This is a genomic window from Flavobacterium sp., assembly GCF_044349645.1.
Taxonomy (GTDB): Bacteria; Bacteroidota; Bacteroidia; order Flavobacteriales; family Flavobacteriaceae; genus Flavobacterium.
Window position 1 is genome coordinate 1 of record NZ_JBIKQP010000002.1, and the last position, 57,671, is coordinate 57,671.

A 57,671-nucleotide genomic window follows, 5' to 3' on the forward strand; every position below is an offset into this window, starting at 1 on the left:
CAATGTCAAAAGTAATAGGAAAAGTATCGCAAATCATTGGGCCAGTAGTTGACGTAGTATTCAACGGTAAAGATGTAGAACTTCCAAAAATTTATGATTCATTAGAAATCACTAAAAAAGATGGTACATTATTAGTACTAGAAGTACAATCTCACATAGGTGAAAACACAGTTAGAACCATTTCGATGGATTCAACAGACGGTTTGAGCAGAGGATATGAGGTAGTAGGTACTGGAAATCCTATTAAAATGCCAATTGGACCAGATGTTTACGGACGTTTGTTTAATGTAATTGGAGATGCTATTGACGGATTAGGAGATTTGCCAAAAACAGGTGACAACGGAATGTCAATTCACCGTCAAGCTCCAAAATTTGAAGATTTATCAACTTCTTCAGAAGTTTTATTTACTGGAATCAAAGTAATCGATTTAATTGAGCCTTACGCAAAAGGAGGAAAAATTGGATTGTTCGGTGGTGCTGGTGTTGGTAAAACAGTATTAATTCAGGAGTTGATCAACAATATCGCAAAAGGTCACGGTGGACTTTCAGTATTCGCAGGAGTAGGAGAAAGAACTCGTGAAGGAAATGACTTACTTCGTGAGATGTTAGAGTCTGGAATTATTAAATATGGTGAAGAATTCATGCATTCTATGGAAGAAGGTGGATGGGATTTATCAAAAGTAGACAAACCAGGAATGAGAGAGTCTAAAGCTACTTTCGTTTTCGGTCAAATGAACGAACCTCCAGGAGCTCGTGCTCGTGTGGCGCTTTCAGGATTGTCTATTGCTGAATATTTCCGTGATGGTGCAGGTTCTGATCAAGGAAAAGACGTACTTTTCTTCGTAGATAATATCTTCCGTTTTACACAAGCAGGTTCTGAGGTATCGGCACTTTTAGGTCGTATGCCATCTGCGGTAGGTTACCAACCAACGTTAGCTACAGAAATGGGTGCGATGCAAGAGCGTATCACATCAACAAATAAAGGATCTATTACTTCAGTTCAAGCGGTATATGTACCAGCGGACGATTTAACTGACCCGGCTCCAGCAACTACATTTGCTCACTTAGATGCTACAACTGTATTGTCTCGTAAAATTGCTGAGTTAGGTATTTATCCTGCGGTAGATCCATTGGATTCTACTTCTAGAATTTTAACTCCTCAAATTCTTGGTGATGAGCACTACGATTGCGCACAAAGAGTAAAAGAGATTCTTCAAAAATACAAACAATTGCAAGATATCATTGCGATTTTAGGTATGGAAGAATTATCTGAAGAAGATAAGTTAGCTGTATCAAGAGCAAGACGTGTTCAACGTTTCTTATCTCAACCTTTCCACGTTGCTGAGCAATTTACAGGATTAAAAGGAGTATTAGTTGACATTAAAGATACTATCAAAGGATTCAACATGATTATTGATGGGGAACTAGATCACTTGCCAGAAGCAGCTTTCAACCTTAAAGGAACAATTGAAGACGCTATCGAAGCAGGAGAAAAAATGTTGGCAGAAGCATAATTGGTTGTTGGTTTTTGGTTAATGGTTGTTAGATTTTCAGCCATCAACTTTCAACCATCAACTATTAACTAAATAGAAATGATTTTAGAAATAGTATCACCAGAAGCAAAATTATTTTCAGGAGAAGTGACTTCGGTTTCTCTTCCAGGAGTAGATGGTAGCTTTCAATTATTGAATAATCACGCGCCGATTGTTTCCACTTTAAAAGAGGGATTAATTAAAATTGCCGCTTTGAGTTTTGATTTTAACAAAGGTTCGGAAGAGCAATTCAATAAAGTAAACGATCAAAATTATACCTTAGCTATTAATTCAGGAACAATTGAATTAAAAGACAACAAAGTGATTGTTTTAGTAGATTAAATTTAATTATAAAACATAAAAAAAGGCTCAATATATATTGAGCCTTTTTTGTATTTATATATGGTAATTAATTCAAAACAGGAACCTTGTAAAATACTCCTTGAGTGAAATTCACAATAGGATTTCCTAATGGATTATTAGCTATATTAAAAGAGTTAAATCTAAAAGTTCCGTTGATAGTTTTGTTAATTGGATCGTATTCTGAAAGAATAATTTGACCGTCCTGAGCGTTTGCCCCAGTGGTATATATTAAATTTTGACCATTTACAATATAACTAAAAGTAGCTTCACTTGCTGATCCAGTTCCAAGAACGCTTGTTATTGGACAAGGATTAGTTGCGCTAGGAAGTGGCATTTTTAATGTCAATGTTTCAAACTGGCTGTCGGCCTCTAGTGTAATAGTATTGTTTACAGCATCAATAGTTGCACTAAAGTCTTGCGCTCTCCAAAAATAGTTGTCCTTAGTTCCTTGTACAGCTGGATTATTGAAAGATATCTCTTCAGTACACCCGCTAAAAGTGATTGTTGCTAAGAATAGGATGATAAATTTTTTCATTTTCATAATTTTGATTTACAAAAATAGACTAATTAAATAAAAAAGCTAAAATTTTTAAAATAAATTACATCGATTTTTACATTATTTTACTCAATATCATAAAATTAACAGTAGTAGATTAGTTACATTCAAAAAAATAATTATCTTTGCACCCTTAATTAACGGAGGTCGTGTACCTCAAAATTTAATCATAAGATTATGTCTGTAAAAATTAGATTACAAAGACACGGTAAAAAAGGAAAACCTTTTTACTGGGTTGTAGCAGCTGATGCTCGCTCAAAAAGAGATGGTAGATACCTAGAAAAAATTGGTACTTACAATCCAAACACTAACCCTGCAACTATCGAATTAAACCTTGATAGCGCTGTAAGATGGTTACATAATGGTGCTCAACCAACGGATACTGCGAAAGCAATATTATCCTACAAAGGAGCATTATTGAAACACCACCTTGATGGAGGAATCCGTAAAGGGGCATTAACTCAAGAACAAGCTGACGCAAAATTAGCTGCTTGGTTAGAAGCAAAAGCTGGAAAAGTAGATGCTAAAAAAGATGGTTTATCTAAAGCACAAGCTGCTGCTAAAGCAAAAGCATTAAAAGCGGAACAAGCTGTAAATGCAAAACGTTTAGAAGATGCTGCTAAAGCTGAAGCGGATGCAATTGCTGCTGAGTCTGCAGTTGAAGAAGTGGAAGAAGCTCCCGCTGCTGAGGTAGAAGTTGAAGAAACTGCTACAGAGGTTGAAGAGACTCCTGCTGCTGAAGTTGCTGCTGAAGAAGTTGTAGCTGAGGTTGAAGAAGCTCCTGCTGCTGAAGTTGCTGCTGAAGAAGTTGTAGCTGAGGTTGAAGAAGCTCCTGCTTCTGAAGTTGCTGCTGAAGAAGTTGTAGCTGAAGCTGAAGAGGCTCCTGCTGCTGATGAGAATAACGAAGAAGCACAAGCTTAATTCATTTAGCGATTCATGCGTAAAGACGATTGTTTTTATTTAGGTAAAATCGCAAAAAAATTTAGCTTCAAAGGGGAAGTCTTAGCTTATTTAGACACAGACGAACCCGAGTTATACGAAAATTTGGAATCAGTGTTTGTTGAATGCAACAAACACTTGGTTCCTTTTTTTATTGAAAGTAGTTCCCTTCATAAAAATGATTTTTTAAGAATTCGTTTTGAAGACGTTACTACTGAAGAAGAGGCAGAAGCTATTCTTGGCAACGCTCTTTACCTTCCTTTAGATAGATTACCGAAACTTTCAGGTAAAAAATTCTATTTCCACGAAGTTATTGGTTTTGAAATCGATGATAAAAAACACGGGGTTATTGGCAAAATTGTATCTGTGAATGATACCACTGCACAGCCACTTTTTGAAGTTTTGAATGGTGATGTAGAAATGTTAATTCCAATGGTAGATCATTTTCTATTGAAAATTGATAGAGAAAATAAAAAAGTCATGATGGATTTGCCGGACGGTTTAATCGAAATGTACCTTTAAAATTGGTTATTCGGTTATTCGAAAATTCTGAAATGTAAAAATCTTAATTCTTTAATCAGAAATCACAATGTCGGTATTCCAATTCAAACAATTTTCTGTAAATCAAGACCAGACTGCGATGAAAATTGGAACTGATGGCGTTTTACTTGGAGCTTGGACGCCATTAGAAAATAATCCTAAATCAGTTTTAGATATTGGAACGGGAACCGGAATAATTGCTCTAATGTTGGCACAAAGAAGCGAAGCCGAACAAATTGACGCTTTAGAAATTGATGAAAGTGCCTACGAACAAGCGGTTGAAAATTTCGAAAATTCCCCTTGGGGAGATCGTTTGTTTTGTTTTCATGCAGGTTTAGATGAATTTGTTGATGATCCTGAAGACGAATACGATTTGATTGTTTCCAATCCACCTTTTTTTTCAGAAGACTATCGTTCAGATAATGAACAGCGGGATTTAGCTAGATTTCAAGAAGCCATGCCTTTTGAAGAATTGGTAGAAGCTGCCGATTTATTGCTTTCTGAAAACGGCATTTTTTCTGTTATAATTCCATTTAATAAAGAAGATCGATTCATAGAATTGTGTGCTGAAGTGGAACTTTTTCCTATAAAAATTACTCGTGTTAAAGGCACCAAAAACACCAAAATTATTCGCAGTTTGTTGGCTTTTAAAAGATATGAATTGGCAGTTTTAACAGCAGATGAACTGGTAATCGAGATTAGCCGACACGAATATACCCCAGAATATATTTCTCTTACGAAAGATTTCTACTTAAAAATGTAGCCCTAGCCCTGAGTGAAGTGGAAATCCCTCGCTTTTTAGCGAGGATTGCAACGGAAAGCAGGATTAAGCTCCAAAAGGAAGAGAGAAAAAATATAACAATTGTTAATCGGTTTGTTACATTTCTTTGTGTAAATTTGCATTTAAATAATAAGAAGTTTACTTCGTTTATAGCGAAATAACCAAAAGATCACATATGAAACCAGACTTATTTCAAGCTCCAGATTATTACAACCTTGATGAATTATTGACGGACGAGCATAAATTAGTTCGTGATGCCGCGAGAGAATGGGTGAAACGAGAAGTGTCACCTATCATTGAAGATTATGCTCAAAGAGCTGATTTTCCGACGCAAATTATTAAAGGATTGGCCGATATTGGTGCCTTTGGGCCTTATATTCCTGAAGAATATGGTGGTGCGGGATTGGATCAAATCTCGTATGGTTTGATAATGCAAGAAATTGAAAGAGGAGATTCTGGTGTTCGGTCAACAGCTTCTGTTCAATCTTCATTGGTGATGTATCCAATTTGGAAATATGGTAATGAGGAACAAAGAATGAAATATTTACCAAAATTAGCTTCTGGAGAATTCATGGGATGTTTTGGTTTGACCGAGCCAAATTATGGTTCAGACCCAGGAAGTATGATCACCAATTATAAAGATATGGGCGACCATTATTTATTAAATGGAGCAAAAATGTGGATTTCGAATTCCCCTTTTGCAGATATTGCAGTAGTTTGGGCTAAAAATGAAGAAGGAAGAATTCACGGATTAATTGTGGAACGCGGAATGGAAGGATTTACCACTCCTGAAACGCACAACAAATGGTCGTTACGAGCTTCGGCAACTGGAGAGTTGATTTTTGATAATGTGAAAGTTCCTAAAGAAAATTTATTGTTAGGTAAAACCGGTCTTGGTGCACCAATGCAGTGTTTAGATTCAGCTCGATACGGAATTGCTTGGGGAGCTATTGGAGCTGCAATGGACTGTTATGACACAGCGTTGCGATATGCGAAAGAGAGAATTCAGTTTGGGAAACCTATTGCAGCAACGCAATTACAACAAAAGAAATTAGCAGAAATGATTACCGAAATCACCAAAGCGCAATTATTAACTTGGCGTTTAGGAGTTTTGAGAAACGAAGGTAAAGCGACAACGGCTCAAATTTCTATGGCGAAGAGAAACAATGTTGAGATGGCAATTACTATTGCTCGTGAAGCTAGACAAATATTAGGAGGAATGGGAATTACGGGTGAATATTCAATTATGAGACACATGATGAATTTAGAATCGGTGATTACTTATGAAGGAACACATGACATTCACTTGTTAATAACAGGTGCAGATATTACCGGAATTCCAGCTTTTAAGTAGTAGTTAACAATTATTAAAGTATTGATAAAATTGATAGCAAAAGCTTCTTGGAAACGAGAAGCTTTTTTACTTTTGTGTAAAATTTTCAAACATGGATATCCAATCTATAAATAGGAGTATTGAAACTCAAAAAAGTGCTTTATTACAGCATTCATTATATGAAAAAGTAGAAACGATAGAAGACTTACATTGTTTTCTAGAAAGTCACGTTTATGCAGTTTGGGATTTCATGTCTTTGTTGAAAGCATTGCAATCAAAATTGACTTGTACCACAACGCCATGGATTGCTTCCAAAAACCCTGAAACTCGTTATTTAATTAATGAAATTGTTTTGGCAGAAGAATCGGATTTGACTTTGGACGGAACTAGATCAAGTCATTTTGAAATGTATCTTGATGCCATGACTTCTTGTGGAGCCAATACAGAAGAAATCAATAGTTTTATTGAGAACGTAGTTGCTACACAAAATATATTTGTATCAATAAAACAAAGTGATTTACATCCAAATATTAAAGCTTTTTTAGATTTCACCTTTAGAGTTATTGAAGAAGGGAAACCACATGAAATTGCTGCTGCATTTACCTTTGGTAGAGAAGATTTAATTCCAGCAATGTTTACGGAGATCTTAAGAAATTTCGAAGCCAATTTTCCTGAAACGGATTTAAGTAAATTGATTTATTATTTCGAAAGACATATAGAATTGGACGCTGATGAACATGGTCCGATGGCAATGAAAATGATTTCTGAACTTTGCGAAAATAGCGAAATCAAGTGGAAAGAAGTGGAGGAAATCTCAAAATTAGCACTTGAAAAACGCATCGGACTTTGGGATGCAATTGAAGAAAAAATAGTAAAATCAGAAACCGAATTGGTTTAATTCAAATAAAAAAGCGAGATAATCATCTCGCTTTTTTTATGCTTCAGGGGCTAATTCAATTTCAAGCCCTTCCAAATCTTCGGAAATATTTATTTGACATCCTAATCTGCTGTTGGGTTTAACGTTGAAAGCTTCGGAAAGCATGGCATCTTCATCGTCGCCTTTTTCAGGAATTTCTACAGAATTTAGAACATAACATTGGCAGGAAGCGCACATGGCCATTCCTCCACAAATTCCAATAGTACCTTCAGGAGCTAATTCATACATACGAACTACTTCCATCACGTTTAAATTCATATCGGTAGGAGCGAGGATTTCGTGAGTAACGCCTTCGCGATCGGTAATTTTTATTGTGATATCTGCCGACATAATTAATCTATAGATTTTACAACTTGTTTTTCGGCTTCTTTTCGAGTACCATCAAATCCGTCAACACCAGAAACGGTAGTGTATTTTAGTACGTATTTTTTTCCTGGATTCATTCTTTGGTAAACACTTTGAACCATTAAAGTCGCTTCATGGAATCCACACAAAATAAGTTTTAATTTTCCAGGATAGGTATTCACATCACCAATGGCATAAATTCCTGGAATATTGGTTTGATAATCGAATGAGTTGTTTACCTTAATCGCATTTTTTTCAATTTCTAATCCCCAGTTGGCTATTGGTCCTAATTTTGGGGTTAACCCAAATAAAGGAATAAAGTAATCTGTTTCGGTAGTAATTTTTTCACCATTGGTTTCAATGATTACCGATTCTATATTTTCTTTGCCATTAAAACCTACGATTTCTCCTGGAGTAATTAGTTTTATTTTTCCTAATTCTTTTAATTCTTGCACTTTTTCGACTGAGTCTAAGGCTCCACGAAATTCATTTCTACGATGTACTAATGTTACGCTTGAAGCTACATTTGAAAGGAAAATACTCCAATCCAAAGCGGAATCTCCACCACCTGAAATGACTACTTTTTTATTTCTAAATTTTTCGGGATCTTTAACAAAATATTCAATACCACGATCGTTTTGTTCGTAGAATTTAATTCCGTCAAGTTGTGGTTTTCTTGGTTCGAAACTTCCCAATCCTCCTGCAATTGCTACTGAATTGGCATGGTGTTTCGTCCCTTTATTTGTTGTAACAATGAAAGTTCCATCTTCAAGTTGGTCAATGGTTTCAGCAACTTCATTCAAGGTAAATCCAGGTTGAAACTGCTTAATTTGTTCCATTAAATTGGTCACTAAGTCACCGGCTAAAACAGATGGAAATCCTGGAATATCAAATATTGGTTTTTTTGGATATAACTCGGAAAGTTGCCCTCCAGGTTGAGGTAAACCATCAATAATGTGGCATTTTAACTTTAAAAGCCCTGCTTCAAATACAGTGAATAAACCTGTAGGTCCAGCGCCAATAATGAGAATATCCGTTTCAATCATTTTAAAATAATAATTTAATTATATTGGTTTAAACCAAAATTATTAATCAACATTTGTTACTGTTTCAATTTGTGGGGCAAACTTTTTAATGGTTGTTTCCACACCCATTTTCAGTGTCATTTGATTCACGCTACAACCTACGCAAGCTCCTTGCAAACGAACTTTCACATGTTTGCCATCTTCAATTGAAATCAATGCGATATCGCCACCATCAGAATTTAGAAAAGGTCTAATTTCTTGAAGTGCATTTTCTACGCTTGTTGTTAATTCTTCTATTGTCATAATTTCTATTGTTCCAATTAGACGAAATAATTATTTTTTTACCGCTGAACAGCCCGCCATTGTTGTTATTTTAACCGCTTCTGTTGGAGGTAAATTTTCATTTCTATTTACCACTTCCTGAACAACATTTCTAGTAATCTCTTGGAAAACTTTTTCTATAACTGAACCTTCTTGTAAAGCCGCTGGTCTTCCGTAATCTCCAGCCTCACGAATAGATTGTACAATTGGAACTTCACCAAGGAATGATACATTTAAATCTTCCGCAAGGTTTTTTGCACCTTCTTTACCAAAAATATAATATTTATTTTCTGGCAATTCTTCAGGAGTGAAGTAGGCCATATTTTCTATAATTCCTAAAACAGGAACATTGATGCTATCTGAAGTAAACATTGCAACTCCTTTTTTCGCATCAGCAAGAGCTACAGCTTGTGGAGTACTCACTACTACAACCCCAGTTATAGGTAACGATTGAACTATAGAAAGGTGAATATCTCCTGTTCCTGGAGGTAAATCAAGCAACATGAAATCCAATTCTCCCCAATCAGCATCAAATATCATTTGGTTCAACGCTTTTGAAGCCATTGGTCCACGCCAAATAACCGCTTGACTTGGAGAAGTAAAAAATCCTATCGATAGCATTTTTATCTCGTAGCTTTCAACAGGTTTCATTTTTGATTTTCCGTCAACAGTAACTGAAATTGGTTTTTCCGATTCTACATCAAACATAATTGGCATCGAAGGGCCATAAATATCAGCGTCTAAAATCCCAACTTTGAATCCCATTTTTGCTAAAGTAACAGCTAAATTTGCGGTAACTGTAGATTTTCCAACGCCGCCTTTTCCAGAAGCTATTGCAATAATATTTTTCATTCCTGGAATTGCCTTTCCTTTAATTTCATTAGGCTCAGGAACAACAACAGTAGATTTTATTTGGATTTTTGCATCAGCAGAAACCAATTCATGAATTGTTTTTTTGATATCGTCTTCAGCTCTTTTTTTAATATGCATCGCTGGAGTGCTCAACACTAAATCGATAATTACTTCATCTCCAAATGTGACAACATTTTTTACTGCGCCACTCTCCACCATATTCTTACCTTCTCCTGCAATTGTGATTGTTTCTAATGCTTTGAGAATGTCTTTTTTATCTAATTTCATATTCTTTTTATTGATCAAAATCAATTGTAAATTTCGAGTACAAAGATAGCTTGAAAAGTTTGTTTATAAAAATCTAAATAGGATAAGATTATTATTTTTCGTTGATCCAATTATTGATTTTATTTTCCAATAATGCCAATGGTAAAACACCAGATTCTAAAACTTTTTCGTGGAATTTCTTAATGTCAAATTTAGCGCCCATTTTTTCAGAGGCTTTTTTGCGTAATTCCATAATTTTCAATTGCCCAATTTTATAGGATAAAGCTTGCCCAGGAATGGCCATGTAGCGTTCAATTTCCGCAGTAATACTTGCTTCACTTTCCGCCTCATTTTCTAACGAGTACTTAATTGCCTGTTCTCTTGTCCAGCCTTTAGTATGGATTCCAGTATCAACAACAAGTCGAATTGCGCGGTGCATTTCATTTCCTAACATTCCAAAATATTGATAAGGATCTTTGTATAATCCTAATTCTGTTCCTAAACTTTCGGTGTACAAAGCCCAGCCCTCACCATAAGCGCCAAACCAATTGAATTTTCTAAAATTAGGTAATTGTTGGTTTTCTTGCTGTAATGATATTTGAAAATGATGCCCTGGAATCGCTTCATGTAAAAACAAATCTTCATCTCCATAGAGATTATAATTTGCCACATCAGGAATTGGTACATAAAAAGTTCCTGGTCGAGATCCGTCAGCAGCGCCTTGAACATATTCGGCACTTGCTGAAAGTTCTCTGAAAGCTTCGGTTCTCTTAATTTGGAATTTAGTTTTTGGTTGTAGAGAAAACAACTTATCTACATTTGGTTTTATTCTTGCATAAATACTTTCAAAATTAGCAATTACTTCTTCTGGTTTTTTGAAAGGTTTTAGCTCTTTTTTATTTCGAACTTCGTCAAAAAACGATAGTAAAGTCCCTTTGTAACCTACTTGTGTTTTTACTTTTTCCATTTCTAGTTTTATGCGAGCCACTTCTTTTAATCCCAATTCATGAATTTCTTCTGGTGAAGTATTGGTAGTTGTCCATTGTTTTACACAAGCCGCATAATATTCTTTTCCAAATGGTAAACTCCCAATACCACTTGTATTTCTTGACGCAGGAAGGTATTCTGATTTTAAAAACTGCGTCATTTTTTGAAATTTTGGTATCAATTTATTTATAATTGTAGTTTTATATTTTTCTGTTATATCCTTTTTTACATTATCTGAAAATGAAGTTGGCATCGTTTTAATTGTAGAATAAAATAGGTTGTCCTCTACTTTTGAAGTAATCATATCCTCAAATTCTGGAATTACTTTAAACGTTAATGTCTTAGGTAAAACCACTCCTTTTTCAATTCCCTTTTTCATGTATACCATTGCAGAATCAATCCAAATAGAATACAAATCCATTCTTTTTAAGAAATTTCTGTAATCTTTTTCTGTTTTAAATGGTTGTCCTGCAGTTCCTCCAGCATATTGCCCCATCGTTAAATGCGTGCCCCAAAACTGATGTATTGGAATTAAATTTGAAGGTTGTGCAAGCAGCTCTTTTCCTACGCCAATTTCCCATTTCATAATTTCATAACTAATTTTTTCTTCAGAAGTTAGCTTTGCTTCATCCACTTTTGAAAGTTCGGTTTCAAATTTATCATAAAACGCTTTTTGCTTTAATCTGAAACTATCTGTCATTTCAAATTGCAATTGGTCATTGAATTGACTCTGTCCATTTAGCGTTGCATCTAATGGGTTTAGTTCGTTTTTCCCATCAAAATAATTTTTTGTCAATGCGATAAAATCAACTGATTTTTCTTCTGATTTGCAATTGATGAATAACACTGAAATTGAAATAGCGATAAAAAGTAAAGTATATTTTCTCATATTTTTTTATTAGTTAATTCTAGTTTTAAAGATATAAATTATTTCAATTAAGGGCTAATTTATTATCAATTTTACCGAATTCTAACCGTGATAAACTCTTGAAGCAATAATTTTTCCTTCTTTAACAATCAATACTTCTGCCACAAGCATATTATCTTCGCCATCAACCGAACGAACATATTCCATAAATACCCGATCTCCATTTGCTGTAAGCGATGTAACTTTGTAATTTAAACTTGGCAAACGGTCGAAAGCATCCTGCCACCATTCGCGTAAAGCGGATTTTCCAATAATCATTCCCATAGTTTCTGGCATTCGAATTTTTAATTTTGGATTATAATGTTCGGCATCATCGTCATAAAGAGACAAAAGCTGATCTAAATTGTGACTATTGAATGCATCGAACCATTTGAAGGCGATAGATTGAAGATTTTCGGGTGTCATAAATGATGTTATATTAAAATTCCCGCTAAATACTAGCAGGAATTATTTATTTTTTAGAGTAAAAAACTAAGCGTTCTTTAAATTTATAATTTCTTGCTCAGTTAATTTTCTCCAATTGCCTCTTGGTAAATTTTTCTTAGTTAATCCTGCAAATGCAACGCGGTCAATTCGTAAAACATCATAATTGAAATGTTCAAAAATAGAACGTACTACTTTAATATTGGAAGAGCGCAATTTTAATCCTACCTCGCTTTTTGCTTCTCCTTCGATGTAACTTACATCTTCAACAAAAACGCGGTGACCATCTAAAACTAAGCCTTTATTTATCTTTTCTAAATCCTCATATTTCAAATTTTTATCCAAGGAAACTTGGTATATTTTTGAAGATTTTTGATTTGGTAAAGTGAATTTTCGAATCATATCGGTGTCATTTGTAAACAATAACAAACCGGTTGTATTCTTATCCATTCTTCCAACAGCTCCTATTTTTGCAGTGGTAGAACCTTTAACTAATTCAAGTACATTTCTATATTCCTGACCTTCGTCTAAAGCAGTTGTAAAATTTTTAGGCTTGTTCAATAAAATGTATTCTTTCTTTTCTGGAGTTAATACATTTCCGTCAAAATTTACAACATCGCCCGGTTTTACTAGGTAACCCATTTCAATAACTGGAACGCCGTTTACTTTTACATTCCCAGATTGGATATAAATATCGGCATCACGTCTTGAACAAACACCAGAATTGGAAATGTATTTATTCAAACGAATTTCGTCTTTTGCTTTTTGACGTTTTGGTGCTTGATTTGGTTTTTTTTCTACTTTTTCAGCAGCAAGTTCTGCTGCTTTAGCATTAACTTTAACTTTTTTAGGACCTTGTGCCCGTTTTTGCATCGCAGGTTTTGGCTTGCTAGAATTTGGTCTTGAACTATTTGTTCTAGAACCACTTCTTTTATTATTGCCTTCCTTGTTATTCATAATATTCTATAATTTTTGCAAATATACCATTTATAAATTTGACAATCTATAATTGAGAAGTTAAAGCTATTAATATTGAATAGTTTTAAAATATTGAAACAATCTTGTGCCAGAAATAAACAACGATGCTTGGATTTATCAGAAATATACAAAAAACTCCTGAAACAATAAGAAATTTAAGCACATTGTGAAGTAATAAATAATGCTCTTTAGTATCTGATTTCCATAGTTTTAATAAAAAAAGTAACAATATTAGCAAACAAGAATAGAAATACAAATCCATATTTCCGATTTCAAATTTTTCAATTAATAGAAAAATAGGAGTGACTGTTAAAATCGTTAAAAGCGTTATGATTTTTTTTGAGGTTAATTCACCATACAAAATCGGAATGGTTTTATAATCATTAGCCAAATCGCCTTTTATATTTTCTAAATCTTTAATCATTTCACGAATTAGAATTAGTAAAAACAAGAAAGCGGCATGACAAATAATCACTTCATAAAAATTCTTGTAATACAATAGTAGGGCAAAAAATGGTAAAATAGCCATTAATGTAGCCATCAAATTTCCAACAACAACGAATTTTTTCACTTTGTGAGAGTAAAACCAAATCAGAAAAATATAAACGGAAAAATATAAAAAGGCACGCCAAGAAATGAAAATGGCTAGAAATGCAACTGCAAAATTCAAAGTGAAATAAACACTTAGTTTTGTTTTTTGACTAACTAATCGGTCTAATGTAGATTTATTCGGCCGATTGATTAAGTCTTTTTTGCTGTCATAAAAACTATTGATTATGTAACCTGAAGCTATTGTAAGTGCTGTAGCTATTACGATAAGTAATAAATAAATATCTAGAATTACCTGTAATGGTTTTTTTTCAGGCGCCAATATAAAAATTGCTGAAAGATATTGCGCAAGAATGATTATTGGGATATTGTAGCCACGAATTACGGAAAACAAACTCACAATTTTCATTATTAAAAGTTTGCTTTTTCTGTTCATCCTTAGTTTTTATTGGGTAAGGAAATCTAAAATTGGTAAACGACTTCTAATTTGTAATCTTTTAATGAAGCTTTGGCTTTTTCTAAATCTTCAGTAAAACCAAGGATATATCCACCACCGCCAGAGCCACAAAGTTTTAAATAGTAATCGTTGGTGTCAATTCCTTTTTGCCAAATTCCGTGGAATTGTTCTGGTATCATTGGCTTGAAATTATTCAAAACAACTTTTGAAAGTTTTTTGGTATTTTGAAATAACGATTTAACGTCTCCACCAAGGAAATTCTCTACACAAGCGTCAGTATGTTTGATAAATTGTGATTTCAACATGGTTCTAAAGCCTTTGTCTTTAAGGTTTTCCATGAAAATATTCACCATTGGTGCAGTTTCCCCTATAATCCCTGAGTCCAATAAAAAGACTGCTCCTTTTCCATTCACGCTTTGGGTTGGAATTCCAGTTGCCTCAATATTATCTTTAGAATTGATTAAAATAGGAATGCTTAAATAGCTATTCAAAGGGTCTAAACCAGAGCTTTTACCATGAAAAAAAGATTCCATTTGTGAGAAAATACTTTTTAATGTAAGCAGTTTATCACGTGTTAAATTCTCTAATACGGTTATTTTATTTTGAGCATATTTATCATAAATAGCCGCTACAAGCGCGCCGCTACTGCCTACGCCATAACCTTGTGGAATACTTGAATCAAAATACATTCCATTATCGACATTGTTTTTTAAGGTCAATATATCAAAAGTTACTAAATCAGGTTGTTCCGTTTGAAGGTTTTCTAAATAAGTTACAAATCGTTTCAAATTTTCATTTGATTTTTTTGCTTCTTCAGAAGAATTCTTATCGGTTTTTAGCGCACCATTATAAAAATTATAGGGTATAGAAAGACCTTTGGAATCTTGAATAATTCCGTATTCACCAAAAAGTAATATTTTAGAATAAAATAATGGTCCTTTCATTTTTTTAAATTTTGGTTGACCCAAATCCAATTTCATCACAAATGTACTGACCATTTTGACAATAGCCAACTAAATTGTTCTTAATAAATGTTAAAACTTCATCCTTAACGTTTTCTGGGTACAATACGTGTACATTTGCGCCAGCATCTAAAGTGAAGCAAACGGGAATTTGCGTTTCATTTCGGAACTTCCAAATCGCGTTGATTATCTCTAAAGTATTCGGTTTCATAAGGATAAAGTAAGGAAGTGAAGTCATCATCATGGCGTGCAATGTTAATGCTTCGCTCTCCACAATTTTAATAAATTCTCTTAAATTACCACTTTCAAATATTTTAATTAGAAAATCTAAATTTTCATGAGCTTGAGCAAATCGCTTTTCAGCAAATGGATGTCCGTGCATTAAATCGTGTCCAACTGTACTTGAAACTTGTTTTTCTCCTTTGTCTACCAATAAAATGGTGTCTTGGAAGTTCTTAAAATTATAATGGATTTTATATGGAAATTCAACTCCAAATAGGTCGGAGCTTCCATTTATATTTTTATGATTTCCCCAAACTACTACATTTCCTTTGATACTTCTGCAAGCACTTCCTGATCCTAAACGAGCAAGAAAAGAAGCTTTTTTATTGAAATAGTCATCGGTCATTTCAGGGTTCAACAATTTTTCTAAACTCATGAAATTTACTGCTAATGCTGCCATTCCTGAGGCAGAAGATGCAATTCCTGAACTGTGCGGAAAAGTATTTTGGGTGTCAATTGTAAAATGGTAGTCTTTTAAAAAAGGTAAATAAACTTCAACTCGTTCCAGAAATTTTTGAATTTTCGGTTTAAAATCTTCTTTAGGTTTTCCTTCAAATAGTAAGTCGAATGAAAACGCACCATCATTATTTTTTTTGGCAAAAGCCAATTTAGTTTCTGTTTTACAAGAGTTCAAAGTGAAACTCACAGAAGGATTTGCGGGAATTTGAGTCAGAATTTCACCTGTATCTTTCAATTGATTTTCAATTTTCCCCCAATATTTTACCAAAGCAATATTACTGGGAGCACTCCATGAAAAAGTCCCTTTTTCAATAGAATGGATGTATTTTGAAGGTATAAAATCCTTTGATGAACTCATAAATTGCAATAATTTTTACAAAGATACTTTTTTTGATTTATACGTTGATGAAAATCTACTTTTCCAAGTAAAGTTTACTTAAATTTGTTATCTAAATTAATGATCAGATGTACAAATATAAGAGAATATTGGTGGTTGTAGCTACTTGTTTAGCAATTGGTTATTTTTCTGGAATGGCAACACGATCAAGTATTACCACTTGGTTTCCAACATTGGTTAAACCAATTTTTAATCCCCCAAATTGGGTTTTTGCACCTGTTTGGTCCATGCTTTATATTATGATGGGAATTGCCGCAGGGTTGGTTTGGAATAGAATTGAGTCTAATAAAGAAGCCGTGAAAAAAGCTTTAGTTTTCTTTGCTATCCAATTGGCTTTAAATGCTTTATGGTCCATTTTATTCTTTGCATTACACAATCCATTTTTGGCATTAATAGAAATAATTTTGATGTGGTTACTAATATATGAAACCTACATTCAATTCAAAAAAATTGATAAAATCGCGGGATTTTTGTTCATTCCTTATTTAGCATGGGTAAGTTTTGCAACTGTTTTGAACGCCAGTATTTGGTGGTTGAATCGCTAAATTGAATTGGCAACAATAAAACCACTTGTCCAGGCATTTTGAAAATTATATCCGCCAGTTACTGCATCGATATTTACAATCTCGCCAGCAAAATAGAGGTTTTCGTGTAATTTGCTTTCCATTGTTTTGAAATTAATTTCTTTTAAAACAATTCCGCCTGCGGTTACAAATTCTTCTTTGAAGGTGCTTTTCCCATTCACTTGAAAAACACAATTAGTTAACTGATTGGATAAATTTTGAAGTTGGTTTTTAGATAAATCCGCCCATTTAGTCTCCGAATCAATGCCAGAAGCCATCACCAAACTTTCCCATAATCGGTTGGTTAATTCAAAAGGAGATTTTTTTGAAACTGCTTTCTTTGCATGTTCTAATTTTAGCTCTTTTAAAATTTTTTCTGCAACATCTAAATCTATATCGTTCAACCAATTTACAGAAATTGAAAATTGGTAGTTTTTTTCGAATAAAATCCGTGCTCCCCAAGCCGATAATTTTAGAATTGCTGGTCCTGACATTCCCCAATGGGTAATTAATAAAGGGCCTGAAGATTCTAGTTTTGAGTCTTTGACTTTTACAGATACTTGTGCTGAAACTCCCGGTAATGCTGTAATTCTAGGATCTTTTATGTTGAAAGTGAAAAGGGAAGGAACTGGTGTTACGATGGCGTGACCGAAATTTTGTAGCATTTCCCAGATTTTCGGATTGCTACCTGTTGCTAAAATTAATTTTTCTGATAGGTAGGTTTCCGATTGAGTTTCTAATTTCCAAAGTGCGTCTTTTTTGAATATGGATTGTACACTTTGATTGGTTAGTACAGTAATGCCGAGTTTTTTTGTGGCTTCAATAAAACAATCTATGATAGTTTGAGATGAATTTGAAACTGGGAACATACGTCCGTCAGCTTCAATTTTTAATTCTACGCCATGTTTTTCAAACCATTCAACTGTATCGCCGGAACAAAATTGATGAAACGGCCCGCGTAATTCTTTTTCACCACGAGGATAAAATTTCACTAATTCATTGGGTTCAAAACACGCGTGAGTCACGTTACATCTTCCGCCGCCAGAAATCCGAACTTTATTTAGTACCTCAGAACCACGCTCTAAAATGGCTACTTTTAACGTTGGATTTTTTTCAACTATATTAATAGCTGTAAAAAAACCTGCTGCACCTCCACCAACAATTAGTATATCGAAATTTTGATTCATTTGAAATGGTCAAGCTTTACTTGATTTAGCAAAGGTAGTAAAATAAAAAAAGCACAAACCGAACTGATTTGTGCTTTTTATTATAGCTAGAATAATTACTCTGCAATAAGAATTTTGTATTCCCAAGGTTTGAAAGTAAACTTTTGATTTTTTGAATAATTTACTTTTTCTCCTGTCATATAATCGGTGAATTTCCCTTCAAATGAAGAAGAAAATTCAGCAGCTGATTTAGATAAATTACCAACATAAATTACCTTCTTATTTTCTTTTGATCTTTCAAAAGCTAGAATTTTTTTATCGTCAGATGTTGAAAGTCGAGTGTAGGAAGCTGCTTTTTTACCACCATTCAAAGCAATATTCTCATTTTTAAGTTTGCCTAATTTCACTCTCCAATCCCACTGTTTTCCTTTTACTTTTGTAAAGGAATCTTTTTCAAAAAATTTCAAACTTTTATCCAATCCATATTCGTCGCCGCTATATACCAAAGGCATTCCCGGAGTTAGATACGATAATGCGGTCATGGTTTCTTCGGCAGCTCCCAATCGGCTTTTCATAGTTCCGTTCCAAGAGTTTTCATCATGATTATCAACAAAATTCATCGAAATATCATTGGATTCGTATTTTTTAGAATTTTCTAGGATGTTTTTATCCCACTCTGAAACTGTATTTTCTCCTTTAGCAATTCTATTCATAATGTGATGCGTTTCCCAACCATAGCACATATCAAAAAGATTCGATTTTAGTAATTCAGGTTCCCAAGCTTCTGCAAGCATGAAAATATTTTTCTCTTTTCTTAGTTTCGGAATGGTTGATGTCCAAAAATCTAGTGGCACATTTCCAGCTACATCACAACGGAATCCATCAATATTTTCGTTTTTTATCCAATGCATCATATCTCCCGACATTGCTTCGCGAAGCCCTTTGTTATCATAATTTAAATCGGCAACATCCGTCCAACCCCAACTTTTTCCTGTTTCAGGATTGATCGGATCTATGATTTCACCTTTTTCATTGTGAGTGTAAAATTCAGGATGTTCTTTAATCCAAACATGGTCCCAACCAGTGTGATTTGGTACCCAATCCAAGATTACATAAATGCCATTTTCGTGAGCGGTTTTCACCAAATTTCTGAAATCTTCGATAGTTCCAAATTCTGGATTTACCTTTTTAAAATCGGAAACAGCGTAGTAACTTCCTAGGTATTTTGATTGTTCTTCTATTGGCATTTCAGAAGCAAATTTGCTGTTATCGCCTCCAGTTGCTTTTCTTTTAGTTTGTGAAATTGGGAATATAGGCATCACCCAAAGAATTTTAATTCCCATTTCTTTTAGTTGCGGAATGTCTTTTGTAAAAGCGTTGAAAGTTCCTTCTTCAGAATATTGTCTGATATTCACTTCATAAATCACCGCGTTTTCTTCAATTTCAGGAGTAATTGCAGTTATTTTTGAACCAGAATTGTTTGCTATTTTTTGTTCGGTTTCTTTTTTACAACTCATTAAAGTTGCAATTACTAAAGCCGTTAATAGTATCTTTTTCATAATTTATTATAGTTTTATTTTCCAAACATAAATTCAAGAGGAATATGAATTCTCTTTTGCCAAGAGGCCTCAGAATGATTTTCACCTTCAAATTTTAAGTTTCTGAAATTTTTTTGATTGTAGCCTTTTGCTTTCAATGTTTCGTCCACTCGATATTCATATTTCAAATAAGTTGCATCCAAAGTTTCTGTTCCGTAATCAAAATAGATTTTGTGGTTTTTCGGATCAGGTAAATTTTTACTCATGTATTTAAAGAAACTTTCAGGGATTGGATTATTGTCAAATTCTCTAAAACCCAACCAGTGCGTCGATAGGCAAGCTGCTTTACTAAAAACCTTCGGATATTCGCAAATAGCATACATAGAAATTAGCCCGCCCATACTAGAACCCATTATAGCTGTATGATCGGCATCGGTGAAAACTGAAAAATTAGTATCCACAAATGGTTTAACTTCTTCAACGATAAATTTCAAATAATTATCCGAATTGATGTCTTCTAAATTAAACTGATAATTTAATTTATGGGCTTCCTCAAAAATCAGTTTTTGTTCTGCTTGGTTTAATTGAAGTAAAGGTTTTTTTGGAAATAAATCGGCGTGGCGATCGACAGGAATATTCCAAATTGCCACCACAATAATATCGTCAATTTTTTTTTCAGAATTTAATTTACTCAAAACATCGTCCACCATCCATTCTTGTTTGTTCCAAGTAATTGAAGCGTCAAAGAGCATTTGTCCATCGTGCATGTAAAGAACACTGTATTTTTTATCCTTAGAATAATTGGTTGGAACCCAGATATCAACGTTTCTCGGTTTTATATATTTGGTTGAGAAATTCTCAATTCTATAAATTTTACCTTCAAATTTACTATTATCGATAAGTTCAACCATTTGATTATTACTTTGCGCAAATGATAATATGTTCATAAAAAGAAAACAAATTAGAAACTTTTTCATATTACTTTAATTCTAATATTAAGGCAGATTTCCCTTCGATTTCAATGTCGTTATTTAAATCAAAAGTTTTTCCTGTCAACACTTCTCTTCCTGATTTTAAATTTTTAATTGACTCTTTAAAACGATTGGTTTTCAAAGTTTGTTTATCCGAATTGTTATTCATAATCACCATAACAGTTTCCTTTTCATTGTATCTAAAATATACATATACATTATTATCAGGTACATAATGCGTCATTTTACCTGAATGAATTACCTCTTTAGATTTCCTCCAAGTGAATAATTTTGATGAAAATTCAAAGAATTTTTGTTGTTCAGCAGTTCTTCCTTCTTTGGTAAAAGCATTGTTTGCATCGCCATTCCAACCACCTGGGAAATCTCTTCTAATGTCGGCATCGCCTTTTCCTTTATCACCTTTCATTCCAATTTCTGAACCATAATAAAGTTGTGGAATTCCACGAACAGTAGCTAATAAAGTCATTGCCATTTGATATTTTTTGAAATCACTTTTGTAAATTTCATTGAATCTTCCAGTATCATGATTTTCAGCAAAAACCAATAAATTATTCGGATTTGGATATAAGAAATCATTCGCAAAATTATCATAAACTTGAATCATTCCTCGATCCCAAGATTGACGATCTTCGTTAAACACATTTCCAATAGCATCGTGTAAAGTAAAATCCATTACACTTGGTAAGTTTGAATTGTAACTTTGGATAGCACCAATTTTACTGTCTTTTTGCCAGTACGACATTTGTGCTTGATCGTGCATCCAAACTTCTCCTACAATATTAAAATGAGGGTATTCATCGGTGATTGCTTTCGTCCATTTTGAAATTCCTTCTTTATCGTTATACGAATAGGTGTCTACTCTAAAGCCATCTAAATCAGCATATTCAATCCACCAAATCGCATTTTGAATTAGGTAATTTAAAACTAAAGGATTCGATTGATTTAAGTCGGGCATAGAAGGAACAAACCACCCGTCCATACATTGTTTTGAGTCAATTTTTGAAGCGTTGTTATCAAACTGAGTTGTCATTCGGTAATTAGATTGAGAATATCCTGGAAATTGGTGTATCCAATTGTAAGTTGGTAAATCATTGTACATCCAGTGTTTCCAACCCCAATGATTGGTTACATAATCCATGATATTTTTCATGCCCCGTTGATGTAATTCAGCACTTAGTTTAACGTAATCTTCATTAGTTCCATAACGTGGATCAATTTTGTAAACGTCAGATTGAGCGTAACCATGATAAGAATAAGCTTCGTCATTGTCTTCGCAAAGAGGCGTTTGCCAAACTGCCGTTGCTCCCAATTCCTTAATATAATCAAGGTTTTTAATCAATCCTTCAATGTCTCCACCGTGTCTTCCGCCTGGAAGTGAACGATTTGAAATTTCTTTCGTAGTTTTTGAATTGTCATTATTTGGGTTTCCATTTGCAAAACGATCAGGCATAATTAGATAAATCACATCCGAAGAATCGTAACTTTTTCTAAATTTTGAATTTTCTTTTCTTGCTTTTAAAGAATAGTTTTGAGTAAATGATTTTTTCCCATTTTTGAATGTGAAAACTAATTCTTGTGCTGCTTCATTTTTAGTATCAATGGTAACAAATAGATAATTCGGGTTTTCTGTTTTTTGGATACTTTTAATTGTCAATCCATTTGAAACCGAAATTTCATTTTGGTTGATATTCTTCCCATAAAACATAATTTGAACTTCTGATAAATTCATATCACTCCACCAAAATGGAGGTTCAACTCTGTCTACTTGAGCGAAGGATAAGAAATTGAATAGTAATGCAAAGCCTAAAATGATTTTTTTCATGATAAATTATTTATTTTCAATAATGCTAATTGCGTAACCTCCACCAGCTGCAGATAATTGCGATATTTTTGTAGTATTAGTAACTTTCATTTTACGAATAACATACGATTGAGGGTTGGATTTGTAATGGGCATCTTTTCCATCAGCATAAATTGTAGCAGTGTATTTTTTTCCTTTTTCTAAAAAGTCCAATTTAATGTTAGATGTTCTTGGCGTTTCTCCATTTACATTACCAATAAACCAATTGTTGGTTCCTTTCGCTTTTCTAGCAACTGTAATATAATTTCCAGGTTCCGCTTCTAGGTAAATACTATTTTCCCAATCTATTGCAACGTCTTTTATAAATTGGAATGCATCTGGAAACTGGTTGTAATGCTCTATTAAATCGGCTGCCATTTGCAAAGGGCTATACATGGTAACGTACAAAGCCAATTGATTTGCTAATGTACTATTGACATGTGAATTGTTATTTGGGCTGAATTTTTTAATATCCATTTCAAATATCCCAGGTGTATAATCCATTGGTCCACCAATTAATCTTGTGAATGGCAAAATAGTAACGTGGTTAGGTTTTGATCCGCCAAAAGCTTGAAATTCAGTTCCACGAGCTGCTTCATTTCCAATCATATTTGGATAAGTTCTACAAATTCCAGTAGGACGAACAGCCTCATGAGCGTTAACCATAATTTTGTATTCAGCCGCTTTTTCAATTACATATTGGTAGTGATTAATTATGGATTGGCTATAGTGGTGTTCGCCAACGGGTAAAATTGGGCCAACATAACCACTTTTTACCGCCTCATAACCGTTATCGTTCATGAATTTAAAAGCTTTGTCCATATGGCGTTCATAATTTCTAGTGGAACCAGAAGTTTCATGGTGCATGATCATTTTCACCCCTTTTGATTTTGCATATTCATGAATTCCCTTCACATCAAAATCTGGATAAGGAGTTATAAAATCAAAAACATAATCTTTTTCGTGGCCAAACCAGTCTTCCCAACCTTGGTTCCAACCTTCAACTAATACTCCATCGAAGCCATTTTTAGCAGCAAAATCAATATATTCTTTCACATGAGCTGTATTGGCAGCATGAGTTCCATTTGGCTTCGCTTTTGAATAATCGGTAATACCCAATTGAATTGCAGGAAAATCATTGGTATACGACCAAGAGCTTTTTCCTGTTATCATTTCCCACCAAACTCCAACATATTTCACCGGTTTAATCCAAGAAGTATCTTCAATTTTACATGGATCATTTAGGTTCAATGTCATTTTAGATGATAAGATTTCGCGGGCATCATCGCTAACTATAATTGTTCTCCATGGGGTGTTACTCGGACTTTGAATATGACCTTTATCACCTCTAGCATCTGGGGTCAACCACGATTCGAAAATCATGTTTTTATCATCTAAATTCAAGTTCATTAGAGAATAATTAATCAAGGCTGCTTCGTGTAAATTGATGTAAACTCCATCAGCAGTTTTCATCATCAAAGCCGTTTGAACTCCAGTGTCTGAAAACCAAGTTTGAGAGGCATTTTCTGATCTTGCTTTGCCAGACAACCCTCTAATTTCTGATAATTTTGAAGTGGTATAATCGTATTCTTGAGTGTCGTAATCACCAGAAATCCAATATGCTGAATGATTTCCTGTCATTGCAAATTGAGTTCTTTCTTCTTTAATTACAAAATAAACTAGGTTTTTCTGTTCTGGGAATTCGTATCGAAATCCTAATCCATCATCAAATAATCGAAAACGAACAACCACTAATCGATCAGTTGACTTTTGATTTAATGTAACTGCTAATTCATTGTAATGATTTCTAATTCGAGCTACTTCACCCCAAACAGGTTTCCAAGTTTCATCGAAAGTACTCGATTTTGAATTGGTAATTACAAAACCATTAAGCAATGAATTTTTATCATTTTTTAATTCAAATCCTAATTTACTAGATTTAATAATTGGCTTATTTTTATAGGAAAGTTCATAGGTTGGCGTTCCATCTTGTAATAAAGAAAAGTTCATTGAAAATTGGCCGTTTGGCGATTTCAATTCTTGACCGATACTACTATTTGTAGCAATTAATAAGACAAAAAGGACTTGAATTAATTTTTTCATTTGATTTAAATTATACTGTTATTAAATTATTTGGCTCTACAATTACTTCTTTTCCATTCACAAAAACAGTAATACTGCTATTACCTTCTAATGAGAATTTCGTTTCAGATTGGTCAATTTTAACTTTTAGAATTTGATTTCTGAAATTGATTTTGAACGAATATCCGCCCCATTCTTTTGGAATTTTTGGAGCAAAATGCAAACAGTCGTTTTTGACTCTCATTCCGCCAAAACCTTCTACGATACTCATCCAAGTTCCTGCCATTGATGTGATGTGGCAACCTTCTTCCACTTCTTTATTGTAATCATCTAAATCCAAACGGGAAGTTCTTAAATAGAAAGTATAAGCCATTTCCATTTTGTCTAAAACAGCCGCTTGAATGGAGTGAACGCAAGGAGAAAGGGAGCTTTCATGAACGGTAAAAGACTCATAAAATTCAAAATTTCTTTGTAATTCTTCTTTCGAAAAACGGTCTTCAAAGAAGTAAAAACATTGCAGCACATCCGCTTGTTTGATGTATGGCGAACGTAAAATTCTATCCCAAGACCATTTTTGATTTATAGGTCTTTGACTTTTATCAAGGTCAGAAACTCTAACTAATTCTTTATCTAAAAACCCGTCTTGTTGCAAGAATACATTTAGTTCTTCTGAAAATGGGAAATACATATTGTCGGCAACTTTTTTCCATGATTGTAATTCAGCATCTGAAATAGCTACTTTTTCTGAAATTCGTTTGTGATCTGAAGGGTATTCCAACGACACTTTTTGAATTTGTTCGAAGGTATAATCCAAACACCATTTTGCAATATAGTTGGTATAGAAATTATTATTTACGTTATTTTCATATTCATTTGGACCAGTAACGCCAAGAATTACATACTTATTTTTATTGGCAGAATAAGTTGCTCTTTGGTGCCAAAAGCGAGCAATTCCGATTAGTACTTCTAGCCCTTTTTCGGGAATATAAGAATAGTCGCCAGTAAAACGATGGTAGTTAAAAATAGCAAATGCGATTGCTCCATTTCTATGAATTTCTTCAAAAGTAATTTCCCATTCGTTATGGCATTCTTCCCCGTTCATGGTTACCATCGGATACAAAGCTGCTCCATTGGTAAATCCTAATTTTGCTGCGTTTTCAATTGCTTTGTCCAATTGATTGTAACGGTAGGTCAATAAATTCCGAGCTACATTTTGATCTTTTGTAGCCATGTAAAACGGAATACAATAGGCCTCGGTGTCCCAATATGTAGAACCACCGTATTTTTCACCTGTAAAACCTTTAGGTCCGATATTCAATCGGGAATCTTTACCTAAATAGGTTTGGTTTAACTGAAAAATATTGAAACGAATTCCTTGTTGTGCTTTAATATCTCCATCAATAGTGATGTCGGACATTTCCCAAATTTTAGCCCAAGCTTGAATTTGTTTTTCTAATAATTGGTTGTAACCAATAGATAAAGCTGTATTTATAACATTTACTGCAGCGCTTTCAGTATCCTGATGGTTTAATGAAACGGTATAACCACCAAATTTTTCAATAGATACAATGTCACCTTTATTGGCATTTACAATATAATCAAATTGAATTTTTTCTGAATCGGATTGATTATTATCAGGAATAGCATTTTGATTTTTATCATTTATGAAAATGTTATTTTGCATAAATGTGGTCGCAATAAAATGTGTTTTAAAAGTTTGCGCTGTCACAAATCCTGCATTACCTGAATTTTTTACTGATAATGGTTCCCAGAATTTTTCTTCCCAGTTGGCATCTTCATTGGTAACTCCAGCGTCTATGTAGGGTTTGAAAACAATTTTTGAGTCTTTATTTAAAGGTGTAATTTCATATTTAATAGCACCTAATTCATCTAAATCTAATGATAGAAATCGTCGAATGTTGACTGAAATTTCTGTGTCATTTTGCAAAGTAGCATGAAAAGAGCGGTTGTACCATCCTTCTTTCATGTTTAATTCTCTGCGGAAATTATCTACAGCTTTGCAGCTATTTAGGTCTAATGTTTCACCGTTAATTTCAATGTCAATTCCGATCCAATTTGGAGCGTTCAATACTTTTGCAAAATATTCAGGATAGCCATTTTTCCACCATCCCACTTTTGTTTTATCAGGATAATAAATACCTGCAATGTAACTGCCTTGGAATGTTTTTCCAGTGTATTTTTCTTCAAAATTAGCGCGTTGTCCCATTGCTCCATTTCCAATACTGAAAAGGCTTTCGGAGGATTTTACACTATTTTTATCAAATCCTTCTTCTATAATTGACCAATTATTTGGCTTTATATAATCTTGGTTCATTCTTATTATATTTAAAGATTTAAATATTCAAAAATTTAAAGTTTGCACTCTTTTTTTTGAATCTTTTAATCATTGAATCTTTTAATTTTTAATTAATTTTTCGATAAATTCTGTATCAATTTGAGTAGAATCTTCAAAAATATAATTGGCTTCGAATAAAATTTCTTTTTCACCAATTCCGATGCTGATCATCTTTGCAGTATTAGCGGCTTGAATTCCAGCCACCGAATCTTCAAAAACAATCGAATTTTCATTTTCAATCCCTAATTTTCTTGCGGCTTGCAAAAAAACTTCAGGATCAGGTTTTGCATTTGTAACATCATTTCCATCCACAATTGCGTCGAAATAATCCAATATTCCTGTTTTTTCTAATATAGGTCTCGCATTTTTACTTGCAGAACCTAATGCAATTTTTTGGTTGTTGGCTTTCAAAAATTTCAAAATTGGGAGAATTCCCGGTAATAATTCCCTTTCATCCATTGTAACTAAATAAGATAAATAGGTTTCATTTTTTTGAACCAACCATTTGTTTTTGTCCTCTTGAGAAGCAGTCACTTTTCCTAATTCTAAAATTATATCAAGTGATCGAACTCGGCTCACGCCTTTTAAAAGTTCATTGTCATGTAATGTAAATTCGATTCCGAGTTGGTTTGCTATTTGCTGCCAAGCAATAAAATGATATTTGGCAGTGTCAACAATTACGCCGTCTAAATCGAAAATAAAGGCTTTTTTGTTCATGCTAATCTTTAATCTGAAATGGCGTTTTTATCTGTTATTAATAGGGTGCTAACTCCACCAAGAATTAAACAAATTCCGGCCAAAGTCATTGCGTGAATAGAATCTTTACCTATAAGTTTGTATAGTAAATTGATTCCTCCCAAAGCTGCAACGATTTGTGGAATTACTATAAACATGTTAAATAAACCCATCATTGTCCCCATTTTCTTAGGATCTACAGCGCTAGATAACATGGCGTATGGCATGGATAAAATACTTCCCCAAGAAATTCCTATTAAAATGAAGGAATAGAGTAGAGTGTCCGGTTTAGAATAAAACATCATTATAAATCCAAGTCCTCCTAATAGTAAGGAAATGCTATGAATATATTTTCTGTTAATTTTTCTTTTTGCAGTATAAAATGTTAGCAATAATGCAAATCCCATCGATGACAATCCATAAACTCCCATTGAAGAGCCTACTAGATTTGCAGCGTCTTGGTATTTGCCATTGGCAATATCAAAAGCTTCTGCATCTCCTTTATTGGATAAATCATAATTTTTTTCAATTGGCGCGGGTGCTTTGTAAACATATTCTGTTAATGCTGGCGTAGCCATACTCCACATCGTAAAAAATGCAAACCAACTAAAAAACTGGATTAATCCCAATTTTTTCATTGTGGAAGGCATTCCTTTTAAACTGATGGAAATATCTTTAAAAAAATTAGCTTGTTTCTTTTCTTTTTCAAAAACGGCAATATCTTCTGGAGGATATTCTTTAGTGGTAAAAATGGTATATAAAATACTTGCAATAAAAACAAATGCTCCAATTGCAAAACCAACTTTTACAGACATCGGTAAAATACCGGCTTCTGCTTCATTTGGAACACCAAATTGATCTAACATCCATGGCAAATTACTGGCAATCCATGTTCCAATCCCGATGATTAATGTTTGCATTACAAACCCGTAAGATCTCTGAGAATTGGGAAGTTTGTCGGCAACAAGCGCACGAAAAGGCTCCATGCTGATATTAATGGAGGCGTCTAAAACCCACAATAATCCTGAAGCTATCCAAAGTGCAGGTGAATTTGGCACTAAAAACAAAGCTAAAGTGCTCAAAATTGCACCAATTAGAAAGAACGGTTTGCGTCTTCCATACTTGGGATGCCAGGTGTTATCTGATAAATAGCCAATTATTGGTTGAACAATTAGACCTGTAAGTGGGGCTGCAATCCACAGTAAAGGGATTTCATCTTGTTCTGCTCCTAGAGTTTGGAAAATTCTTGACATGAATCCTCCTTGGAGAGCAAAACCAAATTGTATTCCTAAGAAACCAAAACTCATGTTCCAAATTTCCCAGAAACTTAATTTACGCTTTTCCATTATCGTTTATAAAAATGATTTGAACGATAAGCGCGATGCTTATCAAAAACTTATTTTAAATTTTCGAAGTAAAAATATAAGCTTTGATAATCTGCCGTAAATATATAATTTTTTTTAAAACAAAAATAAATTGAAGTAATTAATTATGATTTTGTCGATTCTCTTTCTACCAATTCGGTTTCTATTACTTCAGTTCGGTAGTGTTCTTCGATTTCGCCAACTGAATTTTCAATTTCTTCGGCTTCTAGTCGCTCAATAAGCATTTTTGCGGCTTTAGCCCCCATTTTAATACCATCTTGACCTACAGTTGTAATGCTTGGAGAGGAATATTTAGAAATTAATCCGTCTGTAAATCCTATTATTGATAATTCCTCCGGTATTTTTATTCCTAAACGAGAGGCTACTTTTATGGCTGTAACCGCAAATAATTCATTAACTGCAAAAATGGCTTCAGGAGATTTTGTCTTTAATAATTGTTCTATAGAATCTTCGTAATGTTCGGTATCTTCAATTCGAATTATTAGACTTTCATCTACTTTTATATCATTATTTTTCAATGCATTTACATATCCTTCTGTTCTTAATTTTCCAACACTAACGTAATCAACTGTGGTGATTAAAGCAATCTTTTTTAGACCTTTATCGATGAAAAATTGAGTAGCATTAAAGGCAGCTAAATGGTCATTTATAATAACTTTATCACAAAGAATATCATTTGTTACTCTGTCAAACATAACCACTGGCATCCCTTGATTAATTACTTCGGTAATGTGGTGAAAGTCTTTTTTTTGCTGAGTTTCTTTAGATAATGACATGATAAAACCATCTATATTTCCATTGGCAAGCATTTCCATATTGATTACTTCTTTATCGAATGATTCGTCAGAAAGACAGATGATTACATTGTAGCCATTTTCATTTGCCACATGTTCTACACCACTAATAATAGTAGTAAAAAAATGATGAATTATTTCTGGAATTATAATGCAAATAGTTTTCGTTTTTCGATTTTTTAGACTTAAAGCGATATTATTTGGTTTGTAATTATAAAATTTTGCAAAGGCCTGCACTTTTTGTCTTGTATCTTCGCTGATTTCCAAACTATTACGTAATGATTTAGACACCGTTGAGATAGAAACATCCAGTTCCCGAGCAATTTGTTTTAATGTAATTTTTTTCTTCATGAGAAAATAATAAATTAATATTTGATAATTAAGTTTGCTTTTTTTTTAAGTTTGTGTAAAATTAGGATAAAATTGACATACAATTGATAAACTTTTCAACACTATCACGTTTTCGTAAACCTAATTTTATATTTTTGTTTTGATTTTGTTAAATAATTTATAAATTTATTTTTCGAAGTATAAATATAAGCAAAAAAACCAATTTTTAACTTAAACAAAATGTATGAAAACAATTTACAAAAAGTTGTTATTTTTATTCTTACTACTTCCGTTTAGTGTTCTGGCTCAGAGCAATTTAAGCGGAGTTGTACTTGATAAAGCATCAGGACAACCTTTACCTGGGGTAAATGTAGTAGTATCGGGAGCATCAAAAGGTGCTGCCACAGATTTAGATGGAAAATTTCAATTGTCAAAAGTAGTGAAAGGCGACAAAATCGTTTTTTCATTTATTGGATATAAATCCGAGACAATTGTTTATTCCAATCAAACTTCAATTACGGTTAGTCTTCAAGAAGATGCTAACTTATTGAGCGAAGTTGTAGTTCAAGTAGGTTATGGTACGGTTAAGAAAAAAGACGCTACAGGGTCTTTGACTACCATTACTACAAAAGACTTCAACAAAGGAGCTAATGTAACTGCCGAAAATTTATTAAACGGTAGAGTTGCAGGTCTTACTATTAATACTAGTGGTGCGCCTGGTTCAGGATCACAAATTAGAATTCGTGGAGGAGCTTCTTTGAATGCAAGTAATGATCCATTAATTGTAATTGATGGATTGCCTATTGATAACAAAGGTTCAGTAGGAGCTACTTCTATTATTTCTTCTTTAAATCCAGCTACAATTGAGTCGATGACTGTATTGAAAGATGCATCTGCAACTGCAATCTACGGTTCTAGAGCTTCTAATGGTGTAATTATTATTACTACTAAAAAAGGGGGTAAAAACCTTGAAGTAGAATATAACGTACAATTAGGTATTGGTAGAAGAGTAAATCAAATAAGTGTATTTAGCGCTTCAGATTTTAGAAATATAGTTCAAGTAAGACAAAACCAATTACTTGCTGCCGATCCTACTACTGGAGTTAATTTACTTAATTCTTTAGGTACTGCAAATACTAATTGGCAAGATGAAATTTACAGAACTTCTGAAATGGTTGACCAATCATTATCTGTTAAAGGTAATTTGTTTAACAAAATTCCATCTCGTTTAACGATTGGTAAAACTTTTCAAGAAGGATTGCGTTTAACCAATCAATTTGAGAGAAATACTGTAGGTTTAGCAATGAACCCTACTTTCTTTAAAGATCAGTTAAAGGTGAGATTGAACGCGAATTACTCTAATGAGAAAAATAGATTCGCTGAAGGTGTAGAAGGTTCTGCAATTCGTTTTGACCCAACACAACCTGTATACAATCCTGCAAATACTAATTACGGAGGATACTTTGAATATACAGCTACACCAAATGGTTTACCGTTAGTTAATGCACCATGGAATCCTGTTGCTCAATTAATGCAAACACACGATCACGGAACTTACAGAAGAACTTTTGGAAATTTAGAATTGGATTATAAATTGCCATTCCTTCCAGGGTTAAGAGCTGTTGTAAATGTTGGATACGATAACAGTACTGGAGATCGTATGAAAACAGTTGATTTCAACAGTAGATCTGCTTACATTAATAATGTTTTAAGAGGAGTTAACGAAACTCAAACAGAAAGCAAAACCAACAAATTATTTGACGGGTACTTAGTTTACAACAAAACTTTCTCTGATTTAGCTTTTGAAGCTACAGGAGGTTACTCTTACCAAAAATTCCAAAGAGAAAGCTTTAATAGTTTTAACGTATTAAACCCTAACTCAGAAGCACCAGATGTTAATAGACCTGGGGATCAAGTTTTAGTGAGTTTCTTCGGAAGAACTAATTTGACTTTCAAGGATAAATATTTGATGACCTTAACCTACAGAAGAGACGGTTCTTCAGTATTTAGTCCAGAAAACCGTTGGGGTAATTTCCCATCTGCAGCTTTAGCATGGAAAATGAAAGAAGAAGCCTTCTTAAAAGATTCAAAAGTATTTAGCGATTTAAAATTGCGTTTAGGATGGGGGGTTACAGGACAACAAGATATGGGAGATGCAAATTTCTTATATTTAGAGCCTTATTCAATTGGAAACAGCAATTCTCAATATGTTTTTGGAACAACTCCAACAAGCTTAGCGGTACCAACTTTCAGAAATGTTAATATTAAATGGGAAGAAACTACAACTGCCAACGTAGGTTTTGATTTTGGTTTCTTCAATAATAGATTAACTGGTAGTGTAGAGGCATTTTCAAAGGTTTCTAAAAATTTATTATCTTATGCAGCTATTTCTGATGGATCTAACTTTAGTAATGCAGGTTTCCAAAACATAGGAACATTAAGTTCTAAAGGGGTTGAACTTACATTGAATGCTGATATTGTTAAAACAAATGATTTTAGCTGGAATGTAAATTTCAACGTTACTAAATTTGAAAGAAGAATTGACGAATTGGCTTTAAATTCTGATATTTTAACTGGAGGAATTGGTGGTGGAACTGGAGGAACAATCCAAATTCACAGTCAAGGATATACTCCAAATTCATTCTATGTTTTCAAACAATTGTATGATGTAAGTGGAATGCCAATTCAAGGAGCTTATGCTGATTTGAATGGTGATGGAATTGTAAATAACAGTGATAGATATATTAGATACAACGGTGATCCAGATGCAACATTCGGATTTGCTTCTAATTTCAATTACAAAAACTTCGATTTCTCTTTTAACTTAAGAGCGAGTTTAGGTAATCATATTTACAACAACATCAATTCAGTAAGTGCTTACTATAGTTTAGTTCAAAACAATACAGTATTAGGAAACATTCCTACTTCTGTTTTGGATACCAACTTTATTCAGCCAGGAAGCTTAGGAACGCAATCTGATATTTATATCGAGAACGCTTCTTTCTTAAGAATGGATAACATCACTTTTGGTTATAGTTTCCCAAAATGGTTAGATGGAAAAGCTAGTTTACGTATTAGTGCAGGTGTACAAAATGCATTTGTAATTACTAAATACAGTGGATTAGATCCTGAGATTACAAATAATGGTATCGATAATACAATTTATCCAAGACCAAGAACACTTTTATTTGGAGCTAACATTAAATTTTAATACAGAAAAAAATGAAAAATCTATTTAAACTATCTTATTTAGCGTTGGCATTGACTGTACTTTCTTGTACAGACGATTTGAACACCATACCTAAAGATGATGATCAATTTTTATCTGATGATTTCTTCTCAACTGATGCCTCATACAAACAAGGCTTAGCTGGAGTTTATGGTAATTTATCATTAACTGGTACAAATGGAGCAGGATCATCAAATATTTCGGGAATCGATGCTGGTACTAGCCAGTATGGAAGATGTCTTTGGTACATGCAAGATTTATCAACAGACGAAGTAATCTGGTCGTATGAAAATGACCCAGGAACTGCAGATATTCAAAGAACTAACTGGACTGCTTCTAACCCTATATTCAGAGGAATGTATGGTAGAGCAATGTTCCAAGTAGCTTTAGTAAATGAATATTTAAGACAAACTACAGATTCTAAATTAAATTCTAGAGGAGTTTCTGCTGCTACTAGAGGTGAAATTCAAAAATACCGTGCTGAGGTTAGAGTTCTTAGAGCTTTAGCTTACTACCATATTATGGATATGTTTGGTAAAGCGGCATTTGTGACTGAAAATGATCCAGTAGGAGATTACAGAGGGCCACAATACGACAGACAACAATTATTTAATTTTATCGAATCTGAGTTATTAGCTTTAGAAAACGATGCCAATTTAGCGAATGCTAAAACCAATGAATTTGGTAGAGCAGACAAAGGATTAGCATGGATGATTTTAGCTAAAATGTATTTGAACCACGATAGTTATTTTGGAGCTCCAAAATACAATGAGTGTGTTACTTACTGTAATAAAGTAATCGGTGGTGGATATACATTAGCAACTAGCTACAGACATAATTTTATGGCTGATAGCGATACAAATAGTGCAAAAAATGAAATTATCTTCCCATTACAATCAGATGGTAGAACAACTCAAAACTACGGTCCAACAACTGTAATCATTAACGGTCAAGTTGGTTCAATGGAAGGAAATGGAGCATCTCTAGGCGTAGGCGGATGGGGTGGAGCTCTACGTGTAAGAAAACAATTTGGAGATAAATTTGCTGATGCTGCATTTGCAAATGACGCTAGAAAAACGTTAATCACTGCAGGTAGAAATCCTATTATTACAACTGTTTCTGATAGAGATAGTGGTTACATTATCACTAAATTTTCTAACAAAACTTCAACTGGAGCTAATGGTTCAGACCAAGGATTTGTTGATACTGACTTCCCATTATTCCGTTTAGGAGACGTTTACTTAATGCTAGCTGAATGTCAATTAAGAGGAGCAACAGGAGTTACTGCTACTCAAGCTTTAGGTTATGTTAACTCATTAAGAACAAGAGCTAACGGACAAACAATTGTTGCGGCAGACTTAACTTTAGATTTTATTTTAGATGAGCGTTTAAGAGAATTACACTGGGAAGCTCACAGAAGACAAGATTTAATTCGTTTTGGTAAATTTACTGGAGGAAGCTACAACTGGGCTTGGAAAGGAAATGGAGTAAATGGAATTGCTATTCCTGCACACTTTAAATTATTCCCATTACCAGCTGAAAGTGTTGCTGCTAATCCAAATTTAACTCAAAATACAGGTTACTAATAACTAAGTTTAATAAATAAATAATTTAAAATGAAAAATACATTTAAAATAATCATAGCTGCAATTGTATTTGCAACTTTAGGATCTTGTTCGGATGAACAAAACTTCCAATTAGCTGAAGCTAAAGGTAGTTTCTCAATTTTAACACCACAAACAGGAGCTTCAACAGTATTAACTCCTGCTTTAGCAACTAACCCTGCTATTACAATGACATGGAGTGCTGCTGATTTCACAACTCCAACACAAGTTGATTACACAGTAGAGATTGCTTTAACAGGAACAAATTTTGCTGTTATTACTCCAGCTGGAACTACTAGCGCAACTAACCTTACTTGGAGTGTTGCTGATTTAAACGGGGCAGTACTTGCTGCTGGTTTAACTCCTTTTTCTCAAGGAAGTATTGATATTCGTGTTAAAGCTGCTGTAGGAAGTGTGACTCAATATTCAAACACTATCAATGTGTTAATTACTCCTTACACTACTGCTTTACCAACTATTGCAGTACCTGGGAATCACCAAAACTGGTCTCCTGGAACAGCTCCTAAATTAGCTTCTGCAGGTTTTGGTCAAACAAACTACGAAGGTTATGTATGGTTAGATGGTGGATTTAAATTTGTTGCTCCTGATAATGCAGGAAACTTCAACTGGGGTAATGACGATTGGGGTGATGACGGAACTTTCACTAACAAATTGAGATTAACAAATGAAGTAAATTGTAATGCTGCTGTTGCAGGTTACTACAGATTAAAAGCAAACACAACTGCTCTAACTTACTCTCAAGAAAGAACAACTTGGGCTATAATCGGTAATGCTACTCCAGGTGGATGGTCAACAGACACTCCAATGACTTACAATCCAACTACTAGAAAATGGACTGTAACAGTAACTTTATCTGCTCAATCTGCACCAAATGATGGATTAAAATTCAGAGCTAATGGAGCTTGGGATTTAAATTATGGTGATACAGGAGCTGATGGTAAACTTGAAGAAGGAGGAACTAACATTAGTACACCAGCAGGAACTAAAACTATTACTTTAGATTTAAGTAACCCAAGAGTTTATACTTACTCTATACAATAATTTATATTATTATTTATATAAAAGGGCTTTCTCATGAAAGCCCTTTTTATAATTTCACAATACCATGAAAAATCTTTACTGTTTTTTTATTTTTATTTTATTATCTAATCTTGGGTTTTCTCAAGTTTCTTGGCAAGGAGGAGTAACTCCTGAATCCAATCAATCAGCAACGATTTTATTTGATAAAACTGGAACTGGACTTGCAACATATAATGGAACAATTTATGCCCATACTGGTGTTACTTTAAACGGTACTGCTTGGTCAAACGTAATTGGAAATTGGGGGAATAATTTAGTTCAACCCTCATTGACACTTGTTTCAGGAAATATATATAAATTAGTTTTAACTCCCACAATTCTTGCTTATTATGGAGTTACAACAGGTGTAGTGTCTAAAATAAATATGGTATTTAGAAGCGATACCGGAACAGCCCAAACCGTAGATTTAGAAATCAATGTGGGTGCGTTTCAATCAACATTGGTACAGCCAAATGTTAATAGTACAACCATAATAAATTCGGGCGGAAGCCTATCTATTTCTGCTAATAATACAGGCGGAAATGCAAATTATAACTTAAAAGCAAATGGTGTAAGTATCAACTCAATTTCAAACGCGACGACCTATTCTTTCACAGATACAAATATTACAACCAATCAAAATTATGAACTGGTAATTTCTTTAGGTGGGGCAACTCAATCTAAGTTTTTCAATGTAATGGTTAATCCAATAACTGTTAATCAAGCTCTACCCTCAAACACATTAGTTGATGGAATAAATTATAATTCAGATACGTCTAAGGCAACTTTGGTATTAGACGCACCTGGAAAAGATTTTGTTTATGTGGCAGGTAGCTTTAATAATTATCAGCCTTCGGTAAACGATGCAATGAAAAAAGATCCTACGACTGGAAAATTTTGGTTAGAATTAACCGGACTTACTCCTGGTGTAAATTATAATTATCAATACTGGGTGGTAGATACAACCCCAATTGCGGGCTCACCAGCATTAGTCAAAACTGCTGATCCGTATTCAACTTTAGTATTATCACCCTTTGATGACCCATATATTCCAGCTTCTAACTATCCAAACATTCCAGCTTACCCTGCAGGTCAAGAAAGAGAAGTTACGGTTTTAAAAACAGGAGAAACTCCTTATAATTGGCAAGTAACCAATTTTAACAAACCGAAAAAAGAGGATTTAATTGTATATGAAGTTTTGATAAGAGATTTTGATCAAACTAGAAGTTTCCAAGGATTAATCAATAGAATAGATTATTTCAAAAACCTAAAAGTCAACGCAATTCAATTAATGCCTGTAATGGAATTTGAAGGAAATGAAAGTTGGGGTTACAATACTTCTTACCATATGGCTTTAGATAAATTCTATGGTCCTAAAGAAAAAATGAAGGAATTTGTAGATTTATGTCACCAAAATGGAATAGCAGTAATCCTAGATATAGCTTTAAACCATGCTTTTGGAAGAAATGCAATGAACAGAATGTGGATGAATGATCCTGACGGTGATGGTTGGGGAAGCCCTGCTTCTGATAGCCCGTATTTTAATATGGTAGCAACCCATAGTTACAGTGTTGGAAGTGATTTCAATCACCAACAATCGCGTACTCAAAATTATACTAGACGTGTAGTAAAACAATGGATAGAAGAATTTAAAATTGATGGATTCCGTTGGGATTTAACTAAAGGGTTTACGCAAAATGCTACAGGTAGCGAAGCTAATACTAATGCATATCAGCAAGATAGAGTTGATGTTCTTAAAAATTACGCCGATTATACTTGGAGTTTAGACCCAACTCACTATGCTATTTTTGAACACTTAGGCTCAGATAATGAAGAAAAAGAATGGGCAAACTACCGATTATCAGAAACCCCAAGTAAAGGAGTAATGATGTGGAGTGAAATGACCTATGCCTATGCTCAATTGGCTAGTGGTTATGCTACAGGAGCTGATATATATAGAATTGGAAGTGATGCACATTCCGGATTTTTAGGTAAAAGAGTTATGGGTTATCCTGAAAGTCACGATAAGGAAAGACTACTTTACACTGCTATGACAACAGGAAATGGGGCCGGCGCTGCACCACCATTTGGGAATTTAAATAATGCATTGGGTAGAATGTCTGCTATTGGAGCTACTTCATTATTAATTCCTGGGCCAAAAATGATTTGGCATTTTGCCGATTTAGGAATGCAAATGTCAATTTACGATTGTAATAATGGTACTGTAAATACCGAATCGGATCCTACTCCAGGAGATTGTAAACTCAATACTAAACCACAACCTCAATGGGTTGGCAACTGGCTGGGAGTTACTGAAAGAGCCAAAATTTACAACGATTGGTCTAAAATGATAGCTTTAAAAGTTAGCGAACCTGTTTTTGAAGGTAGTTATTCAATTAGCCCTGACGGCAATAATGTGAAGCAAAGAATTTACATTTTTGACAATGCTTTGCCTTCAACTCAATTAAAAAATGTGGTAGTATTAGCTAATTTTTCTGTTGCTAATTTAACCATAGTTCCTTCGTTTCCATATGCAGGAACATGGTACAATTTGATGGACAATACCAGCATTACAGTGACCGATGTAAATGCGCCAATTTCAATTAATGCTGGGCAGTTTTTTGTTTATGGAAACAAATTATCAACTTTAGGAAATAACGAAATTGAAGCAGCTAAAGTAATCACACTTTCACCAAATCCAACGTCTAATAATTTTACTTTAAGTGCCAATACCACTAAAGTAGAAATTTATTCAATTACGGGACAATTGGTAAAAAGTTTTAAAAGCAATTTTAGTACCGAATCACAATTTGAAATTAGTGATTTGAACAATGGAATTTACCTAGTAAAAGTTACCGATACTAACGATAGAGAATCCACTTTAAAGTTAGTAAAACAATAATATTTTTTGAATTTGTTAGTTGTAATTTAAACCACTTGTTTCGGCAAGTGGTTTTTTTATAATTAGTTAATTACAATCGATCCTTTTTCTTCACTAGAAATATATTTGTCATCACAAACATTGCTTACAGTAATTATATATTCTTCTCCAGGTTGAATATCAGAAAATTGATAAATGTAGTTTTCTTTTATGGTTTTCAAACCTTTTGGCTGAGTTGTGCTGAAAGCCCAGCCCATTTCTCTAGTATGTCCAATATGTTTAAAATAAGGCTCGGTCATAGAATATGTAATTCCATTCATAACCATTTTAAGAGCATGCCCTTTATGCAATTCGATGCAAACGTCTAAATCGTAATCATTGGTGTACATTATTTTATGAGAAGTGGTAAGGGTCATTACATGTTTCTTTTTATCATATGATAATTTCACACCTCGAACAGTTGTATTGTTTTGAGAATAGGATCCTTGTATAAATAATAAAGCAGTAAATAGAATTACAAAAAGGGAAGTGCATTTTTTCATTGCAGTTTAGTATTTAGGATTACCCAATTATAACTCCAAAAACTTATTTTTTATTATGAAAAATGTAAATTTTCTTAATTTTTATATTCTATTTTGGTTGACATAGAGTTTATAGTTTACAAAACAATAAATCGATTAATCACGATATTCTTCATTAATTATAATAATCGTTACTTTAAATAATTAAATGATCAATTTTAATTAAATTCTTTTAAAATTATTTTAACTCCATCATGTTAAATTCTATTTAATATTATTACTTTTGTTAATAATATTAGCAAAATCATAAAATTTAAATCAATTATTTATCATAAAAATTTAAATTTCTTGTGTTTTGACTATTTTAAATTTATTATTCAAATTAAAAAAAACTATTTATGAAAACTATTGTTAAATATGCATTACTAGTTGTTTCTATTGTTACAATTTCTTCATGTGGATCAAAAAAAGTGTCTGCAACTGAGAATTCAAAAGAGATTGTTTTGCCAATTAAAAATTTCCAATCAGATAAATCGTTTTTCAGATCAATTTCAAGCGGTACAAGTCCAAATATGTCTTTTGCTAAAGAATTAGCTTTTAAAAATGCTGCAAATGAAATTGCAAAAACAATTGATGTAAAAGTAAAATCACTTCTAGAAGATTATGCTAGACAATCGGAAATAGATTCTTCAATAGATTATAAGTCGGAGGCTGAGCGTATGGCAACAATCTCAACTAATCAATCATTAAAAAATGCTAAAATTGTCCAAGAAAAAATTTATCAAAATCCTGATAAAACCTATACTTATTGGGTTGGAGTGGAATTGAGCAAAGAAGATATTTTCAATTCTTTGAAAAACAATATTTCATCTTCAAAAATAAAATCACTTCATGCTGAAAAAGTAGATTTTAGAGAAACGTTCAACAAAAGTTTTGAAGAAAACTAATATGAGGAAAATATTTTTTACTATAATTGGGCTATTTTTGTTAAATGCTTGTTCTTCGTCTTTAAATAAGAATAGCAAACAACCAAAATGGTTGAGTGATTCCTATAGAAGCATGGTGTTTCCATCGGATCAATATTATGTAAAATTTGATCAAAAAAAACTTTCTGATTTTCCAGCTAAATCTGAGAAAGAAAAAAAGAATGAGTTTAGTAGAGATCTTGAAACTCAATTAGTGAGACAAATTGTCGATAAGATTTCTTTTTCTACGTCATCTTCTGAACTTCAAACTGACAACAAAAAAATAGATTACATTTCTTCCGTTCTCCGTGAATCTTCGCAAACTGCATCAGCCACTTTAATTGGAAAACATGAAGATTATTATATAGATAAATCAAATAAAACTATTTCTGCAATTGTTTATGTAAAAAAAGCGGACTTAGCTAAAGGATATAGATCAACTTTAAATCCTAAGATAGATTTATTGAAGAATAAAATTGATCAGTATTTGACTACTAATTTGCAAGATGGAAAATCTATTTTAAGTGAAATAAATTCAGAAATAAAAACGATTCAAAATGATATTGAAGTTTATACAATAATTATTTCAGCCACCGATACCAATTTAATTGAAAAGTACAATAATATGTTCTCTTCCTATTTAAAATTGAATGCAACTTTAGGTAACGATTCGAAAATAATTGAAAGTTTAATAAACGAGGCAGATCAATTGTACCAGAAAGAATCGAATTTTGAAATTGTAATTGCTAAATTAAATGAAGCTTTATTATATGATTCTAATAATGAGAAAGTCTTGAATAAAATCAAAGATTATAAATTAAAGTGGACTTTAAAATTAACCTCAGAATTAAATTCGAAAATCAGTAACAAAGAATTTGTTTCAGCAATTAAAATTTTAGATAAATTAGTTTTGGTTGATCAAAATAACGAAATTGTTTATAGAGAAAAGCAGAAAAATATAATTGAAGATTATTTTAGGGAGACAATTATTAATATTAAAAATTTAGTAAAAAATGGATCTTTAAATGAGGGTTTAAGACAATTAAGCGATATTTCTAAATATTCATATGTAGATCTTGATGAGTATAATAATATCAAATCTCAATTGGAGGCAATAAGTGTGGACAATGCAATTGGAACTATAGAGAACCATGTTTATAATAAAAATTATGAACTTGCAGCAAGCGTTTGTAAGAAGAATTTGATTTTATATCCAAAAAATAAAAAATTAAGACAATTGTTTGAAGAGGTTTTAACTTTAGTTGGTGAAAATAAGAAAACAGAATTAATGAAGACTCGCCCAACTAGATATGTGTTAGAATTAAATTATAGTTTATCTCATTTACCTGAAATAATTCAAGATAAAAACAATCCTAATTTACCGCCTTTAGAAGTCTCTAAAATAAAAATTATTAATCAATTAATGAATTTAGAATTAGGTTTATATAAAAAAATAAATATAAAAGAAAAGAATATTAATTTTTCGGGTAATCATAAATTTTCCTATTCACAAATTGGAGTTAGATTAGGTTATCTTGACCTTTCAAAACAACCATTCGTTAATAATTTTATCTCACCGTCAACTACTTTTTATTATAATCAAAGTAAAGTAACCCAGATAGAAGCAAGTTTTATTTGGCGTCGTTTCTTTATGTTTAATTTAGGATATTTAACAGAAACATTGCCGGAAGTAAAATCAGATTTGAGTATTGTTAGTAAAGATAATAGCTATTTATGTTCAACGATTGGATTAAGAATTCCGTTTGATTTTATTCATTTAACGGCTGATGTTAGCGGATATTCTAATGGAAGCGATACAGCTAAAGTATTTGCTAAAGCAGGTATTTCTATAAATATTGGATTTAGTAAAAAATTTAACGGAGAAGATAAAAAATATATAGAAAACGAAGTTTCATTAATCAGAAATAATTAAAAATTATTATTATGAAAAAAATTGCAGTCATTCTAGTTTTATTACAATTTGTTTTAAGTTGTAGTCTTTTTAAATCATCTAATGATATAGATTTAATTCCATTTGAGCAAAAAGGAAAGTATGGTTATTTTGATTTAGAGGGCAAAATTGTTATCAACCCTCAATTTGATTTCGCTACTGCTTTTAGAGAAGATTTAGCTTTAGTAAAATTATCAGGTGATAATGGTAAATGGGGTTATATTGATAAAAAAGGAAAATTTGTTATTAATGCTACTTATAAAGATGCCACTGTTTTTCAAGATGGTTTAGCATGGGTTGTTACAGATAATGCAGCACCATCAGCAATTAATAAAGATGGAGAAATAAAGTTTACACTTAAACAAGCTAATAATGTGAATTTGTTTTCAGAAGGTTTAGCTGGTTTTTCTGTACAAGATACAATCAATAATGAAACTTGGGGTTTTGTAGATAAAACTGGATCGTCAATCGTGAATCCTCAATTTTTTGAAATTGGAGATTTTAGTGAAAGTAAGTGCGCAGTAAAAAATAAAGAAGGTAAATGGGGATTTATTGATAAATCTGGAAAAATAATTATAAATTATCAATTTGATGAAGTTGAAAAATTTAATAATGGAAAAGCTGTAGTTTATATAGATAATAAAGCAGGAGTAATAGATGAAGATGGAAAGTACATTATAAATCCTCAATATAAATTCGCAAAAAGTGATGGTAAATTGTTTTTAATTTCACAGGATGACAAGTTTGGATGGTGCGATCAAGAAGGTAAGTTTGTTATTAATCCACAATTTGATTATGCACAAACATTTAGTGATAGTAAATTAGCTTGTATTGAAAGTGGAAATAAATATGGATATATTGATGACGAAGCTAAAATTTTGATTAATCCACAATTTGATTATGCCTCTCCATTTTTTGGAAAAGTGGCCTTGGTTAAATTAGGTGATAAATTTGGATTAATTGACGAGGAAGGAAAATACAAAGTAAATCCTCAATTCGAAGGAATAGGATATGACATATTTGAACTTTTAAACCATACAAGCTTAAAAAATTCAATCACTTCAGATTATTTAGATGTAAATGCAATTCTTAACTTAATAAATATTGACCGACCTGAAAATCTAAGTTTTAATGATGGTTTTAATACTATAATTTCAAAATTAAATAAAACTGCTAACGATTTTAGTGCCTATGAAACTAATCATTCAGTATTTACTTCCAAAAAAATTAATAATGATGCCGATTATTCATTCATGTTTACAGGAAATGTAAAAGCTTTGAATAATGATAGCTATGAGTTTTATATTACGGATGAAAAACCTCAAACATTTGTTTATATAATAAATTTACATGGTAAAGCTTATGGCAAAGCTGAATCTATTCAAAAAGCTTTAGAAAACAAACTAACTGGTTTTACAAATGTCAAAAAAGGATTTGCTCAAGGGAGATATGCTAGTATTTATAAAGGGCCTAATTCTTATGTAATTACCTGGAGTACAGGATCAAGTCAGCCATTGTTTTACATATGTAATAAAAATTTTGATATTACACATTTTTCTAGTTTAATAGTATCTGATAAAGAAAGTTCTGTTTCTGAAGCAAGTGATTATGTGGAAGAACCTGCTTATGAAGAGGCAGCGCCAGTCGCAGATACTGCTTATGCTGGAGATGCATATTAATAATAAAAGGTTTCTTCTACTTTAGAGGAATCAATTTCTTAATGAATTATGAAAAAAAAAATATTAATTACTTTCCTATTTGTTTTTAGCATTCAATTACAAGTAAATGCACAATTTCGTCAACTTCGATTAGCTAATGAAGAATTGTCTAAAGAAAATTTTGACAAGAAAAAAGCGTTTGAAAAAATTGAAAAATTCGAAAAAGACAATGGTATAAAGCCTGAATCAAAATATATTAGAAGCAAATACATGCGTAAAGTTTCTGATAATATTCAAACTCTTGATAGCGCCTACACCTACTTTTTGGAGGCTTATAGCGGTATAGAATACTATGACTCAAAAGTGAAAGAAGAACTTTGTAAGGATATTCTTTTATGTCAATCAAATAGTACAATGGAAAACAATGAGTTTGAATTGTTTTTGTTTTCAAGACATACAAAAGAGAATAATTTAAGTATAGTTGAATCATTTATTGATAAATACCCTAGAAATATTTTCTACAATAAAGCGATTAACTTAAGAGATAGCTTGGAATTTGAAAAAATAAAGTCTTTAGATGATGAATTCGTATTGAATGAATTCTTGAAAAAAAGGCCAAACTCAAAATTTTATAATACTGCCGAAGATTTAATGTATACTATTGCTTTTAATAAAGCAAAAACTTCTAATTCTGTTGAAAAATATAAAGATTATATTAAGACATACCCAAAGTCACCTAAAATTAATGAAGCAATTGACTTTGTAAGTTCAAAAAATTGGGAAGAAATAGAATCAAAAAGTAATAGAGATTTATATCAAAAATTTGTTGATGACTTTCCATCAAGTAAGTTTGTTGCGCAAGCAAATCAAAAAATAGAAGAAATTGATTGGAATAATGTACTAGCATTAGATAGTTTGACCAATTTTGAAGAATTTGTAGCTAGGTATCCTAATTCTAGTAAAATTGAATTAGCTAATATTAAAATTAAAGAATTTAAAGAGCTTGTTTTACCATATTTAACCAAAAATAAAAAATACACCTTATTAAATATTGGCACACTTAAATTTGTTGGAGATGTAGAATACGATTCTATGACAGCATTACCAAAAGGCAAGTTCATCGTTTCTAAATATAAAAAGTATGGAGTAATTGATATTTTAGCAAATAAAATCATTCCAGTAACCTACGATTGTATAGAAAATTCAGGAGATTATTATATTACTAAATTAGGAAAAAATCAAGGTGTATTAAATGATCAAGGTCAAAAAATTGTTGACTTTTCATTTGAAACAATTTCGAAAACAGAGAATAATAACTTTATTGTTTCCAAAAATATTAACAATGTTAAAAGTACTTTTGGGTTAATTTCCTCCAATGGTGAAGGAATTTTAGAAGCGGTATACACTTATGTTTCTGAAGTGGATGCAGCTACATTTAATGTAACGTTCAATAATCAATGTTATCTTATCAACCAAAATGGAACAGTAATATCTCAAAAATATTCTTCATTAGATCCACTAAGTTATGGGTCTGGATCAAGCATTTATTTAAAAGCAGGTTTAAAAAATAAGCAAGGTTTGATTAATAAAAATGGAGAAGTAGCTATTCCATTACTATATGAATCAATATATGAAGCCGGAAATTATTTTATTGTAAGTAATACTATACCGAAAGTTGGAATTCGTTATGGAATTGTTGACCAAAAAGGCAAAGTAGTTTTAGAGCTTAAATATAAAAATATTGATTTTTGTGGAAATAATTTGTTTTCAATTAATACCAATAACTTGCCAAAATCGACAGTTACAAATTGCAAATTATATAGTTTAACTTCCAATTCATTTTTAACAAAAGACAGTTTTGATTCTATTAGTTCAATTCAAAACGGATTATTACAAGTTCAAAAAAATGAACTTATAGGGTATATTAACGAACTGGGAGAAACAGTTGTGAGTCCTGTATATCAACCTTACTATGGCGACAATAGTGAAAGAGGAACTGGTGGAGATGGAGAAGATGGAGTAGAAGAGAAGTGTTATGTTTCTTCAAATTTTGATGAAAATATAGCTAATTATGATATATATGATAAAACAGAATTATTACTTGTTCAATTAGATGAAAAAATTGGATATATCAACTTCAAAGGGGAAATAATAATTCCAATAATCTATTCCTATGGAAGTAATTTTTACAAAGGAATGGCTGCAGTTACTGACCCAAATGACAAGAAAAGCATTATTGATTCAAAGGGTGTAGTCATTTTAGAAGATGCAGAAATACTTTATTATTATAATAATTCAAAATATGCAATTGCCAAACAAGGAAATTCTTTCTTTAAAATAGATACTGAAACGCATAAAGTTGAGCCTTATACTTTATTGAAAGAGATGGATTATATTGATCATTACAAAAAATATAAAATCATTTCATATAAAGATGTCCTAGTTTATGTGACCTCAAAAGATCAAATTTTGATGGCTAAAGGAATTGATTTTTCTGATTACAATTATAATAAAAAAGTAACTGAAGCTAGAAATTTATATTATTCGGAAGAATACGATCAAGCTATTTCAGAACTTAGATCATTGTTTAGTCAAAAAAGTGATGTTTACGAAGTTCCTTTATTATTAGGCAAATGTTATAAAGAAAAAGGGGATACCTACTCAGCTATAGATTATTTTAATCAAGCGGTTGCATTAGACCCTAACAATACTGAGGCATACAATGAAAGATATCAATTGAATTGGAAAAGAGATTATTGGAGTGATGCAAAAAATGACATTTTAAAATTAATAAGTCTAAGTACAGAATTTGACGAGTCGTTAATGTTTAGTTTAGGCTATTGCAATAGTAAATTAAATAATTACAACGAGGCATTTGATAATTATACTAAATTATTAAAATTTAATCCCAAACATTCTACTGCTTATAACAATAGAGGGGTAATTTATGGGATTAGAGGCGACCATCAAGCAGCTCTTAGCGACTATATGAATGCATTAAAAAATAGTAAATATGAAAGTGACGAATCCAAAGGCCTCTATTTGAATAATGCTGCTAGTGAGCTAAATAAACTTAATAAAAAAGCGGAAGCCTGTGTGTATTGGTCTAAAGGGGCGGCATTAGGAAATGCTGATTGTATTCGTAATAAAAAATTTAATTGCAAATAATATGAAATACCTGTTTTACCTTTCTATATTATTTATTTTTGAGGGGTCAATTGCTCAAACAGATTCTAATAATAAAGAATCAGATCTTTTTTATAAAGAAGATAACTCCGATAATAATTTAGCAATTAAAACTTCTATTCCAGCGCCACAAACCAAAAAATATACTTTTGAAAAGTCTAATTTTAGTGATTTTATCAATAATAATAAACCAATTTTTTTATCTGGAAAATCCTCAAAGCCTGTAAAATTGAATGAATATTATGGTGATGATAATTCAGAATTATGTTATAATTCTATTTTTGAAGTTGGAAATTATTCAAATGAACTTCGGAAGATTCCACTATCAGAAAGAGATATTTTATATTTTTCAAAAGTCATCAATGAGACAGTTATTGAAGCAAAATCAAACGGTAAAACCTATTATATATATAAAATTGCATTTGATTATAACCAATTCAGTAACACTCCAATGGAGTTAAACGATGAATTTTTGACACCAGTGATACTGTATTTTTCAAATTTTAAAAACAATAATTCGATTCAGCAATCAATTAAATGCTATGCTAAATCAAGACTAGACGATTATAACTGGAAAAGCGAATTTGATAAAGAAGATTATCTTAATTTAGTTACTCAGAAAATCCTTAATAGTATCAAGTCAGCTCCAGTGCAAAACGGTAATTCTTATTACAAAATTTATGAAGGAATATTTGGAAGTTATAATTTTGAAAGAAATACCTATGAAGTAGATTTGGCTCAACAAATTGGATTTTCAGATTTCTTTAATTACGACTTTGATTATAGATTGTATTATAAGGGTAAAAATAATTATAATTACATTCAAGGGAATTTAGAATTTAAATGCAATCCAACGGTTGCTAGGCAAATTGCGGATCTCTTTGATTCCGAAAGAAAATTAAATATAAAATTAGAATTAATTCCAAATTCTTCTAGTTCTAATTTATGTATTTGCAGTGGTTGTTATGAAAACAATTTTATGATTAATTCATTGCTTATTTGTCCAGATACCAATTTTAGTGAAAGTAATTCGATACGAATTTATTATTAATTTACATGAAATGGTTTTTCATTTTCTTTATTAATATAAGTACTTTTTCACAATCTAATCCCTGTTATTATTTTGAGCAACAATCGAAAGAAAAGTGGTTTGCAATCTCAAATAAAATTCAAACATTTGACAATCCATTTTATTTAACTAAAAAAGAATTATTAAGTATAGTTGCCCCTGAATATTTTACTTATTCAATTTCAATGAATGAACTAGAGGTAATTCTTGTAAAGTCTAATTTAGTAATCAATGATAGTAAACTCGATGTCTCTTTTGGTCCATTTCAAATGAAAATCAGTTTTATATTAAATACACTAAGTCGGGCTCCATTAAACATCATAAATGATCCAATATTATTAAATATAAAGAGTAACAGTAAAACTTTAACTTCTTCCCAAATTGATTATTTAAATAAAATGGAAACGCAATGGAAAGTATTGTGTCTTTTTGAATATTGTAATAAAAAGATCTATGAAAAATATTCATTAATTGGACTTTATACAGTATATAATAGAGGAGACATCAATAAAAAACAAACAATTTTTAATAAAATAAATTGTAAAAACAGCACATATGAGGATTGGTGTACTGAAATACTGCGATTCTTTTTGTAATTATAAATCAAATTCGATTTTGACTTCAGTAAATTAAACTATTTTTTATTAATAAATAAAATTTGATTTGGCTTAATTTTATTATTACGTAATTTATTTTGTTTTTTTAATGTTATTAAACTTACTTTAAATTTCTCTGCAATTTCTCCTAATGTATCTCCATTTTTTACTCTATAAGTAATTTTTTTGATACGTTTTTCCATAACCTTCTCAGGAATTTTTTCTGAAACAACTTTAGTTTCTGTATCAATAGTTTCGGTTTCAATTGGGTCCTCAAAATCTAATTCCGTAATTTCTGGATTTTCTAACATATAGGAATTGGATTTTCTCAAAGCTTCAAATAATAATGTCCCTTTTAATTCTGAACCTTTCCCATTTAAATGAATTCCATCATTCATTGTTAATTTATTGGCTTGCCAAATATCCATTGAATGGGCGCCACCAGAAACCAAATACCAATCCCAAAAACCACATTGGTTTTCAAAGGCTAACTTTTTCACCAATTTAGAAAACGGCTTACTAGCGGTTACATTTATTTTTTTATAATTCATATCTTGTGCAGAAGTAAGAATTATTGATGCCCTAGGGTTTGCTTTTTTTACTTTAGTAATAACTTGTTGAATTTCTGAAGTTAACTGTTCGGGAATTGTATTTGAATATAGAAAATCATTTGTTCCATAATCTATAATAATTAAATCTGGGTTTAAATAACCAGCTTGTTCTTCATATTTTTCCTCAAACAATACTGATTTATATTGACAAGCACCTACACCTGCGTTATGCCAAATTGCACCCGTATTTTCTATATTTGACAATGACATACCGTACAAAGTAAATTGATTTTGATTTTCATTAGTTTTCATTAATGAAAAATGAATTTTAGTAAATTTTGATGGCAATTGATATTTTAAAATATCTCCGTTATTGGATATTAATCGAGCAGGAATGGAGTCGGCTATAATATTTGGTTCGTAACTTTCTGTGACATTTGAATAAAAAACTGTTAAAACATTATTTTGTGCTGAAGGAGAATTGTTAAAAATAATTTCAAAAGTTGCTTTATCATCCACTGTTTTTGCTGACATTCCACGAACTCCTAATGGTATTTTTGGCGGAAGAATATAACTCTTACTATATTCCCATTCGCCTGTATGTGTTGATTTATAAAAACTAGCATTATAAGATTTTACAATTGAAAATGGTTGTATAAGTCCAATTCCTCCGTCACCTAATAATTGTTGAATTAATTGTCGGCACTTATTTGGTAAATTTTCATTTTGGAGATGACTATCCCCTAAATGCAAAACCGAAAGTCTTCTATTATTGTTCCAATTAACATTTAATGTGTTTAAAACCTTTGAATCTTTAAATTGAATAGTATTGTAATTGTCATTTAAAATTAACGGCTCTATTGTTTGCCCAAAAGCGAAACCGCAGAATATAAAAATACCAAACAAAAAAATAGATTTATTATTTTTCATCTTTTACAGCAGCTAGAGTATCCTTCTTTGTATTATTTGGTTCAGTTTTAGATGGAGTAATATTAAAATTAGAATATAAAAATTTGTTTTCTTGGTAGGTTGTATAAGATGAATTTATTACAAATACATTATGTGCAAAAATGATATTATTTATGCTGTATTTTTTCATAATATTCTTAATGTTTGATTTTAAATAGCGATAGTCTACAATATAAACATCTTCATAATGGGCACTAAGAAAAGGGGAAAATGCATTTCCATAAGAGTCTTTAATAATAAGTATTTTTTGCCCGTTTTTAATATCCGATTTTACATGCATTAATGGATAATCACCTCCTAAAAATACACCATAGGAATTTCCTCCTCTAGCAAATTCGGCAAATAATTTTGTTCTTTTTTCAGAAGTTAATTTTTCATCAAAATAGGTTGCTTTTGTAATATTTGGGATTTTAAAATACTCAACGTAATCTTTATTTTGTTTTAAATCTTCACTTCGAGTATAATAATATAAAGTTCCAATAAAATTATTTATTCTTTTAATTTCAAACTTATCAATAGATAATGGCTCAATCCCAGCAGTGTTACAAAAAGCCAAGTAGGCATAATAAGCACCTCGTCCTGTCCAATGATGGTCTGTATTAAATTGGATATATTCATCCTTATGTTTTTCTAATTCATCATATGCTTTTACACATTTAATATTAGGCTGCATAATGCTGTACAAGTAATTTATACTCGTTTTCTCTCTATCTTTTCTAAATGAACTAGGCAAATTAAAATCAGAACCAACAGGTATTGCCATGCAATATACATTAACATTTTGTCCAAATGCAACTTTATATTTTGAGACTAGATCAGCAAAATTGTTCAATTTTTTTTTAGATCCACTATAAATTTGTATCGCTCTATTTTTATATACAATTACCGAGTTTATATTATCGTAAGCCTCATTTAAAGTGTCTGCATCACTTAAGTCATTTTGGGATCCACTCCCTTTCTTATCCTTAGAATCATTAATTTTACTTGTACCCCCCTTGTTTATTGTTGTTTTTGGAGCTGCTTTTATTTTCGTAAAATACTGTATTTCTTCATTTTTAATCCCTTTAAATTGTTTTAATTCAGAAGCAAATTCAATGATATCATTTCTAAAAATAAAATTATCAGAATAATACAAATCGATATCTTCAAAATATTTTCCGGATAACAAACTCTCTTCAGTTAAAACGGGAAATTGTTTTAATGCTCGTTTTTCATCAACAGATATTTTTTCTTTTGGCAATACAAGAAAAAGTACTCCAACAGTAATCAAAATGAAAACAAATAGAAAGGAGTTTAATCTCGAATATAGATTTATAAAAAATGTTTTCATAATTAAAATCTGAAGTAAATAAATGGATTATACGAACTTCCAACTAATAATATTACCGAACAGGTTAATAAAAAAATATTTAGAACTATCGTAATTAAAGGCACAAAGTGCTTAATTACAGAAATTGAGTTTATGAATTTATAAAACCATGTATAAATTGGAACACACAGAATAATTGTAAATCCAAGCCAATAAATATTTTCAAAGAACATGTTTTCTACTTCTAAAGAATAAATCTCTTGGTTAGTGAAATTAAACAATAATTTCATGAAATAAATCAACTGATTAAAGTCTGTAAAGTAAAAAATTGCCCATCCTATTATTATAAAAAATAAGGCATAGATATGATTAAAAATCCTTGGTAATTTATTTAAAATTGTACTTAAAAATAATTTTTCAATTAATAATAAAATCCCAAAATACATTCCCCAAATAATAAAATTCCAACTAGCACCATGCCACAAACCTGTTAATGCCCAAACTATTAAAATATTCCTGAAGATATATTTTTTATTTCCACCAAGTGGAATATATACATAATCTTTAAAAAAAGTTCCTAATGATATGTGCCATCTTCTCCAAAAGTCGGTTATTGAAGTAGAAATATAAGGGTACTTAAAATTTTCATGATAATGAAATCCAAACATCCATCCCATTCCGATTGCCATATCTGAATAGCCCGAAAAATCAAAATAAATTTGGATGCTATATGTAATTATTCCAAGCCATGCTCCCAAAACGGTAATATTTGTTAAATCGCTTGTTAGGTAATGGGAACAAATTTCTCCAGCAATATTTGCTATACATACTTTTTTAAAAAGCCCGATACAAAATCTCGAAACACCATTATTAAAATCAATCCAACTAAATATTCGTTCGTTAATTTCTTGAGCTATATGAGAATATCTCACAATTGGACCCGCTACTAATTGATGATAAAGAGATACGAATAATAAAAAATTTAAAAACGACTTCTGTGCTTTTACCTCACCTCTGTAAACATCAATAGTATAGGATATAGTTTGAAATGAATAAAAAGAAATACCAATAGGCATTAAAAACCCTGGTTCTTTAAAGTTTAAATTTGTGATAGCATTTACATTTTGTACGATAAAATCAGAGTATTTGAATGTAATTAGAATCCCTAAATTAAAAATTAGAGTACTATAAAGCCCTAATTTAGCGATAGATTTTCCCTGATATTTTTGAATAAACAGACCGTTTAAATAATCAATCAAAGAGGAAAATAGTAGTAGTCCTATCCATATAGGCTCACCCCAAGCATAAAATATTAGTGAAAAAATAACTAAAATGATATTTTTAATTTTTCTATTTTTAATAGTAAAATAGAAAATTAAATTCAGTGGTAGAAATAAAAAAATAAAAAATAAACTCGAAAATACCATTTTAAATTATTAGTTGATTTAGTATTTTGAGCATTTAAATTTTGTCAAAATCCTATATTTTTTGGCAAAAATAGTACTTTTTATATTAAAGTGATTACTATTAATTTTGTTAATTTTTAATAGGTGTATTTTTTATTTTAATTTATTAATTTAAAATATATATAAGAAATAAAACATTTATTTTGGAAAATCAATAAAAACAAAAAACCCTAACTACTTTATAAGTGATTAGGGATGTTTTTTGTGGTACCTCTAGAACCCACATTGCTTTCTTTAAGTGGAGAATACGTGGTGGATAGAATAACCAAGCATTCGACCGAAAACTCCACTAACACCAATGAATTAATTTTTAACCCTTGTGACGAATATATAAATCCTGATGATATCTTTCCGATGGATAGCATTCAAGTAGGCTTTACAAGATGGCATTTGGATTACAGTGTTATTTCTTTTAAACCCTATCAAAATCAAAATGGACAAACCATTTGGCAAAGACAATACTACTATGATATTGTTAATCACAATTCCATATATGATTTAGGCTATTTAAAATTTCAAGTGAATGGTAGTGTTAGAGCTAATTTACCGCAGAAGTGCCGGTTTGCCTAATGTTTTGTGCTAAGAAAATGCTAAGAGCGTGCGGTAATCTAATTCTTGAATTAAAGTTTCAATTATTACGTTAAATTATTCATGTTGTACATTTAATAATTCTAAAAAATAATAATTAAGAAAATTACTATATTTGAGGAACTTTTTAATTATAAATTATGAAAATTAAATTTTACTTATATTCATTATTATTCCTTAGTATTTTTTCATATTCTCAACAGACCAAATATAAAAATGTGCTCGACTGCAAAGAATGTAAAGAAATTGTTGAATTATATTATCAAGCATACAAAGATGGAATTACTCTAAATTCAATTGATTTTTATCCAATGAAATCATTAGTTGTTCAATGTAATAAACAAAATTTTGAGAGCTGTGGAAATAAAATGAAAGAACAACTGAATTTGTTTATGGGTGCTCAGGGAGGTCCTATTTCTTATGGAGAAACATCAATTTGGAGACTACCCGGAAATGAAGATTTTTCTAGGTTTGAATTCGATAAATTAGAAGTGATTAATAATTTTAAAAGAAATATATCAGAAAATGTAATTAAAGATTGTAATGAATGTAAAGAGATTGTTTCAAATTTTTATAGTTTATTCAAAAATAGAACAACAATAAATGATAATGATTTTAAAATATTAAAAGAGAAGGTTGAAAATTGTTCATCACAAAAGTTTGATAAATGTGGAGGGGAAATGGAGAAACAATTGATAACTCTTCAAGGGGGTTCTGGCGGTCCTCTGCCTTATGGTGAACATTCAAAATATCTAATTAAGTCATTTTTAGGAAAAGTACTGAATTTAAACACGGAGTTTAAAGATTACAGAACTCTTAAAAATGGGGATGTAATATTCAAATATAAAGAATCATTTGGAGTTAAGGACAAAAATGGATTGGTATTTATTTCACCTAAATATAGCTTCATTAAATCAGTTTTATTTGATAATAAAAATTATTTCATCAATACAATTCAGTTCAAGGAGGCGCTATTTGATAATTCAGGGAAGATAATCATCCCTTTCAATTATAGTCAAATAATAGGTAATGCAGAAAATAATAATTTCTTGGTTTATGTTGCAAATCATAAGTTTGGAATTATTGATAGAAAATTTAATTTTTCGGAACCGGCATATGATTATATGTTTTTTAGAAACAGTTTTTGTTTTATTGTAAAAGATGAAAAGTATGGAGTTTTGGATGATATGGGAAATGTAGCATTAGAACCAAAATACAAATATACCCCTCGTACATCTTTAAATTTTGAATATTTTGAACCAAGAATATTGTCAAGCGAACTTGGAGGCGGTCCTAGTTTTTTTTATATCCCATCTGATAAATTAACAGTACTTGAAAACGTCAATAAATACGGATTAATAAATCGTCCGAAATATGAAGAAATAGCAACGCCAAAATACGAAACCATTGGTCACGAGATTATTACTGGGAATCGTTACCGAGGTGATAGATTTATTCTCGGCAAGATACCCGTAAAATTAAATGGTAAAATAGGCTATATTGATGAAGATGGCAAAATATTAATTGATTGTAAATACGATGAAATATTAGGGTTTGGGATAAAGGGTTATGGTAACGAAACTGTCTCAATTGTTAAAAATGGCGCGAAATATGGTTTGATTAATAATTCAACAGGCTTGGAAATAACGCCTTTAAAATACGACGATATTAATAATAGTTTTACATCTAGTGGAATAACTATTTGTACAATAAATAAAAAGAAAGGGATATTAAATAGCTCTGGCTATGAAGTCATTTCGCCGAGATTTGATGAAATAATAAATTTTGGTGCTAGCGAGAATTCAATCGTAATTGAAAATGGGTTAAAGGGATTGATTAATAATGAAGGTAGAATAATAGTAAATCCAAAATATCAAGAAATAGGGGATTTCATTAATGGGAATGCCTCTATTAAATATAATAATAAATGGGGTATTATAAATTCAAATGGTATTGAAATAATTGCTCCTATTTATGATTATCCAGTTAAATTTGAGGATGGTGTAGCAAATGTTAGTCTTGGGGGCAAATCCACTAAAATTGATATAAATGGTCAAAAGTTTATTAACAAATTCCAAAATTCTAAACTTTCAGACCTTACAATTGATAATAAAAATCTGGCTACTATTATAGAAAAAGTTTTAAATGAAACATATGTTGAAATCAGTACACGTAGTATGGTAACTTCAATGTTAACTGGTTCAAAAACTAATACACAAAAAAAAATAAATGAAAGTTTGCAGTCATCTAAAAATATTGTTGAGGAATGGTTAGGCGGACCAATGACTAAAACTCAGTTAGATGAATTTAATGCGATAAATAATAAAGCAATAGCAAGTGCTAATTTTTCAACATCTATGTTGAAAGTTTTATTAAATAATTCAGGTTCAAGCTCCTCTTCTTCCTCTTCAACCTCAACTTCCTCTTCAACTTCCTCTTCAACCTCATCTTCAACAGCATCAAATAATAGTGGTACAAATAATTCAAAACAATCTAAATCTCACACATATAAAGTTATAATATCCTGGGACAATCCTGTTTCTGCATCCTCATATCAAAAACCAACAGTTCAAAATGGTATTATTGAATATTACTATGAACGCGGCGGTTCTTACACAGTTAAACCAATTTGTCCTATCTGTTCAAAAAAACAGTACAGTACAATATTAGGAACTGCTCAGGGTAAAGATTCAAAAATAGTTACAATCAATTGTAATTAATTCGGTATTATTTTTTCTACATTTCTTAAATCAAATAAATTGCCGATGTATTCAATTTTAGATTTTTGAATAACAAAAATATTATTTGCAAACATTTTATTGAATTGATATTCATCGTTATGGTAAAGTTCCAATTCTTTAAAGTGTTGAAAAATGATGGGTCGTTGTTTGTTAATATAAATAATTGTGTAATCAATGTAGAATATCAAAGTGTTCCTGAGTTATTTTTAATTGAAATGAAAAAGAGAGGTTGGAAGTATGTGGACCAGTACTTGTGGTTAAAGTCGAATGTTCAATTCACTCAAGGGAAAAGAAGTGTTAGAAATTTTGAACCAATATTTCATTTTGTGAAGAGTGCGGATTATTTTTTCAATGACACATGGTTGTCGGAATTTATTGACGAAAATAATAGTGTATCTATGGGAACAAAAATGAAATATCCAAAATTAGTTTCAGGATTAGATTTTAGAGATAACATATTGACACACTCAGGTTCTAATACGTTAGAATTAAGACGTAAATGCCTAGCTGATGCAAATTTTTTGATGGAACACTCAGCGACCTATCCTCTTAGTTTGCCCTTAATTTTTGTTTTAGCAACATCAAAACCAGGGGATACAATATTAGATATGTTTAATGGTACCGCTTCAACGGGTGAAGTTTCGGTATTGACTGATAGAAAATATGTTGGATATGAATTAAATCCACAATTTGTAATGGCATCAGAGGTTAGATTATCTGAGTATGATTTAGGTGAAGTAGCGTAATACTCGATATAATTTGATAACAAAGTCAATAAACTGACTAAAAACCATATTGGGAGGACAAACCCATAAAGAATAAACAACCCGTTTCAACCAGTCGTAAAGGTTCATTTTAATTTTAAAATTTGAACTTATGAAAGAATCAACATATCGTGTATTAGAATTTACAAGAGAAGATTTAGAAAGATTAGTGAAAGAAGCTCTTTCATCGGAATTTCAAAAAATGATGGGAATGATTAATAATTTTGAGGGTAATAAAACTAAATCTGATTTAATGACAAGAGAAGAAGTTTCTAAATTGCTAAATGTCTCATTAGTAACCCTACATAATTGGGAAAAGAAAAAAGTACTTGTTTCAAGAAAAGTTGGAGGTCGTGTACTTTATCTAAGAGATGAAGTATACTCAAGGTTAAACTAATATATCTATCAAATCCTAAAAAACCCACTACTAAGTGGGTTTTTTTATGATATAAATTTTTAAATTACATTAAGATAAGTTAATATAAATTAACTTTTTTGAGTCCCCTTTCAAGTCCCCCTAAGAAACAAAAAATCCCTAACTACTTTATT

General features: G+C 31.6%; 45 protein-coding genes and 1 pseudogene. 22 read left to right on the top strand and 24 right to left on the bottom strand.

Annotation, left to right across the window (positions count from 1 at the left end):
* Positions 1-2 precede the first annotated feature (2 nt).
* Together atpD and AC9UFV_RS00540 are read left to right on the top strand one after the other, a co-directional pair.
* Positions 3-1,514, top strand: a complete 1,512-nt coding sequence (gene atpD / locus AC9UFV_RS00535; protein WP_509522069.1) for a F0F1 ATP synthase subunit beta — start codon at positions 3-5, stop codon at positions 1,512-1,514.
* A gap of 78 nt (positions 1,515-1,592) precedes the next feature.
* The gene (locus AC9UFV_RS00540) at positions 1,593-1,874 is read left to right on the top strand and encodes a FoF1 ATP synthase subunit delta/epsilon (protein ID WP_027310297.1); all 282 of its coding nucleotides are present in this window, start codon (positions 1,593-1,595) and stop codon (positions 1,872-1,874) included.
* Positions 1,875-1,941: 67 nt separating this feature from the next.
* Here the strand turns inward: AC9UFV_RS00540 and AC9UFV_RS00545 are convergent, their stop codons facing one another.
* Positions 1,942-2,430: a DUF6252 domain-containing protein gene (locus tag AC9UFV_RS00545; RefSeq protein ID WP_509571687.1), complete on the bottom strand. Its 489-nt coding sequence runs from the start codon at positions 2,428-2,430 to the stop codon at positions 1,942-1,944.
* A gap of 198 nt (positions 2,431-2,628) precedes the next feature.
* Here AC9UFV_RS00545 and AC9UFV_RS00550 point away from each other — a divergent pair.
* The 5 genes and pseudogenes from AC9UFV_RS00550 to AC9UFV_RS00570 form a co-directional block, all read left to right on the top strand.
* Positions 2,629-3,192 (top strand): annotated as a pseudogene (locus AC9UFV_RS00550) (30S ribosomal protein S16); the annotation flags it as partial.
* Positions 3,193-3,387: 195 nt separating this feature from the next.
* Positions 3,388-3,912, top strand: a complete 525-nt coding sequence (rimM, locus tag AC9UFV_RS00555; RefSeq protein WP_509571690.1) for a ribosome maturation factor RimM — start codon at positions 3,388-3,390, stop codon at positions 3,910-3,912.
* Between the two features lie 67 nt (positions 3,913-3,979).
* Complete coding sequence (locus tag AC9UFV_RS00560) at positions 3,980-4,693, top strand: tRNA1(Val) (adenine(37)-N6)-methyltransferase (RefSeq protein ID WP_509571693.1); 714 nt, start codon at positions 3,980-3,982, stop codon at positions 4,691-4,693.
* Between the two features lie 193 nt (positions 4,694-4,886).
* Entirely contained in the window at positions 4,887-6,065 is a 1,179-nt protein-coding gene (locus tag AC9UFV_RS00565) for an acyl-CoA dehydrogenase family protein (protein ID WP_509571696.1), read from the top strand.
* Between the two features lie 91 nt (positions 6,066-6,156).
* The gene (locus AC9UFV_RS00570) at positions 6,157-6,942 is read left to right on the top strand and encodes a DUF3050 domain-containing protein (RefSeq protein WP_509571698.1); all 786 of its coding nucleotides are present in this window, start codon (positions 6,157-6,159) and stop codon (positions 6,940-6,942) included.
* A 36-nt stretch (positions 6,943-6,978) separates the two neighbouring features.
* On the opposite strand, the gene AC9UFV_RS00575 is transcribed toward AC9UFV_RS00570, so the two are convergent.
* The 10 genes from AC9UFV_RS00575 to AC9UFV_RS00620 form a co-directional block, all read right to left on the bottom strand.
* A complete protein-coding gene (locus AC9UFV_RS00575; protein ID WP_509571701.1) occupies positions 6,979-7,311 on the bottom strand; it encodes a 2Fe-2S iron-sulfur cluster-binding family protein in 333 nt (110 codons plus the stop codon).
* A 2-nt stretch (positions 7,312-7,313) separates the two neighbouring features.
* Positions 7,314-8,372 (bottom strand): NAD(P)/FAD-dependent oxidoreductase, encoded by a 1,059-nt coding sequence (locus tag AC9UFV_RS00580; RefSeq protein WP_509571703.1) that lies wholly within the window; start codon positions 8,370-8,372, stop codon positions 7,314-7,316.
* A gap of 42 nt (positions 8,373-8,414) precedes the next feature.
* Entirely contained in the window at positions 8,415-8,654 is a 240-nt protein-coding gene (locus AC9UFV_RS00585; protein ID WP_509522202.1) for a NifU family protein, read from the bottom strand.
* A 30-nt stretch (positions 8,655-8,684) separates the two neighbouring features.
* Positions 8,685-9,812 (bottom strand): Mrp/NBP35 family ATP-binding protein, encoded by a 1,128-nt coding sequence (locus AC9UFV_RS00590; protein WP_509571705.1) that lies wholly within the window; start codon positions 9,810-9,812, stop codon positions 8,685-8,687.
* A 91-nt stretch (positions 9,813-9,903) separates the two neighbouring features.
* Entirely contained in the window at positions 9,904-11,667 is a 1,764-nt protein-coding gene (locus tag AC9UFV_RS00595) for a DUF885 domain-containing protein (protein WP_509571707.1), read from the bottom strand.
* An 81-nt stretch (positions 11,668-11,748) separates the two neighbouring features.
* Positions 11,749-12,111, bottom strand: coding sequence for a nuclear transport factor 2 family protein (locus AC9UFV_RS00600; protein ID WP_509571709.1), 363 nt, complete (start codon positions 12,109-12,111; stop codon positions 11,749-11,751).
* Positions 12,112-12,177: 66 nt separating this feature from the next.
* Positions 12,178-13,086, bottom strand: a complete 909-nt coding sequence (locus tag AC9UFV_RS00605; RefSeq protein ID WP_509571711.1) for a pseudouridine synthase — start codon at positions 13,084-13,086, stop codon at positions 12,178-12,180.
* A gap of 85 nt (positions 13,087-13,171) precedes the next feature.
* Positions 13,172-14,065 (bottom strand): geranylgeranylglycerol-phosphate geranylgeranyltransferase, encoded by an 894-nt coding sequence (locus tag AC9UFV_RS00610; RefSeq protein ID WP_509571713.1) that lies wholly within the window; start codon positions 14,063-14,065, stop codon positions 13,172-13,174.
* Positions 14,066-14,118: 53 nt separating this feature from the next.
* The gene (locus AC9UFV_RS00615; protein ID WP_509571715.1) at positions 14,119-15,057 is read right to left on the bottom strand and encodes a mevalonate kinase family protein; all 939 of its coding nucleotides are present in this window, start codon (positions 15,055-15,057) and stop codon (positions 14,119-14,121) included.
* A 4-nt stretch (positions 15,058-15,061) separates the two neighbouring features.
* Entirely contained in the window at positions 15,062-16,174 is a 1,113-nt protein-coding gene (locus AC9UFV_RS00620) for a diphosphomevalonate decarboxylase (RefSeq protein ID WP_509571717.1), read from the bottom strand.
* 107 nt (positions 16,175-16,281) lie between these two features.
* Here AC9UFV_RS00620 and AC9UFV_RS00625 point away from each other — a divergent pair, with 107 nt between their 5' ends.
* Complete coding sequence (locus AC9UFV_RS00625) at positions 16,282-16,758, top strand: TspO/MBR family protein (protein WP_509571719.1); 477 nt, start codon at positions 16,282-16,284, stop codon at positions 16,756-16,758.
* Here the strand turns inward: AC9UFV_RS00625 and AC9UFV_RS00630 are convergent.
* From AC9UFV_RS00630 to AC9UFV_RS00670, 9 genes are all read right to left on the bottom strand, one after another.
* Complete coding sequence (locus AC9UFV_RS00630) at positions 16,755-17,963, bottom strand: BaiN/RdsA family NAD(P)/FAD-dependent oxidoreductase (protein ID WP_509571721.1); 1,209 nt, start codon at positions 17,961-17,963, stop codon at positions 16,755-16,757. The two genes, AC9UFV_RS00625 and AC9UFV_RS00630, sit on opposite strands and share 4 nt — an antisense overlap.
* Before the next feature lie 95 nt (positions 17,964-18,058).
* On the bottom strand, positions 18,059-19,501 hold the full coding sequence (locus AC9UFV_RS00635; RefSeq protein ID WP_509571723.1) for an alpha-amylase family glycosyl hydrolase: 1,443 nt from the start codon (positions 19,499-19,501) through the stop codon (positions 18,059-18,061).
* Positions 19,502-19,515: 14 nt separating this feature from the next.
* A complete protein-coding gene (locus AC9UFV_RS00640) occupies positions 19,516-20,457 on the bottom strand; it encodes an alpha/beta hydrolase (protein ID WP_509571725.1) in 942 nt (313 codons plus the stop codon).
* Between the two features lies 1 nt (position 20,458).
* Entirely contained in the window at positions 20,459-22,294 is a 1,836-nt protein-coding gene (locus AC9UFV_RS00645) for a glycoside hydrolase family 13 protein (RefSeq protein ID WP_509571727.1), read from the bottom strand.
* 6 nt (positions 22,295-22,300) lie between these two features.
* Entirely contained in the window at positions 22,301-24,415 is a 2,115-nt protein-coding gene (locus tag AC9UFV_RS00650; RefSeq protein WP_509571729.1) for a glycoside hydrolase family 97 protein, read from the bottom strand.
* Positions 24,416-24,425: 10 nt separating this feature from the next.
* Positions 24,426-26,729, bottom strand: a complete 2,304-nt coding sequence (mdxK, locus tag AC9UFV_RS00655) for a maltose phosphorylase MdxK (RefSeq protein ID WP_509571731.1) — start codon at positions 26,727-26,729, stop codon at positions 24,426-24,428.
* A gap of 81 nt (positions 26,730-26,810) precedes the next feature.
* On the bottom strand, positions 26,811-27,467 hold the full coding sequence (pgmB, locus tag AC9UFV_RS00660) for a beta-phosphoglucomutase (protein ID WP_509571733.1): 657 nt from the start codon (positions 27,465-27,467) through the stop codon (positions 26,811-26,813).
* A gap of 8 nt (positions 27,468-27,475) precedes the next feature.
* The gene (locus AC9UFV_RS00665) at positions 27,476-28,831 is read right to left on the bottom strand and encodes an MFS transporter (protein WP_509571735.1); all 1,356 of its coding nucleotides are present in this window, start codon (positions 28,829-28,831) and stop codon (positions 27,476-27,478) included.
* A 143-nt stretch (positions 28,832-28,974) separates the two neighbouring features.
* Positions 28,975-30,015 (bottom strand): LacI family DNA-binding transcriptional regulator, encoded by a 1,041-nt coding sequence (locus tag AC9UFV_RS00670; protein ID WP_509571737.1) that lies wholly within the window; start codon positions 30,013-30,015, stop codon positions 28,975-28,977.
* 223 nt (positions 30,016-30,238) lie between these two features.
* Between AC9UFV_RS00670 and AC9UFV_RS00675 the strand changes: the two genes are divergently transcribed.
* From AC9UFV_RS00675 to AC9UFV_RS00690, 4 genes are all read left to right on the top strand, one after another.
* Entirely contained in the window at positions 30,239-33,205 is a 2,967-nt protein-coding gene (locus tag AC9UFV_RS00675) for a SusC/RagA family TonB-linked outer membrane protein (RefSeq protein WP_509571739.1), read from the top strand.
* Positions 33,206-33,216: 11 nt separating this feature from the next.
* Positions 33,217-34,809: a RagB/SusD family nutrient uptake outer membrane protein gene (locus AC9UFV_RS00680; RefSeq protein WP_509571741.1), complete on the top strand. Its 1,593-nt coding sequence runs from the start codon at positions 33,217-33,219 to the stop codon at positions 34,807-34,809.
* Positions 34,810-34,839: 30 nt separating this feature from the next.
* Positions 34,840-35,889: a SusE domain-containing protein gene (locus tag AC9UFV_RS00685; RefSeq protein WP_509571743.1), complete on the top strand. Its 1,050-nt coding sequence runs from the start codon at positions 34,840-34,842 to the stop codon at positions 35,887-35,889.
* Positions 35,890-35,953: 64 nt separating this feature from the next.
* The gene (locus AC9UFV_RS00690) at positions 35,954-38,809 is read left to right on the top strand and encodes an alpha-amylase family glycosyl hydrolase (RefSeq protein ID WP_509571745.1); all 2,856 of its coding nucleotides are present in this window, start codon (positions 35,954-35,956) and stop codon (positions 38,807-38,809) included.
* Between the two features lie 62 nt (positions 38,810-38,871).
* On the opposite strand, the gene AC9UFV_RS00695 is transcribed toward AC9UFV_RS00690, so the two are convergent.
* Entirely contained in the window at positions 38,872-39,330 is a 459-nt protein-coding gene (locus AC9UFV_RS00695; RefSeq protein ID WP_509571747.1) for a hypothetical protein, read from the bottom strand.
* Between the two features lie 377 nt (positions 39,331-39,707).
* On the opposite strand from AC9UFV_RS00695, the gene AC9UFV_RS00700 reads away from it, so the two are divergent.
* Genes AC9UFV_RS00700 through AC9UFV_RS00725 form a run of 6 tightly spaced genes read left to right on the top strand, consistent with a single transcriptional unit; the run spans position 39,708 to position 48,734 of the window.
* Entirely contained in the window at positions 39,708-40,256 is a 549-nt protein-coding gene (locus AC9UFV_RS00700) for a hypothetical protein (RefSeq protein WP_509571749.1), read from the top strand.
* Between the two features lies 1 nt (position 40,257).
* Complete coding sequence (locus AC9UFV_RS00705; RefSeq protein WP_509571751.1) at positions 40,258-42,207, top strand: hypothetical protein; 1,950 nt, start codon at positions 40,258-40,260, stop codon at positions 42,205-42,207.
* Between the two features lie 11 nt (positions 42,208-42,218).
* On the top strand, positions 42,219-43,904 hold the full coding sequence (locus AC9UFV_RS00710; protein ID WP_509571753.1) for a WG repeat-containing protein: 1,686 nt from the start codon (positions 42,219-42,221) through the stop codon (positions 43,902-43,904).
* 48 nt (positions 43,905-43,952) lie between these two features.
* The gene (locus tag AC9UFV_RS00715; protein WP_509571755.1) at positions 43,953-47,051 is read left to right on the top strand and encodes a WG repeat-containing protein; all 3,099 of its coding nucleotides are present in this window, start codon (positions 43,953-43,955) and stop codon (positions 47,049-47,051) included.
* A gap of 1 nt (position 47,052) precedes the next feature.
* The gene (locus AC9UFV_RS00720) at positions 47,053-48,120 is read left to right on the top strand and encodes a hypothetical protein (RefSeq protein ID WP_509571757.1); all 1,068 of its coding nucleotides are present in this window, start codon (positions 47,053-47,055) and stop codon (positions 48,118-48,120) included.
* Positions 48,121-48,125: 5 nt separating this feature from the next.
* Positions 48,126-48,734: a hypothetical protein gene (locus AC9UFV_RS00725; RefSeq protein WP_509571759.1), complete on the top strand. Its 609-nt coding sequence runs from the start codon at positions 48,126-48,128 to the stop codon at positions 48,732-48,734.
* A 38-nt stretch (positions 48,735-48,772) separates the two neighbouring features.
* Here AC9UFV_RS00725 and AC9UFV_RS00730 read toward each other — a convergent pair whose 3' ends face one another.
* The 3 genes from AC9UFV_RS00730 to AC9UFV_RS00740 are packed head-to-tail and all read right to left on the bottom strand — an operon-like array spanning position 48,773 to position 52,822.
* Positions 48,773-50,215, bottom strand: a complete 1,443-nt coding sequence (locus AC9UFV_RS00730; RefSeq protein WP_509571761.1) for a GDSL-type esterase/lipase family protein — start codon at positions 50,213-50,215, stop codon at positions 48,773-48,775.
* On the bottom strand, positions 50,205-51,584 hold the full coding sequence (locus AC9UFV_RS00735; protein ID WP_509571763.1) for a DHHW family protein: 1,380 nt from the start codon (positions 51,582-51,584) through the stop codon (positions 50,205-50,207). Before AC9UFV_RS00735 ends, AC9UFV_RS00730 begins: the two co-directional genes overlap by 11 nt.
* Before the next feature lie 2 nt (positions 51,585-51,586).
* Complete coding sequence (locus AC9UFV_RS00740) at positions 51,587-52,822, bottom strand: MBOAT family O-acyltransferase (RefSeq protein ID WP_509571765.1); 1,236 nt, start codon at positions 52,820-52,822, stop codon at positions 51,587-51,589.
* 402 nt (positions 52,823-53,224) lie between these two features.
* Between AC9UFV_RS00740 and AC9UFV_RS00745 the strand changes: the two genes are divergently transcribed.
* The 4 genes from AC9UFV_RS00745 to AC9UFV_RS00760 all read left to right on the top strand — a co-directional run bounded on the left by AC9UFV_RS00745 (position 53,225) and on the right by AC9UFV_RS00760 (position 57,519).
* Entirely contained in the window at positions 53,225-53,599 is a 375-nt protein-coding gene (locus AC9UFV_RS00745; protein ID WP_509571767.1) for a hypothetical protein, read from the top strand.
* Positions 53,600-53,835: 236 nt separating this feature from the next.
* Positions 53,836-56,337 (top strand): WG repeat-containing protein, encoded by a 2,502-nt coding sequence (locus AC9UFV_RS00750; RefSeq protein ID WP_509571769.1) that lies wholly within the window; start codon positions 53,836-53,838, stop codon positions 56,335-56,337.
* A gap of 119 nt (positions 56,338-56,456) precedes the next feature.
* Positions 56,457-57,104 (top strand): DNA methyltransferase, encoded by a 648-nt coding sequence (locus tag AC9UFV_RS00755; RefSeq protein ID WP_509571771.1) that lies wholly within the window; start codon positions 56,457-56,459, stop codon positions 57,102-57,104.
* 130 nt (positions 57,105-57,234) lie between these two features.
* Complete coding sequence (locus AC9UFV_RS00760) at positions 57,235-57,519, top strand: helix-turn-helix domain-containing protein (protein WP_509571773.1); 285 nt, start codon at positions 57,235-57,237, stop codon at positions 57,517-57,519.
* The last annotated feature ends 152 nt before the right edge of the window (positions 57,520-57,671 follow it).

Excerpts from the sequence above, each read along its gene's own strand:
- atpD (WP_509522069.1), top strand. The coding sequence starts at position 3 with ATGTCAAAAGTAATAGGAAAAGTATCGCAAATCATTGGGCCAGTAGTT.
- AC9UFV_RS00540 (WP_027310297.1), top strand. The coding sequence starts at position 1,593 with ATGATTTTAGAAATAGTATCACCAGAAGCAAAATTATTTTCAGGAGAA.
- AC9UFV_RS00545 (WP_509571687.1), bottom strand. The coding sequence starts at position 2,430 with ATGAAAAAATTTATCATCCTATTCTTAGCAACAATCACTTTTAGCGGG.
- rimM (WP_509571690.1), top strand. The coding sequence starts at position 3,388 with ATGCGTAAAGACGATTGTTTTTATTTAGGTAAAATCGCAAAAAAATTT.
- AC9UFV_RS00560 (WP_509571693.1), top strand. The coding sequence starts at position 3,980 with ATGTCGGTATTCCAATTCAAACAATTTTCTGTAAATCAAGACCAGACT.
- AC9UFV_RS00565 (WP_509571696.1), top strand. The coding sequence starts at position 4,887 with ATGAAACCAGACTTATTTCAAGCTCCAGATTATTACAACCTTGATGAA.
- AC9UFV_RS00570 (WP_509571698.1), top strand. The coding sequence starts at position 6,157 with ATGGATATCCAATCTATAAATAGGAGTATTGAAACTCAAAAAAGTGCT.
- AC9UFV_RS00575 (WP_509571701.1), bottom strand. The coding sequence starts at position 7,311 with ATGTCGGCAGATATCACAATAAAAATTACCGATCGCGAAGGCGTTACT.
- AC9UFV_RS00580 (WP_509571703.1), bottom strand. The coding sequence starts at position 8,372 with ATGATTGAAACGGATATTCTCATTATTGGCGCTGGACCTACAGGTTTA.
- AC9UFV_RS00585 (WP_509522202.1), bottom strand. The coding sequence starts at position 8,654 with ATGACAATAGAAGAATTAACAACAAGCGTAGAAAATGCACTTCAAGAA.
- AC9UFV_RS00590 (WP_509571705.1), bottom strand. The coding sequence starts at position 9,812 with ATGAAATTAGATAAAAAAGACATTCTCAAAGCATTAGAAACAATCACA.
- AC9UFV_RS00595 (WP_509571707.1), bottom strand. The coding sequence starts at position 11,667 with ATGAGAAAATATACTTTACTTTTTATCGCTATTTCAATTTCAGTGTTA.
- AC9UFV_RS00600 (WP_509571709.1), bottom strand. The coding sequence starts at position 12,111 with ATGACACCCGAAAATCTTCAATCTATCGCCTTCAAATGGTTCGATGCA.
- AC9UFV_RS00605 (WP_509571711.1), bottom strand. The coding sequence starts at position 13,086 with ATGAATAACAAGGAAGGCAATAATAAAAGAAGTGGTTCTAGAACAAAT.
- AC9UFV_RS00610 (WP_509571713.1), bottom strand. The coding sequence starts at position 14,065 with ATGAAAATTGTGAGTTTGTTTTCCGTAATTCGTGGCTACAATATCCCA.
- AC9UFV_RS00615 (WP_509571715.1), bottom strand. The coding sequence starts at position 15,057 with ATGAAAGGACCATTATTTTATTCTAAAATATTACTTTTTGGTGAATAC.
- AC9UFV_RS00620 (WP_509571717.1), bottom strand. The coding sequence starts at position 16,174 with ATGAGTTCATCAAAGGATTTTATACCTTCAAAATACATCCATTCTATT.
- AC9UFV_RS00625 (WP_509571719.1), top strand. The coding sequence starts at position 16,282 with ATGTACAAATATAAGAGAATATTGGTGGTTGTAGCTACTTGTTTAGCA.
- AC9UFV_RS00630 (WP_509571721.1), bottom strand. The coding sequence starts at position 17,963 with ATGAATCAAAATTTCGATATACTAATTGTTGGTGGAGGTGCAGCAGGT.
- AC9UFV_RS00635 (WP_509571723.1), bottom strand. The coding sequence starts at position 19,501 with ATGAAAAAGATACTATTAACGGCTTTAGTAATTGCAACTTTAATGAGT.
- AC9UFV_RS00640 (WP_509571725.1), bottom strand. The coding sequence starts at position 20,457 with ATGAAAAAGTTTCTAATTTGTTTTCTTTTTATGAACATATTATCATTT.
- AC9UFV_RS00645 (WP_509571727.1), bottom strand. The coding sequence starts at position 22,294 with ATGAAAAAAATCATTTTAGGCTTTGCATTACTATTCAATTTCTTATCC.
- AC9UFV_RS00650 (WP_509571729.1), bottom strand. The coding sequence starts at position 24,415 with ATGAAAAAATTAATTCAAGTCCTTTTTGTCTTATTAATTGCTACAAAT.
- mdxK (WP_509571731.1), bottom strand. The coding sequence starts at position 26,729 with ATGAACCAAGATTATATAAAGCCAAATAATTGGTCAATTATAGAAGAA.
- pgmB (WP_509571733.1), bottom strand. The coding sequence starts at position 27,467 with ATGAACAAAAAAGCCTTTATTTTCGATTTAGACGGCGTAATTGTTGAC.
- AC9UFV_RS00665 (WP_509571735.1), bottom strand. The coding sequence starts at position 28,831 with ATGGAAAAGCGTAAATTAAGTTTCTGGGAAATTTGGAACATGAGTTTT.
- AC9UFV_RS00670 (WP_509571737.1), bottom strand. The coding sequence starts at position 30,015 with ATGAAGAAAAAAATTACATTAAAACAAATTGCTCGGGAACTGGATGTT.
- AC9UFV_RS00675 (WP_509571739.1), top strand. The coding sequence starts at position 30,239 with ATGAAAACAATTTACAAAAAGTTGTTATTTTTATTCTTACTACTTCCG.
- AC9UFV_RS00680 (WP_509571741.1), top strand. The coding sequence starts at position 33,217 with ATGAAAAATCTATTTAAACTATCTTATTTAGCGTTGGCATTGACTGTA.
- AC9UFV_RS00685 (WP_509571743.1), top strand. The coding sequence starts at position 34,840 with ATGAAAAATACATTTAAAATAATCATAGCTGCAATTGTATTTGCAACT.
- AC9UFV_RS00690 (WP_509571745.1), top strand. The coding sequence starts at position 35,954 with ATGAAAAATCTTTACTGTTTTTTTATTTTTATTTTATTATCTAATCTT.
- AC9UFV_RS00695 (WP_509571747.1), bottom strand. The coding sequence starts at position 39,330 with ATGAAAAAATGCACTTCCCTTTTTGTAATTCTATTTACTGCTTTATTA.
- AC9UFV_RS00700 (WP_509571749.1), top strand. The coding sequence starts at position 39,708 with ATGAAAACTATTGTTAAATATGCATTACTAGTTGTTTCTATTGTTACA.
- AC9UFV_RS00705 (WP_509571751.1), top strand. The coding sequence starts at position 40,258 with ATGAGGAAAATATTTTTTACTATAATTGGGCTATTTTTGTTAAATGCT.
- AC9UFV_RS00710 (WP_509571753.1), top strand. The coding sequence starts at position 42,219 with ATGAAAAAAATTGCAGTCATTCTAGTTTTATTACAATTTGTTTTAAGT.
- AC9UFV_RS00715 (WP_509571755.1), top strand. The coding sequence starts at position 43,953 with ATGAAAAAAAAAATATTAATTACTTTCCTATTTGTTTTTAGCATTCAA.
- AC9UFV_RS00720 (WP_509571757.1), top strand. The coding sequence starts at position 47,053 with ATGAAATACCTGTTTTACCTTTCTATATTATTTATTTTTGAGGGGTCA.
- AC9UFV_RS00725 (WP_509571759.1), top strand. The coding sequence starts at position 48,126 with ATGAAATGGTTTTTCATTTTCTTTATTAATATAAGTACTTTTTCACAA.
- AC9UFV_RS00730 (WP_509571761.1), bottom strand. The coding sequence starts at position 50,215 with ATGAAAAATAATAAATCTATTTTTTTGTTTGGTATTTTTATATTCTGC.
- AC9UFV_RS00735 (WP_509571763.1), bottom strand. The coding sequence starts at position 51,584 with ATGAAAACATTTTTTATAAATCTATATTCGAGATTAAACTCCTTTCTA.
- AC9UFV_RS00745 (WP_509571767.1), top strand. The coding sequence starts at position 53,225 with ATGTTTTTTGTGGTACCTCTAGAACCCACATTGCTTTCTTTAAGTGGA.
- AC9UFV_RS00755 (WP_509571771.1), top strand. The coding sequence starts at position 56,457 with ATGGTAAAGTTCCAATTCTTTAAAGTGTTGAAAAATGATGGGTCGTTG.
- AC9UFV_RS00760 (WP_509571773.1), top strand. The coding sequence starts at position 57,235 with ATGAAAGAATCAACATATCGTGTATTAGAATTTACAAGAGAAGATTTA.